Origin of the sequence: Pseudoalteromonas citrea, assembly GCF_000238375.3 — a bacterium.
GTDB classification, from domain to species: Bacteria; Pseudomonadota; Gammaproteobacteria; order Enterobacterales; family Alteromonadaceae; genus Pseudoalteromonas; species Pseudoalteromonas citrea.
In genome coordinates, this window is the sequence record NZ_AHBZ03000021.1 from 230,686 (window position 1) to 288,356 (window position 57,671).

A 57,671-nucleotide genomic window follows, 5' to 3' on the forward strand; every position below is an offset into this window, starting at 1 on the left:
TTATTTATAGATAAAGCGCAAGACATAACGTGGCACATAAATGATGAGACTGTTTCTCGCGGCTTAACCGCGGCAATCGCATGGGACAACGACGGTGCAATTAGTTTAAGCGAAGTCGATATTGGTGGCGAGCACAATACGGTGCTTGAGATCAGCACGAGCAATATGGGCAATATGGCAATCAGCGCCACAGACAAAGAGGCATTTGCCTTGTTTGGTATGGGTAGCTCTGCTGAGCCTTGGAAATTGCATGCCGGCGAGCTGAAATTTGATTTGTTCATCAATAGTGCAAATACCACTGCCGACAGTAATATCCTTATCAAAATGGACAGTGGTTGGCCTGCACTAGGAGAAAAAGTGATCCCTGTTAATACACTGAAAATGGATCAGTGGAACAGAGTCTCAGTGCCTATCAATGAGTTATTAGCAACGCCCGGTCAACAGCCCCTAGATATGAACGCTGTAGTTAATTTATTTGTTATGGAATTCAGTGGTGCCGCGCATGTGCAGCTAGATAACATCGCACTAGTGTGTGGCCACAAAGACAGCGGCGGGTGCGGCATCAATCCACCCAAAGTTGAGATTGAAGGAGAACAAATCACGGTATTCGATGATGCGGTTAACGCCGATATTTGGACAAATGGGATTGGTGCATGGGACACCATTACTGGCGCAGATTACTTTGATGGTCAAAGCAATAACCATGTAACTTGGTCCACCGTTGACAGTGATGATGCTGATCGCGGCAAAGTACTCGAAATTGGGTTTTCTGGTAACGGTGCCGATGGCCTACTGTATTTTCAATCTGCACAGCCCATTGATGTGAGTGACTACCAAAACGGGGCATTAATTTTTGATATTAAGGTGCTTGATTATGCACAAACAACCAGTGGCATAAGCTACAAAATAGACTGTATATTTCCATGTACAACAGGTGATCAAGTCCTCGGTGTTATAGCCGATAACCAGTGGCAAACCATCACTGTGCCAGTCACTGATTTAGTTAATTTTGGTTTAAACCCTAAATCGGTTAATACGGGGCTGGTGATTTATCCTACTTGGGGTGATCAGCAAGGTGTGACATTACAAATTGACAACGTTCGCTGGGAAAAATCAACTTCAACAGACACGCCCCCCCCCTCCTCAAGTAATGGCTTGATGATCTACGATGGTACGATTGCACCAACCTGGGAGTTATGGGATTGTTGTAGCGGTGCCACTGTAGAGCAAGTTCAGTCTGACGATAGCAATTACGCAACCGTTGCCCAATATACTTTCAACAGTACGCCCACTGTGGCAGGTATTATGAGTAGTGCTAGTTACGACGCAAGTACACTGAGCAATGGCACCCTTGAATTTGACCTAAAAGTGTTATCACAGCCAACCGACAATAGCGGAGATTGGCTCATAAAAGTGGAAGGCATTACTGCTCAGGTGTTTGCCGAGCTAAAACTGTCACAAAGCCAAGAAGGGATCGCGCCGCAACAGGACCAATGGCAACATTACACGTTCGCATTATCTGAGTTAGAAGCTGCGGGACTGAATCTTTCAGCCGTGAAGATCATCATGATATTCCCAACATGGGGCACGGGTGATGGGGCGGTTTATCAATTAGACAACGTGCAATTTTCGACCCCGTAACCAAAAGGTGTGGCGTATACCCTATGCGCCACTCTCTTACACTTCTTCAAACAAGATATAAAACAAATCAATAAAATCAGTTAATTAGCTATAAACTCACTTCACAAACGCTTTTATAGCTCACTTTTCTTATTTCATATCGGTATATATTATAATCAAATACATATATAAACAAATGTATACATAATAATCATTGCCTTAGCAGGGTTTGATTGCATTTTAATGTTTATACTCCGCAGTTTCTCGTTTGACAGCAATTTAAATACCACCGATATTTAGATCGTTCCAAAATCATTAATGATTTATGCGCTTTAATGTTTCATAGGCTGTTCTTGTGAGCAGTTATATATAAAAACTCAAAAATGGAACGATACAACAAAAGGTAAAAATGATGAATAACCGCAATAAATATTTAAACAAGCAGTCTCTACTACTCGCGATGTTTGCCAGTGTCAGCTCCCATGCGTTTGCAACCACGGCAATAAGTGACGATGTGACACAACCGAACTCGGCAGCGATCACAGCCTCAGCTGAAAATGGTAGTCACGAGTCAGCCTATCACGCATTCGATAACGAGCAGTACACCAAATGGTTGACGTTTGAGTCAACAGGTTGGCTGAATTACCAATTCTCAAATACTATGATTATACAAGGTTACAGTATAACGTCTGCCAATGACGCTCCAAGCAGGGACCCAAAAAGTTGGGAGTTACAAGGCTCAAATGATGGAGTTAACTGGACAACACTAAACATACAAAATAATCAGATCTTTGCCAGTCGTCATCTAACTAAATACTATGACTTCAGTAACACTCGTGCATTTAACCAAGTACGCCTAAGCGTTCAAAATAATAACGGCGCGGCAATTTTACAATTGGCTGAAATACAGTTATTTGGCCACGCCGGCAGTGACAATGGCACACCTACTCTACCCGTCAACGAAAGTTATGCTCTCGCAGCCGGTCAATGGCAGCATTTTGGCCCTTATAACGTGGGCAACGAAGTCATTGCAACAACCTCAGGCACTGGCGATGCTGACTTATATTTGAACGCGGGATCTGTAGCAACAACAAATCAGCATATTTGCCAAAGCACTTCCCCTACAGCAAATGAGCAATGCAGCGCCATCAGCAACGATTTATATGTTTCAGTTTATGGGTATTCTAATACGCAATTTAATATAAACATCACAGAGAATACTCCAACGGACCCAGGCAATGGGCAGTGGAAAAAGCCGGTGGTCGATTTTGTTGACCTAAACCCAGAAACACAAGGTTCGCAGCTACTTAGGCGTATTATTCAAGACCCAGCCGCACATATGGCGCAGCGCTGTATCGACGTTGCACAAGTTTTGTATAAAGACCCTATAGAATCTAACCGTTTTAAAAAGTTGCGCTTTGAGTTACGCGCCAAAGATCACTGGGGTAAAGAGTTTGTGGCGTACAAAATGGGGGAAGACGGTTCAGGTGAAATGACCATTGTAGTGAGTACCACCCATCTAGAAAAACTCTATCGAGAAGGCGGCAATTCAGATGCGGCTATCGCAGATGAAATTGATGGCATTTTATTCCATGAGGTAACCCATGGTTATAATAACTCGCCTCTAACGCATGACTCCTATGGTGATGGTCAAGCCTATTGGGCATTCACTGAAGGCTTAGCGGATGGTGTGCGTATTGGCGCGGGCTTTCACAAAACCCGTCAGCCTAATGTTAATGACCCTAAAAAGTGGCTAGGTGGTTATACAACAACCGGGTTCTTTTTCCATTATGTACAACGCCGAATTGATAACCAATTTATCTATAAATTCAACAAAGCAGCCAAAGACATGGGCAATTATACATGGTCATTCGATTCTGCATTTAGACAAACAATCGGCCGAGGCGTTGAAGATGTGTGGAACGAATACGCCGCCTTTATCAATAATGGCGGCCAATTAGAGTATTAACTTGTTAATTAACCCTAGCGAGAGTGCCCACTCTCGCGCACTTATTCTTTGATCAGCATGGCGTGAATGCAAATCCGAAATACACCACTCGCTAAATTAGGCTCTTTTGTAACCGTCACTTGTTTTTAACGCGAATAGAAACACCAAGCCACGTTGCCCCGTCGCGTTTATTGTCACTCTTGTCCCAAGTTTCAATAGGGTCCCATAACTGGACCCGCTCTTTTAAATGAGGGTCAAACCATTCACCCTGTTCATTATTTAAAATGTAGTGCAACGCACCATTCACAGATATGACAGAAACAAGCATGCTCTGTGCTCGTTTCAGATTCTCGTCATTTAAATAAGAAATATCAACGCTTTGCTCTTTTATCAAAGAGAACTCTTGTTCAAACACTGATGACAAATAAGTGTGTGTTTGTTTGTCACGAATTACAACCTCACACTTCAAACCTAACTTAGTTAGTACATAAAGCATTGCTGCCAAAGAGTTATAACCTGTACTTTCTATGTATTTTGGATTTTCACCTGGCGTTATAATCCCTGTTATTGTGTAGATATTTCTAGCAAGCGTTATAAGATCATGCTGCCCATGGATCACAAGCGGCTCGCCATTAAATGTCTGTGTTTTCAAATTATATGCATTCAAACTCACTGCGGGCTCTACAGGCAAGAGTTCAAATACGTCTAAACATGCAATAATACAATAAGGCCCGCAATATAGGCTCCCTGTAGGTTGTGTCATACTTGGAAATTTTCTCATACATTCCTTATAAAATACTTAACTGAGCCCTATTTCTCTATTCCCATTATTAACTCAAGGAGCATGAATCATAGTAATAAAATCACAACCATAAAAAATACGTATGCTACAACAGTGTAAAATAGCGACTTCATCCTATAAATTTTGCGTTTTTCCATTTGCATGTAAAAATAGGGCTCTATGATATACATATGGATGGTGACGTGAATAAATTGATAAAGAATCGCTTTAGTGGATTTATTAAAAAAAATAAATTAAAACGTGTTAAGCGTAAAGCATTATTGTTAATACTGATTTCTGTGATCGTGTTTTTAGTGGTCAAAGCATTGATTGTGACATTTTATGCAGCACTTATTTTAGCTGTACTTATTGCTACCTTTATTTTATATAGAAAAATCAAAAAAAACTAAAGCGTTACTTAATTGCTCCATCAATTGAACGCATCTCAATCATAGTTTTACTTTATCGCAATATAAATCAAAGGGGCTGAACGCCCCTATATTTTTATAACACAGATAGTTCTACAGCAATATTGCCTCGTGTTGCATTCGAATAGGGGCATACCTGATGCGCTTTTGCTACTAATACTTCCGCTTCTGCCTTGTCCATATCTGGAATAGAAACAGCCAATTTAGCCGCGATACCAAACCCCCCTTCAATTGGGCCAATGCTAACTTGCGCATCAATACTCGTGGTGGCAGGTAAACTTATTTTACTCTGCCCCGCTACGAACTTAAGTGCGCCAATAAAACACGCCGCATAACCTGCCGCAAATAACTGCTCGGGGTTAGTACCTGCACCATCATCGCCACCAAGTCCCTTGGGGGTAGACAACTTAACATCTAAACGACCATCATCAGACTGTGCGCTGCCTTCGCGCCCACCTGTCGCCGTTGCATTTGCTGTATAAGCAACCGTTTGTAATGTATTCATATTCACTCTCCAATATTTTAGCGATGGTTTTCATAAAACAATTTAGTTTGCATGCAAACTAATATACTCAAAAAATTCTTAATTGCAAATACTTTGTGTGCAAAGTAAAATATTGACTAAGGAGAACACCATGAGCTATGAACAATTAAAGTTAAAAAACCAGCTATGCCACCGGCTTTATATGGCATCGAATGGCATTACGAGACGCTACCGCCCTCACTTAGAAGCGTTAGATCTCACCTATCCACAATATGTCGTAATGATGGCATTGTGGGAGCAAGACAATATTACCATTGCCCAGCTGATTGAGTTAACCGCCATTGATGGGGGCGCAATGACCTTAATTTTAAAAAAAATGGCGATAAAATCGCTCGTTCAGATTGTCAGTGACGAAAACGATAAGCGAAAAAAGTGTATTAGGCTGTTACCACAGGGTGTCGCACTTGAGGAGCAAGCCCAGCATATCCCTAACCTCATTAAATGTGGTTTTTCAGACGTAGATGAAAAAGAAATATCGCAACTGATCTGCCTACTGGACAATGTATTGATGAAACTGGAAAAATAAAATCATCACTGCAAAAGTTAATCAGCAAAAGTAAAAATCACAATAATAACATAATGGAACTCTTTAATGCCTTGTAAAAAACTGCTCTTGGTTTTACCTCTGGGGTTGCTAATCTACCTTTATTTTACCTTCACGACCGCAGATGCAGAGAATACCAGATCAAATAGTGCGCTGCTCACTGAAAACCCAGTGATGACAACTTCTCTACTGCCTTCAAAAGATCAAGTGCTTATAGAGCCTCTTTTAGCGAAAAAACTACATTGCCCGCAACTTGATAAAGCGCATGAAGTATATTTGTATAACAAAGCGGAATTTATAAGTGCAAAGGCGGTGCAATGGTACTTTGATGGCTATGACCGATATGTAATTGCTGAAACGTTAGCTGCCATGTTTGGTTACTCTGCGGCAATGAAATGGATCATAACTATAAATCAATTTTCTCTCTATCATGAGCAACATGATGCCCTTACTCAAAATATTGACTCTTTAAGTTATAATTCAGACTTTTCAAAACCTTCACACTATTTAACGGGCCTATCCCGTTATCAATATACACATGGAGATCACGCGCAACCCTTAGGTCAGCCGCTTAATCAATTGCCAGATATAGCGATGTATCATTGGAGTGAAGCGTTAAATAATGCTTTACAAGCTAAAGATATGGATGGCGCAATCAACGCCATATACAAACTAAAGGCTTTGATCACTAACCCTACTTTTTTCCCACATCCCATCAAAAACTCGATGCTTTACCCTAGCCTCTCATTTTTATCTCAGCCACAAGTAACACAAATAGTTACAGCGCTGCTTGAGTTATCACCCATCTATGTTGACAGCAAAGATCACCATGAAAAACCCTATGGGGCAATGTTAGCAAACTTGGGGCTAGAAAAGACCTTATGGAGGTTTACAAAAATAAATTCGAATGACTTTAAGATTGATCCCGTAATAACAGCATTGATAGAGCAATTGAGTACAGCGTACCCATCACTTAATAGACCGCCAATTGCTAAAAATATATGCAAAAATCAAATTATCAATAATGACACAGCACTAAATGTAGCGCCGCTAACTGTTAAAAACTCAACCCAGCCCCTCACTCCTAGCTGGCAAGGCGCTCATTCATTATTTTGCCCTAAACAAACGTTTATGAGTAAGTTCGTGTCTGCAAACAATCATCTCAAGCGCATTAATCTGTCATTGGACGATTTTAATACTTATCAAGCTCTACTAAAAAATAGCAGAGAGTTAAAAGGCGTATTAGACCAATTAGATGAATCCCAAAGAACCTCACTATTAGAATTAATATATTTAAATAAACAATTGTCACCTTCAGAAATTGATGTTTTATTCAACAAAAACATCACCCCAACAGACAGTAACTTTTACCTGCTGGTCCGAAGGCTACCAATAGATCATCAAAAAGCCATATTATTAAAATATCAACATAGATTAGACAATTTCGACTACCGCCAAATTTCACTCATTACAAACGTCATTTCGTATAATAACAATGACAGTGATGAACTTGTTTCTTTTCTTATTTCACACGACTTTGCGTTAAAACCTAATACATCAGCCCCTGATCCACTATGGCTTCAGCTCCACTTATTACAAATTGAAAAAACACGCCAAGCACTGCCAAAAAAAGCGCTTCTAAGCTTAATTGAACATACCCAACTAGACGAAATTCATGTCAATATTATGTATAAGATCAAGCAAAGTAATATCGAATTATATAATACTTTGGTTAACGAATTTCCTAAGTTGCTTTTGAATGAACCAAAATTTCTCATGAACATACAATGTGAAGGTTTATAGTGACGGACATTATTGTTAAAGCTCTAGTTACATCACATTGTACGTAACCACTAGTAAGTAAAAGCAACTAGGTTCAGTTACTCATATTATAAGGTGTCAAAGCCATTCGGGCTGTTGAAAGTTAATACAATTGCTCTGGAAAAAGTGATTGTATTAACTTAAATAGTGTCACATATTGTTTTCTACTTTAAGCCTTTATAACGCTAATCACCTCATTACCAAGCCCGAATTCAACATCGAAGTACGGCACACCTTTTAATATCTAACCCAGAGTGAGACTCCGTATTCACATTTTGACTTTGTTATTTCTATACCAAGCCGTCGCCATCAATAACATGAACACTAAGCTAAGCACGTTAATTGATAGGGTGATGTCATCTAAATTAAATGCCACCGCAATCATCACCCCAAAGTTCACCCCCATATTGAAATCGCCATATTCAACATGGATTGTCTGCAAGGCAAAATATAAAACTGCTAAGGCGATCATTTTACTATCGCCCACTTTGATATATTTCACGAGTAAAAAGCCAATCGCCCCACCGACCAAACTTTCTATCAACTCGAAAATGTCGAACTCAAACAGCACAGGGGATAAAAGTGCAAAAGCGACAATTAGCCATGCATATACCGACACATATTTTGACGCCGCCGTATTAAAGCGAGTGGGATGAGTAATTGTCATGAAAAGCCTCGTTAGTCTTTAATCAAAGTAATTCATTATCTTACAATTACCATTTCTATTGCAACGAAATTAGGAACATCTTGCCTTGCGCCAGCACGTGCCAAGACGCAACAAGGTGGGATATGCTGTTTTTATGGCGCTTTTTAAAATTCTCTTGTGATTTTGGTGTTTTATATGAAGCTTTACTCGACAGTCTACCACTGTAGTCTGTATAATTCGCGACCTCATTTAGACCAACCCTTGATGCTTGTTAAAAACAACATAATCCTTGTTTTTTATCGGCTCACCTTGCTTAGGAATTCATCTTGATATCTACCGCGAATATCACCATGCAGTTTGGTGCAGAACCCTTGTTCGAAAATATTTCTGCTAAATTTGGTAATGGCAATCGTTATGGCTTAATTGGCGCAAATGGCTGCGGTAAATCGACATTTATGAAAATCTTAAGTGGCGCGCTCGCACCGACTTCAGGTAATGTTTCAATTACTCCAGGCTTAAAAGTCGGTAATTTAAGTCAAGACCAATTTGCATTTGAAGCTTATTCTGTTGTTGATGCCGTGATCATGGGTGACACAGAACTTTGGAAAGTAAAACAAGAACGCGATCGTATTTACTCTTTACCTGAAATGAGTGAAGAAGATGGTATGAAAGTCGCCGAACTTGAGAGCTTATTTGCAGAAATGGATGGTTACAGCGCAGAAAGCCGCGCAGGTGACATTCTACTTAAGGCAGGGATCGAGGAAGAATTTCATTTTGGGTTGATGTCTCAAGTTGCACCGGGCTGGAAACTGCGCGTGTTACTGGCACAAGCATTATTTGCTAACCCTGATATTTTATTGCTGGATGAACCAACCAACAACCTCGATATTCATACTATCGGTTGGTTAGAAAATGAATTAAACCAGCGTAAATGTACCATGATCATTATTTCGCACGATAGACACTTCTTAAATGCCGTCTGTACACACATGGCCGACATTGATTACGGTGAATTACGTATTTACCCAGGTAATTATGAAAAGTTCGTGGAAGCATCGTCTTTGATCCGCGAGCAATTATTAGCGGGTAACGCTAAGAAGCAGTCAGAGATTGACGAATTACAAGACTTTGTAAACCGCTTTGGCGCCAATGCATCAAAAGCAAAACAAGCAAGTTCACGCGCTAAAAAAATGGACAAAATCAGCTTAGACGAAGTTAAAAATTCTAGCCGTATCGCGCCGAGTTTACGATTCGATGAAGGCAAGAAAATGCACCGCCAAGCATTAATACTTGAAGACTTTGGTCATGGGTTTGACGGCGAAGTGCTTTTTGAAAAAGGTGAGCTTATTCTTGAATCAAATGCCAAGCTTGCCATTATTGGTGAAAATGGTGTGGGTAAAACTACCTTTATACGTTGCCTAGTTAACGAACTTCAAGCGAATGAAGGTGTTGTAAAGTGGTCAGAAAACGCATCAATAGGTTACTGCCCTCAAGACAGCTCTAAAGATTTTGACAATGACTTATCGTTATTTGACTGGATGTCACAGTGGCGTACCGCTAAGCACAATGATTTAATGGTACGTGGCATGTTAGGTCGCTTATTGTTTACTGCCGATGATTCCAATAAAAAAGCCAAAAACTGCTCAGGTGGTGAGAAAAACCGTTTGTTATTTGGTAAATTAATGATGCAAGACGTAAACGTGTTAATTATGGATGAACCTACTAACCACATGGATATGGAAGCCATCGAAGCCTTAAATAACGCGTTAAAAGAATACGAAGGGACACTTATTTTTGTCAGCCATGACCGTCAATTTGTGTCATCTTTAGCTACGCGCATCATCGATATTAAAGACAAGAAAGTCGAAAACTTTCACGGTACATTCGATGAATACCTCGCGAGCCAAGCCGAACAAGAAGCTTTACTCGGTGTAAGGTAACCCCACATTTAAAGCGTTTATCATTCAATGTACATGATAAACGCTTTGCTATTGCTGCCACCCTTCATTCAAAGCACCATTATCAACTAATCTCTGTTGCGCTATTCCTCGAGTATTATTACATGAGGCGTAATAACACATTCAAATATCCAGATAACCATGCGCTAAAAAGCCAGCTTATTAACTGATATAAACGCTTTTAAAGCAATACCCACCTATTTAAAAATATTGGTATATCAAAAACTGTGGATAAATAACCTTAAAATTTATAAAGTCATACCAACTCAATTTACATGCCATTGAGCGCAAAAATATATACACCTATCCTGTTAAGTGCAATATTTCTAATGAAACAATGCACACCTAGTGCTTAATCCACATATTAAAAAGTAAAATCAAGGATAGAATAATTGATGAATAAAATATTGAGTGTCATTACAATTATTATTATGCTTTTTTCTGGCAGTATAACAGCAAAGAATATACCTGCTAGTGCACAGTACTTAGGTAATGAAGGAGTATTAATAGTAAATAACAATAAAAAAGTACTATTTGATCCTATTTTCAAGCAAAACTATAATCGTTTTACATTAGTGCCCAAGGAGATCAAAGAAAAGCTCATTAATAGTGCAGCGCCATTTAACACTATAAATGCCATCTTTATTACCCATGATCACGCGGACCATTTTCATGCTGCCGAAGTATCAGAGTACTTAAAAGAGCATAAAGAAGTTCAGTTAATTGCCCCCACGCAAGTAATTAAAAAACTCGCATTACAGCCAAATTACCAGCAGTTCAAGCCGCAATTACATGAAGTATCACTTAACATTGGCGATAAGCCAACTAGGTTAAACATTAACAATATTCATGCTGAAGCCGTTCGTATTCCGCACATCGGTTGGCCAAAGAGAACCGAAATTGAAAATATAGTCTATCGTGTAACCATTGATGGCGTCACAGTACTGCATTTAGGAGATGCTGATATCAATCCACAGCATTACATACCATACGCAAAGTTCTGGGCCGATAAAATAACGCACCATGCGTTTATACCTGGAGTGTTTGCTGTCGATGAACGCTCAACAACGTCGGCTAAAGTGCAGCTCAATGCTCGTAATATCACGTATGTTCATATCCCAATGCAAGTTCCTGATAAAATAAAAGCGTTGGCTGTAGATTATTTCGCAAAACCAGGTGAAAAAAGAGCTATTAAAGTAACAACTAACAATGCTAAATAGTGCGTCATACTATCAGCGGTAAGAGACGAGTTTGCCGAGTAACTTGCTCTTATCGCATCTAACTCTATATACGCATCTGAATACAATCGCTTAATCTGGGTACGTTTCCATGATGTGTATAACTTTATCTATATTGTCTATAAACAAGTCGACTAATTTAGGGTCAAAGTGCTCCCCTCTTTCCTCTTTCAATAATGCCAATACTTCCTCTAAAGGCCACGCTTCTTTATAACACCGTGAATGCGACAAGGCATCAAATACATCGACTAATGCGACTATACGGCCAAATATATGAATATCGTCGCCAGAGAGGCCATTAGGGTAGCCCTTGCCATTAAACTTTTCATGGTGCTGACCTGCTACAATCGCTGCGGCTTTGAGCACTGGTCGCTTCGATCTAGCAAAAATATCATACCCAATTGATACATGATTTTTCATCACCTCCCATTCTTCATCATTGAGCTTCCCAGGTTTTAACAACACAGAGTCAGGGATCGCTACTTTGCCCACATCATGCATAGGTGAAGCCATAAAAAGCTGATTCGCAGTATCATCATCGAGTCCAGCCCATTCTCCCAATGCTTTTGATAAATGCGATACGCGTTTCACATGATTTGCAGCTTCTTTGGAGCGACTTTCAACAACTTCTCCCAGTGTGTCAATAATTTCTGACTGCGTATCAAATATTTCCTTATCCAGTGCTAAGTTTTCAAATGCAACCGATATATTATGAGAAAACAATTCGAGCAATTGCCTATCCAAAGGGTCGATATCACCTACATTTTCTAAATAAATGAGGTTTGTTCCTGTATTAGTTGTTGGGAAATAGCCAATAAACGCCCCGCTTTCTAATAAGCTTCGCTGCTCAGCACATGCTCGCTCAAACAACACTTTAATAGCCTCAGGTAAAGCAGGTGATCCGTTGCCATTTGGCTGTAACAGCCCCGTCGCGGCAATAATTTCAAAGTGGTTGTCCACTTTTTTTACGGCGCAGTGGCTTGCTTGGGCGGTTAACGCTGCTTTATCAATATGTAGTAATGAAGCTAGCTGCACGAGCAGCCCGTTAGCAAACTTACTGATGGAACGGATCCTGAAAAGGCTTGCCGTAGAATCAATGACTTTTTCCAGGCCTATTCGGTGGTTTTCTAACATAGCTCTGGATTTTTCTATGGCGAGTATATCGCGATATCCCCTTAAACCCGTGTATACGACGGTAAATAATTTATCGCTGCTTAAATTGGTTTTTTCTTTGTAATCATTAATATCATAATTAACAATTATATCTCTTTCGGGTGCTTGTCCGGGTTGACCTGTTCTCAATATAATACGTACAAACGCATTTTTGAGCTCTTCTCTAATGTATTGTGCAACCAATAAACCCGCATCATCTGACTCCATCACAACATCTAAAAAAACCAATGCGATATCTGAATGCTCTGCTAATAACTGCTTCGCTTCTTCACCACTAAATGCACTAATAAATTCAAGGCTTTTGTTATCAAACTCAAACCGACTCAGTGTGATTTTTGTGACTGTATGAATATCGGGTTCATCATCTACTATTAAGATCTTCCATGTTTCTTTAGGCTTACCCTCTGATTTAGATTTCTTTTTAAACATAAAACTGCCTATTATACATTGGCTAACTTAATAGGTGCAGTAATGTAAAAACTGCTGCCTTGTCCCACTTCACTTTCAACCGTGATCGTACCGCTTAATTTTTGAGTCACTATATTATAGATGATATTCATGCCAAGCCCTGAACCGCCATTTGCGCGGTTGGTGGTAAAGAACGGATCGAATATCTTTTCTATCGTTTGCGTACTCATCCCTTTGCCATCATCTTTAAACTCCAGTACTAACGAATCTGCCCTTTTTGAAAATGTCAGAGTTACTTGACCGGTCTGGCCTTTGTTATACGCATGGATCAGTGTGTTTTGAATTAAATTAGTAAATATCTGTGCCCATGATCCAGGATAACTTGTCATCATCAATATTTGTTCGTTACAGACAACGTCAAAGTTAACGTCACTCTGTTTAAGCTGGCTATTCATACTGGTCATGGTTTCTTCTAAGTATTCTAAAATATCAAACTCACGTATTTCTTCTGACGATTGGTCAACAGCAACTTGTTTAAAGCTTTTTACTAAGTTTGCTGCTCGGGCCAAGCTCACATGAATTGTTTTGGCTAATTCTTTAGAGTCTTTGGTGAACCTTGAAAAGTCATCTTCTTCTAGCTCCCCCGCTTGAAATAACTTATCTATGTCTTCAACCATATGCTCAAAGTGGGATATTCCCGTTAGGCTCAATCCCACAGGGGTATTTATCTCATGCGCAACTCCTGCAACAAGTCCACCTAATGACGCAAGTTTTTCTGACTCAATTAACTGCCCTTGTGCACGTTTTAAGTCCTCTAAAGATTGCTCCAATGCAGCTTCACTTTGCTGTCGGGTGGCTACCTCCTCTTTGAGGGTTGCTCTTTCAATGTCGAGTTGGTTAACTGTGCGGTTTAACTTTTCAGTGCGTTCAACCACCCTTTTCTCTAACTCTCGATTGACGGTGTCTAGTTTTTTAATAGTATCGGCTGTCTTTTCCATCATGCCGTTTAACGCATTTTGCACAAGGCCCAATTCATCATCGGTATTTTTAGCGATATCAATGCGATTAAACACTGCATTATCTGGATCTATTGAATCAGCATGCCTTGCCAATAAACCAAGAGGAAGCGTTAATAACTTTCGAAATATGATAGTCACCAACACCACCAATGCCAGTGTCTTAATTACCGCATTAATGGCTAAGGTATAAACCCCTGACTTGATACTATTTATAATGACACTTCTGTCAGAGTAAAGCCGAACGACCCCTAAATCTGTGTTCTCTTCATTCATGGTTTTCACTAAGGTGAACTGATGCCAAAACAGCCCATCTTGCTGAATCGTTTTGTCGAGCGTTTTCCCACTGGAAAACAGCACATTACCATCAGCTCCTTTCACTTCAATGCCTGTAATATCGGGTAATCTTTTAATACTTTCTGCGGTAATATTGAGCTGGTCTAAATCATAGTTCCAGAGATCTGTCGCTAATATGTCGTGAAAGGTTTGCTCTGACGCCTCCAGAACACTTTGTACTTCGTTTTTAGCATCTTGATATTCAACAGCAATATGCACCCCTGTCACGATTAAAGTTAATAAAAAATAGATCGATAGCACAGAGCTGAGCAACTTCATTGAGATAGAGTTTTTGATTGATTGTGTATCCAGTGCAATTAATGCTGTCATTAATACGTAGCCTTTGCATCACATACGTAAAACGTAGACGTAATTTTGCTAAGTTGGTAGGCCAAGGCGTATTTTTGCGACGTGCTTTTCGCTATCAACTTGCCTTACATAAGTGTAATCCTATACTTGAAAGACACATTTTAATTCAATTGGCTAGCCGACAATGCACCCCATATTAATTCTGCTTTGCGTATTCTTATTCTCCATAACGACATTCTCGAGTGCTCAGACTATCAAAGTGCGAGGCCCCCAGTCTGAATTTGATAGTACGCATGACTACTATGTTGGGCTGTTAGAACTTGCTTATAAAAAAATTAATAAACCACTCACGATAAAGCTATCGCCCTACATGGTGCAACAACGTGCACTAAATGAACTAAAAGCTGGCCGTCTTATTGATATTTATTGGGCGGGTACTGACTCTGAACGCGAAAGCTCGCTGGGTTTTGTACCCATTCCACTGGTAAAAGGATTACTTGGCTATAGAGTATTCACCGCACATCAAAGTGCGGCAGCTTCGCTTGCTCAAATATCAACCTTAGATCAACTTAAAACACATCGTCTTTGCCAAGGTGCTCATTGGCCCGACACCGATATTATGATTGCAGCAGGATTAAACGTTATGCCCAATGCAATCTACGAAAACATGTTTAAGCAAGCTTACTCTGGTCGCTGCTTTGCCTTCCCTAGGGGAATTAATGAAGCGCATAGCGAAGTATTATCTCGAAAAAAGTCAATGCCGGAGTTAATCGTATACGACAAAGTAATTTTACATTACCCCTTCCCTATGTATTTCTTTATAAAAAAAAGTAATGAAACACTTATCACCGATGTGACTAATGGTTTAAATAAAGCAATTGAAGATGGTAGTTTTGATGAATATATGAAAAGCCATGAATCCACTAAACATTTATTTCCTTTAAGCAAATGGAAGTTAAGCACCGTGATCAGTATTGACAACCCTTTTTTAGACCCCAAAAGAGATATAAAAAATCCAAAATATTGGGTTGATTTAAGTCATTAATTTATATATAAAACCAAATTTCATAAAAACAACTTTATAAATCATAAAAACAAACAGCCGAATTAAAATAAAATCAATGTATAATAAAAACAGCCTTATTTATTATTTTTAAATAGTAAATAAAGGCTATTTACTATGAATTTAATGGTCAAATTTAATGAGGTATCATGAAAAAAATTAAGAGGAAGGACTCCTTTTCTAAATTAGTAGTTACAACATGTATGAGTTTAATACTCACAGCATGTGGGAATAATAACGACAATGTACAAGATACAACACCCGATCCAGTCACAACGATAAAAAGTGCGATAGTTGTTGGCGCTGGGTTATCAGGCCTTACCGCTGCCTATGAACTAGAGCAAATAGGCTATCAAGTCACCTTAATTGAAGCAAAAGACCATATTGGTGGCCGTGTTGGAACGCTTAATATAGGCGACCAACATGGGGAAGTTGGGGGGGAATTCATTGATGGTGAGACTGTGCATACTCATATACATCAATACGCTAACCAATTTGGCGTAGAGCTTGCTGAAACAGGATACTCTGGTGATACCGAGTCTGGCGCATATTATGTCAAGGGGAAGTTGGTAAGCTATACCGAATTTGACGATAACTTTGATCCTGATGTTGTTAACGACTATTACCGTTTTTACGATGAGCTTGATTTGTTAACTGCAGCGATACCTGACCCAGATAAACCTGCAGAATTAGAGCAAGCAATCGAATATGACTTAATGACGACCCAAACTTGGATTGATCAGTTACATCTCAACCCAAGTGCAAAATTATTAGCAGAACAATGGGTACGCGGTGAATTTGATGAGCCAAGTGATCTCTCATTGCTGCACGTTGTACAATACGCCAAAGTCTATGAATCAGTTAACGAAGATGACGTGGAAGCATTTCGCTTTTTAAAGGGCGGTAAAGCCATGGTCGATGCCTTCGCTGACAATATTACTGGCACAATTATTCTAGGGCAACCAGTAACACGTATTGCTCAAGTTGATAATGTTATCTCGGTAACTACAGCAAATGGCGACGTACATACGTCAGATGTCATTGTTGTGACTGTACCTTTACGTGTACTGGATAAAATTGCATTTTCGCCGGAATTACCAGAAAAGTTAAATGAAGCAGCTCAAGCACTTAATTATGGGTCACATTCTAAGGTATTACTCAAATACGACACCCGATTTTGGTTAAATCAAGGGCTTGGAGGAGACACCATAGTTACAGGGTTGCCCACTGGCTGGACTTGGGAAACAACCGAGCGCCAAGGCGGCGAAGGCGGGATTTTAATTACATATACGTCGGGTGACTATAGTCAAATCCAAAAACACTGGAGTGATGAAGACATTATAGATGCAAGATTAGAAGAAATTGAATTAATGTACCCCAACTCGTCGAAATACTTTGTGGAAGCAAGTGTCCATAGCTGGATAAATGATGAGTGGACACAAGGTGGGTTTCTAGCCTACGGACCCGGACAAATTACCCAGTACTGGGGCGCATTTCAAGAACCCGTTGGGCGCATCTATTTTGCAGGTGAACACACCGATACGCGTTATTTAGGTTTTATGGAAGGGGCAGTAAGAAGTGGCGTTCGCGTCTCTGAACAAATTGACGAGTTAAATCTATAAAACTCGCCATAAGGCTGCGGCATATTGACAATTAAATAAGCCGCATCCTTTCATATTCTTCTACGCTTTACGTAAAATGACATAGACGTAGTCATCTACTGATTGCCCACCAATCGATGTATTTTTAGTCAGCATCGATTCTCTGTGAAAGCCTGTTTTCTCAAGTAATTTCCACGAGGCGATATTGGACGTCGCGCATGTTGCGATAATTTTATTTAGATTTAAAGTTTCAAAACCATAGTCAACAATTAAGCGCAATGCCTCAGAAGCATAACCCTTTCCATGTGCTGACGCTTTTAGCATACAACCAGCCTCAGCTGAATCGTTGCAGCTACCTTTAAGAGCAATACCAATATTACCCACCTTATCGCCAGTGCTCTTTTCCGTAATACTAAAATCCCAACTTTTTTTCCCTTTACCTTCAGCACAGACCCTACGTTCAAAAATCGTTTTAAGTAAACTATCCGAACGAGGATCATCTACATACTTCATCAGTGTAGGGCATTGATTTAGTTCCTTAAAAAGTGTCCAATCTGACTGCTCAAGTGGTTTTAGTTGTAACCGTTCACTATTCATCTTTTTCCTTATCATCACCTTTAAAAACGTTACGAATATTAGCCCCGTAGCTCTGCTTGACACCGTTAAATGTATCGCACCACCCTCTTGTACCTTTATGATAGTACTTAATTTTCCTTTTCTTCGTAAAGTACATTGTAAAAAATATGTAGGAAAATGACTTAGATTTTGCTGAAGTTGATAATGGCTACATACGATTATTACTCCGTAATTGAGCAATATTGATACTTCCATCAGTCATAGTGATAGTCAGCTCTGTTAGAGTAACTCGATTCAACACTAAACCACACTCTAACCCAAACACAAAAAAGCCGCAGTTACGCGGCTTAAAGTTATTCTACTTACCCATACTAAGATAGGTCATGCGAATATTATTTTGATGATGTGGCGGTCACATTCAACGTCACACCTACAGCGGCACTATAACCGTATACGTCAACGTACCAAGTACCAGCTTGTGGATTCTGAAATCCACAGTTTTCAACATTACCACCAGCATATGGGCGACAATCCCACTGTGAACGTGTAGACGCTTTACCGTATGTTACATATAAGTCAGCATCACCTGTACCACCAGACATAGCGACATTAAAATCAGAGTAACCGTCAGCTAAGTCAAATGTGTAACGTACCCAGCTACGGCGCGACACATTAATATTATTTACTGTTTCATCAATGGCCGGTAATGAACCACCCGGTGTACCTGAACAACCATTGGTGTTCAAGTAATCTACCGCTGCTTTTGCTTGTACTAAACCGTGGCCAAACTGAACATCACGACCCGGAGCACCTAAGTCCTCCGCTGTTGCAGTCAATACCGTACGAATTTGCTCTGCCGTACAACTCGGATGATGGCTCCATACTAATGCTGCAACACCCGCAACATGAGGAGATGCCATTGACGTACCCGTCATTTTACCATAATTACCAGGGCTAATATTAACCGCCGCAGACGTACCTACATCAGCTAACATTGCTGCACCAGCAACATCAGTAACAGTTAAACCTGGGATAGTTGTTAGATTCGTGTCACCCAAAGTACCACTAAAGCTACCCGCTGCATTATTGTAAATAATCGCACCTAAACCACCGCTATCTTCACAGTTTTTCACTTTGTCATGGAACGAAATTGCACCACGTTGGATTAAACAAACCTTACCGCTGGCACCGCTATCTTGCACTTCGCCTGTAGCAAAGTCATACAATGGTGCGGTAACAACACCTTGGTTTTCCATAGCATTTGTTTCATAAGGTACGCTATTCACAGTTAAAGTAACAAATGAACCATCTCCTTCAGGATAAGCCGATTGCACATCAACACCTGGGGCTGCAATTTCTACTTGGTCATTTTTTTGTGAACTTGTGTATAAATCTTTATTTTTATCGACGCCACCGACAGACATAACTGAATCGTATGATGCAGGGAAACTTTCTAAGTCAGTTGGGTTTGATAATACGCCATCATTACCAGCAGCTGCTATTAGTAACATGCCGGCATCAGCAGCAGCTTGCATGCCATTGCGTTCAGTTGTACTTGAGCCCGCGCCACCTAAACTCATATTTACAACATCAGCACCGGCTGCCTGACATTTATTTACCGCATCCACCAACTCTGATGAGTAACCCCAGCCGCTTGCATTAAATACTTTAATAATATGCATTGAAGGATCGGTACCGATAACACCTCTAACCCCGATACCATTATTCAAGGCCGCAATAGTGCCCGCAACGTGAGTACCATGAGGGCCTCCATGCTCAAACCAGTTACCTGTACCTCGGTCATTTGTGCCTGTTACAGTCCCACCATTGCTACCCATATCTTCATGCGGTAAGTCGAGGCCTGAGTCAATTACACAGATTTTTTTACCGCCACTGGCTGCTGAAGCCACCATGTCATCAACAAGGTCTGCTTGTACTAAGCTGATCCCATAGGGTGTTTCTTGTGACATTAAACGACGTGGTAAGTCTTCTTCTACGTATTCAACATTAGTGTCTTCTTGCAAAGTTTGTAATTGAGTACTTGTTAATGGTGTAACAATGGCATTTAAACTTGGTTTAAACTGAGCATTGTTAATACCAAGAGTAACCATTCTAGATTGAGCCAAATGTGACATTTCTGAGCTCTGGCTCATTAATGTTGAAGCTACACCTGCTTTATACTTCACAATGTAACGCTTTGGTAGTGGCGATTTACTTGACTCTTCAAGTAGTGGAGCTGCATGAAGTGATGCTGATACAGCTAGTGAAAGTAACGTTGTACTAAAAATCATCTTGTTGTTTTTTTGTAGCTTAGACATATAAAAACCTGTTGTTTGTTATTATTTTCGCTAAAAAATGTATCAGAAAACAAAAAAATTAACATGCAAAGTTGTCATTTCATGTAAAGAATTGTTAATGAAAACAGCATAAAAACACAATAAACATTTAAAAACAAAAGCTTACATCATTATAATTCATTATTTTGGCACAGTAAGTATTATTGCTTAATTCATATCTTGGAATATGAAATTCGTTTTCAATAACCAAATTAGGTTATACGCATGCCCATATGTGTATTAATGGTTCTATAAAATGCAGCCACACCGTACTACGCAAGCTATTTTAAAGTGCTTCGAAGTTATGCATTGCAAAATAGTTAAAAAAACAAATTCGTTACTTTAAATTAATTCACTTTACATATAACCATCGAAATCGTTACATCAAACCGATATTTAAAAAAACAACATGTAATGATAAGGAATATACAATGCAAAAAAGAAGATTACTGACAAGCCTAACCGCAGCTTGTTTACTCCCATTTTCAGCTATCGCTATCGCAGAGCAATCTTGCCCAAGAGTTGAAGGGTTTTATGCGACATGGGATTATCCAGCTGGCGGGGATTTAGACATTAAAGATCTAGCCACAGATAAGTTAACACATATTATTGTCGCCTTCGCTTACCCTCAACCAGATGGCAGCCTAGATACCCTTGAAGCAGACAAGTATATTGATGACATAGTTAAGCATGCTCATGCAAACAACACCGGCGTGATGATCTCCGTTGGCGGTGCTGGGGTAGACTTTTTATCGATGGATGAAGCCGCACGGAGTCAATTAGTAATAAATCTAGTTGAATATGCCAAGCTCCATAACCTTGATGGTATCGATGTCGACTGGGAAGACTGGAGTACTTATAACCAGCCAAACCCTGTTGAAAGCACGATGCTTTTAACGTTAGTAAAAGATTTACGTGCTGCTTTACCAAAGAATATTGAAGTAACTGTCGATGTTCAAGCTGGCGGCTGGTCAGGTATTAATTTTCACCCCGACTTGGATAAGTATGCCGACGTTATTCGTTTTATGGCCTATGACTACACCGGTGGCTGGGGTGGCTCACCAATTAAGCATCATGCAGCATGGGACGATATTCATGCCGGACTTGTTAACCCACACCCCGCCAGTCAAAGTATGATCAGCAAATATGATGTTGCTAAAACGAGTCTAGGCCTCCCCTTTTATAATAAAACTTTTGTAGATAGTAAAAATGGTCCCGTGTCTGGCCACACTGCCCGCGACATTGTAGAGAACTTAGTCAAAGGCATGGGCGTGGATTACAACATTGGTCAATATACTCTAGATAATGATGCCTATTTTTGGGAAACACCAGAGTTGATAAAAACCAAATCAAAGTTTGTCGCAGACAATGGTTACCCGGGAGTATTTATTTGGGAACTACATCAAGATGCCAGAGATGAACAATATAAACTGCTTAATGTAATCGCAAAAGAGTTACCTAAATGTCAGCCTTGTGAAGATACTTGGCAACCTTATCCTGCAATTTATAGCAGTGGTGACGTGGTGAGCTATCAAGGTCATAACTGGAAAATCAATGGCGGTCCTCTTCACGGCGTAGCCCCAAAGACGCTAGGCCATGAGCATAGATATACAAATTTAGGCGCTTGTAAAAACTATGTAGTTGCTCAATAAGGTAAATACCTCTCAAATTAGAGCCTATGACGGGCACTCTGTCAGTAAATAATAGGCTCTTTGTCAATTAGTTCATTACAACACTTCAATATGGGGAAAATGCATGTTCTGTATACATTTTCCTGCGTTATTCGCTATTTAAAACAAACAGGTACAACTTAAAGTCCACAACAATAGAGCCCTAGTTACTTATTACAAAAAGGAGTTTTTTACTTATGAATAAAAACAGAAGACAGTTTATTAAACAAGTCAGTACAGCAACGCTCGCAAGTGCTTTTTCAGGCCAAGTACTCGCAGATGACACACTAGACCCTTTTAACTTACAAGAATGGCGAGATAATCAAATAAATCGCCCTGAAAAGCACCATGATATATTGATCCTTGGCGCTGGAGTCTCAGGGCTGTGCGTAGCGTACGAATTAACTAAGTTAGGTGTTAATTTCCAAATGCTTGAAGCACGGTCTAAGCCAGGAGGTAGAAACGAAACACTGCGCCATGGTAGTGAAATAGAAGAGTTTGATAGAACATCATACTGCGAATTTGAGACAGATAAGCACTTATATTTTAATGTTGGGCCAGCTAGAATATCGCACCACCATGAACGTGTATTACGTTACTGTAAAGAGTTGTCAATCCCTTTAGAGCCGCTCATTAATGACAACCGTAATACATATTTCTCTATCGATGGCGCATTCAATAATACCCCAATAAAATCGAAAGAACTTTACACCAGTCAACGCGGACTGATTGCATCAACACTAGCCCAAGCAATTGAGCAAAACTTAGTATCACACCTATTACCAGCACAACATAACGACCATATGCTTAAAATGCTAACAAGCTTTGGAGACTTGGATAGTAATTATCAATTTTCAGGCTCAATACGAGCAGGAGCAGAGGCTAATTCTGGAGTATTTACCCCACCTCAAGCACAGCCAAGTAAAGACTTCACGCAAGTTTTACCCCATCTGGACAAATGGGCAAGGCGAATACATTTTGAGCAATCTAAAGATCAGCAGTCGGCCATGTTGCAACCTGTAGGTGGGATGGACCGTATCGTAAAAGGATTTGCCCGTAATATCCCCAAAAAAATACGCTACAACAGTGAAGTTCTCTCCATGAAAAGAGTCAAATCTGGGTCTGAAGTGACTTTTCGTAACAAACATGGAGTGATTAAAAAAATGACAGCAGTCCAAGTCATTGTTACTCTTCCACTCACTGTACTCCAAGACATAAACCATGACTTTTCTGCACCTATTGCACAAGAAGTACAAAACGCAAATTATGCTTCAGCAGGAAAAACTGCTTTTCAATCCGAGCGATTTTGGGAAACCCATGAACATATTTTTGGGGGGATTTCATGGTTAGGATCTGATAATACCCAGTTATGGTACCCCTCCTCAGGCTTTGGTAGAGAGTCAGGAGTGCTGGTTGGTGGCTATATTTTTGATGGGTCTGCAGGCGAGCGATTTGCCAACCTGTCAAACCAAGAACGTGTCGATAGCGCACTAATCCAAATGCAGCATGTTCATCCTGAAGCAACAAAGTACGCGCATAGTGCCTGCTCTCGCTCTTGGAAGAATACACCCTTCTCAAAAGGAGGTTGGTCTTCTAACCCACCCATCGTCGAGTTTTCTCATCAAGATGGGCCCTATATTTTTGCTGGAGATCACACAACCTACCTAAGTGGATGGCAAGAGGGGGCGATTGCTTCTGCACATCGCGCACTAGAGTTATTGAACCTTGATTAAAAGCTCAAAAACACATCAGACAATTGATCTTTATAACTAAATTCGTACCTAAATAGCATTCTATTATGGATAATAAGCTATGTAATTTGTACCCGCACAGCTAATATATTCGTTATTCAGGTATTTAAATCACCCAATGTACACATTCATTCGTGTATTCACCATCCAGTACTATACTTGTTTAATTAACAACAGCGAGGCTTCACAATGAACTTAAAAGAGCTCAGAAACGGTGAATGGATTGAATATAACAACCATCCAGTAGAAGTAATTGGTATTGATGAAATACTGAAAGTTGCAACAGTGTATGACCATCAAAATCAGAAGCAGATCACCTTAACCGCAAATGATCTCATTGCAGATCCGCAATGTCACTGTGATTCATATCAGTACTATTGACTTGTAAGCCCGTGCACAAATGATAGTTTGTGCACATTACCAGTTACATGACTACACGAAACTAAATCTATCTAATAGATGCACAGCATCAGCACGTTGCCTTGATCCTGTTAATGATAGCTTTGATTCTAAACTGATCCGAGTACTATCAGTGTCATTTGTTCGGCTTCCATGTTTTAAAATCCCTCCATCAAATAGCAGGACTTGTCCGTATTTAACATCTATTGGTTGTGCTTTCCCAGTACCGTAACCTGACTCTAACCATAGCGTTGACGTTCCTTGAGTATCAGCCAAGGGCAACCACATATTAATTTCTTCGAAATTATGCGTCATTGAGTAATCATCATGAAACTCACTGACTGGTCGAGTGGTTGGTAAATGAACCCGTATATCTGGACGCGTATCGAAATTGAGCGAATGTGCGACTTTATGTGCTAAATACTCATTCACAAAGCGCTGATATAACGTAACTAAACCGGCACTCTCAGCTTGATTTTGGATCATATCTTTAAAGAACAAATTATCTTGTGCAAATAACTGCTCTGGCATCCCAAATTGGGCTCTTTGTTCAATAATAGCTTCATGGTATTTGTCGATATCATCGCATTTTAAAATACGTTGTGTCATAAGATCTGCAAAGGGATACTGCTGAACATCAAAATCAAGTAATAGCCAGTTTTTAAGGGGAGCATGTGAGCACATGCAAGCACGGATCAAACTTTCATCCATAAAAACTTTATTCAGTTCTAAGGTACTTGGCGTAACACTTATCATGAGTTCACCTCCTGACACGTCAAGCCCTGTACAGTGTGTTCAAAGAGCTTAAGAGAGCCCAAACGCGTTATATCATCTACTGTCTCTGAAGAGTCAGCATGTTTCTCGCTAATAAAATAGGAAAGGGGCTGGAAATAACCTGCTGTTTCATCACTATCAACATATCCTTTGTGAATATTCATTCTCACCACCTAACATAATTAACGATTTGTCTCTCAATGCAAATAGGTTAGAGACATTATGCGTTATCGGCAATTACAGAGCATTACAGCGAGAAAGGTTTTTCGATAACTCCAAGGAGATTGTTTAGTTTTTAACAGCAAAAGTTACATGCTAGTCACGTATATAATAGCGTGGTGTGTAGTGTGTAAAAGACTTAAATTCCCTCGTCATATGCGCTTGATCTGAATAGCCAAATTCGTAAGCAACCGCGGTTAGACTGACCAAGGGATTACATTTTAAGTATTGTACCGCTTTATTTACCCGTACTATACGCTGATATTGTTTAGCGGTGATCCCCATTGCTTGCTTAAAAACCCTTTCAAGTTGACGTTGCCCAACAGGTAACCCAGCTGCAATACTCTGTAATGACTTAGGCTCACTAAAATAGGGCAACACACGTAACAAAGTAGGATTAAAGTCAGCCGTCTGTGCAAAAATAGACATGAAATGCCTATATAGACACGTTAATAACGCGTAAGGAGTATGCGCAGTTTGTAACATCTCAAAGCAAGCACTCAAACTGGGGGTTTTACCTGCGCAAGTTACTTCGTTAGGTAACGTTGAAAAAAGTGACATAGCACCGGGCTGTAAACAAACCCCTACCGCAAGCGTGTTCGAAGAAAAAGTCATTCCTTTTGCCTGAAGAGTTGCAGGCTGTAAATAAACACCCTGTGTATATTTTACTGAATCAAATGCGATATGGCCTTTTAAACAAAACGTAATAGCGTTGCATCCATTTGCTTTTAAATACCGTGTGACATTGTTGATATCAACACCTTGATGTGCAGCAATCCAAATACCTTGCACATACTTTGCTAATATTCCTTGTGGAAAGTAGACTTGTAAATCTAAGCCATCATTATGCTGCACCAACATTTTCATTGTATGTTTACCGTCCTAATCTAGGGTTTGAAGGCCCTTGCAATTCTATTCCAACTATTAATCGCATTAATAGCAAAGGTTAAATCACATATTGAACGCTCGTCAAGGTGCTCTCGTAATTCTGATAACTCGTCACTACCTACTTCTGCATTATTTGTTATGCGTTCAGCCCAACCAAGTATCGCCTGCTCACTTTCAGTAAATAATGAAGAAGTTTGCCAGACACTCAAAGCAAGTAAGCGTTCTACAGACTCCCCCTGTGCTAATGCACTTTGACTATGCATCTCAATACAATATGCACAGCGATTCATTTGTGACACTCTCAATTTGACCAAATCCCATAATGTCAGGCTAAGCCATTGTGAATCATTGAATGCATTTTTTAAATACGCCTCTTGCTGCAAAAGAATATCTAACGCGTCTGGGGCCAATTGATGGAAATTTATCGAGTTCATTTTATCGTCCTTATGGTTAAAACCATAAAGTAACCCAGACGCTATCTAAATTTATTGAATAAAATCGACATCGATCATATCGATAAGACTTAGATGAATTACAAAGATAATTAGGAACAAGAAATGAAAATTTACACCGGATGTTCATTCAGCCCCAAGAATTACGCACTCAAAGGGCTGGCATCATGGTCCAGTACATTACTTAGAAAGTTACTCTGAGCCTAAGGAAGCCAATACACCTTGGTAAAAGTGTCACTCAGCTAAGCACTGCATCACTTGGTCGTTTACTGTCTCTATTGCTGGCGGCTTCTTTAACGCATCGTACTGTGCCATGAGCCAACTATCGAACAAAGAAAATGACTCATACTCATACAATGCCTGTATTGCGCTATGCACAGAAAGCCCCATTAGCTCAAACAACTTCATCTGTGCTTGCCACTCGTTTTCAGGGACAGCATATTTTAAGCCATGTTTATTAATCTGTGCACGTTCATACGTACGCTTTATAAATATCAAACCATTGCTCGTGACTGCATCGTAATTAGATAACTCTACTTCGGTCTGTGGTTTATCATCTTTTGGAAACTTAAATATAAAGTCAGCACTTTGCGGATTGACGTACTCAAAGCTCACTTTCTCTCCACCCTTTAATACTGCTTTATGTGGTAAAAAGGTCAGAGGAATATTTAAGCTACACTCACTCTCAGTAAGGTAAACTGAATCATAAACTTTAATGTCTGTGGTGAGTTTCAAGCGGTAGCCCGTTTCGAACCCCTCAGGTATAAGCTGCGCTCCTGAAAATGCGCTGGTGTCACCCTCATACAATGCACGCGATTGGTTTATATCCAATTTAAAAAACTCACCCAATAAATGATCAGGTTCAACTTCGTTAACTAGCCAAGACTTTAAAGACACCTCTTCAGGGATCAGAACACCTGAAGGTTTTAAATATTGAGATAAATGTGCAAAAATAAAGACTTGAGGCTCTCGTTTCAGTAATGCGGTCATCGTTTCAGATATAATAATATCAAATAATTGCGGCTCTGTAGCTTGCCATTCAGTCGCATCTGCACACACAACGTCTATAATATTACTCGCCACATCAAAGTGATTAATTAGCGCTTGTACCGCAGCAACATTTTCAGAATGAATATCAATAAGCGTTGCTTTGACCCTATCTAACTTTAGTACGCAAAGTAGTGGGAGCAGCAAAGTAGCATATGGACCAGTGCCAGCGTAAAGCACATGGATGTCATCATCACTGGCATTTAGCCTATCCTCAATCGCTCGCTTCACCCCTTGCATAAACTTTTGACTACGTAGCGTTTCTTGTAAACACTTCGCTGCTTGTACAGGTGAAATCGCTACCCCCTTTGCCGTTTTCGCATCGTCCCAATCATTCATATCATAATCAGCATAAACCCCGGTTTTATCCGATAAGTAATTCAATAGGTCGTTAATATAAGGGGTCATTGTGCCCGCACAGGGCGCTTCATACAGTAACTGAGTTACTGCCATTTTATATTTGTCAAGACTAACGTTTTCCATACTCACCCTTTCCAATATACGCAATTATTATATAAATATTTAATCTATCAAAATATGCAACAATAGCTATTACAGCCGCTTACACTGAACTGGGTAGTATAGTAAGCATACTACCTATTTAAAAGCTCACTCAAATTAGTCAAACGCCCTGCAATTACATGAATAACTTCGCCTTCTTTTTCAACTATTCCCTGTACCTCTAATAACTTAGCACTCAAGTAAGCCTGTTTTTGTGCTCTGGCAGTGCCTGCCCATATCACCACATTAATATTTCCACTATCATCTTCTAAGGTAAAAAAAGTCACCCCTTTGGCGGTACCTGGTGACTGCTTCCCTGTTACCAGGCCAATCACTTTTACCCACGATTTATGCTGTAAATTAATCAAATCGCGCGCTCGGGTAAAACGTGTTAACTGCCCTGACTCTTCCAATAATGTGATAGGGTGCTTATTTAAAGTTAAGCCAACAGCTTGGTAATCTTCTAATAAATTATCAGCTTCAGTTGCCTCACCTACCGGTGCCCTTAACGTTTTACCTTGTGTTTCATCTAGTGCTCGATGGTTATCTATGCCCTTAAATAAAGGCAGCTCCGTTTCTTTATTCATAATTTCCCAGCGCGCACTATAACGACCATCAGTAAATGCATGTAGCGCATTTGCTGATGCCAAAACAGACATTGTCCCTTGTCCATACCCCATATTTTGTAACTGTGCACAACTGATGTAGCCTTTTTCTGGTCTTTGCGCTACAAGCGCTTTGCCAATAATACTTCTAAGCCCTTTTATTAACCTTAGCCCTAACCGAATCACAAGCTGTCCCTCACTTTCACAAACACTGTGATCGTAATTTGAGTGATTAATACAGATTGGTAATATCATGACATGATGACGCTTAGCATCTTGGCATAGCTGTGACGCACTATAAAACCCCATGGGCAAGCTATTTAATAATGAACAGTAAAAAAAAGCGGGGTAATAATACTTTAACCAAGCAGAAACATACGCCAATACAGCAAATGACGCAGAATGACTTTCAGGAAAACCATATTCACCAAAGCCACATATTTGTGCAAAAATTTGTTCTGCATATGCCGTGCTATAACCTTTTTTCTGCATCCCTGTGATCAATTTATTTTTAAATCGCATCAATTCACCAGATTTTTTCCATGCGGCCATAGCACGGCGTAATTGATCCGCCTCTCCTCCGCTAAAACCCGCAGCAACCATAGCTAATTTAATCACTTGTTCTTGAAATATGGGTACACCCATCGTCCGAGACAGTACTTCTTCTACCTCTTTTGAAGGGTAAGTGACTGGCTCTTGACCATTACGGCGTTTTAAAAAAGGATGTACCATGTCACCCTGAATAGGTCCAGGTCGAACGATCGCAATTTGGATCACCAGATCATAATAACAAGCAGGCTTCAAACGCGGTAACATGCTCATTTGTGCACGTGATTCTATTTGAAAAACACCAACAGTATCTGCACTTTGTAACATACCATACACCTGAGCATCATCTTGCAACCGTGTTATATCTGCGATTTCCCAGCGGTGCCCTAAGTGCAACTCTATTTGCTGAAACGCTTTGCGGATCGCACTCAGCATCCCCAGTGCTAATACATCCACTTTTAATAATGACAAGCTTTCTAGATCATCTTTATCCCATTGGATCACACTACGCTCAGCCATACTGGCATTCTCTACAGGCACAAGTTCATATAAAGGCCCTGCCGAGATCACAAAACCACCCACATGCTGTGATAGATGCCTAGGAAAGCCAATAATTTCATCCACCAATTCAATAAACTGTTGACCTTGAACACTGTTTGGATCTAAACCTAAAGTCACAATTTGCGTTTGCCAATGTAGGCTCTTATCACGGCGATTAATATTTTTAATAAAATATTCTAACTGAGTGGTATCTATACCCAATGCCTTACCCACATCGCGTATCGCACTTTTAAAGCGGTAACTCACCACCGTTGCAGCTAATGCAGCGCGCTCTCGACCATACTTTTTATAAATATATTGAATAACCTCTTCTCTGCGTTCATGTTCAAAATCAACATCTATATCTGGCGGCTCATTTCTCTCTTTACTAATAAAGCGCTCAAAGAGTACAGAGATCTGCCGAGGGTCTACGGAAGTAATTTCTAAGCAATAACATACAACAGAATTAGCTGCCGACCCCCGTCCTTGATATAAAATACCTTGTTGTTTAGCAAACATAACAACATCATGAATGGTAAGAAAAAAATGCGCATAGTTGAGTTCATCAATTAAGTGCAACTCTTTCATTATTATCTTTTCAATATTATCAGGAACACCGCCAGGAAAACGACACTGTTTACCCTGTTCCACTAAAGTGCGTAAATACTCTATTGCAGTCTTAGACTTTGGCACTAATTCACTGGGATACTCATAACACAATGTTTCGAGAGAAAATGTACACTGCTGTGCTATAACATGAGTGTTTTCTATCCACTGCGCTTTAAAAAGCTTTATAAGCTTTGATTTACTTCTTAATGAGCGTTCCATATTACACAGTAATTCTACGCCGATTTTTTCAACGCAAACCCCTCTTTTTATCGCACTGAGTACATGTTGCAGCCGCTGCCTTGTCGCGCTATGCATTAGTACGCCACCACATGCGCTAATTGGTAATGAATAGCGCTCACTTAATATTTCACAATGTGCTAAATACACCTCGTCATTATGTAATAAGTGCCTCTGTGCACCAATCCATAAACGTACACCATGATGTTTTTTCAACCATTCAGCCCAATGGTGGTCACGCTCAGTGAAACTAGGTAGCCATATTACAATGCCATGTTTTATCGACATTAAATCCCATAAAGCTAATTCATATTGGCCTTTTTCGCTGCGTTTACGGGCATTACTTATCACTCGACATAGTTCGGCATAGGCTATGCGGTCTGGACATATCACAACAATTTTTAAATCTTCAAAACACAATACGCTACCAATGATCAACTTTACACCAAGCTGATACTTTTTTATGGCAGTATGCGCTCGAACCACCCCAGCCACTGAACATTCATCACAAATAGCAATCGCCTCATAGCCTAAAAAATCAGCCTGTTTAACCAGCTCTTCAGGATGTGAAGCACCTTGTAAAAATGAAAAATTACTTTGGCAAAATAACTCGGCGTAACGCATCAGTGAAACACACCGTGTATATACCAGTGCTGGGTAGGATCTCTAAATACCCATAACCAACGACCTGCCTGGTCTTTTGCTACAAAGTAGTCTCTAATCATAGGATCTGCGTCCCACCAACCCGTGGCAATACGCTCAGGACCTTGTTGAACTTGTATTTCTTCGAGTAAAGGTTGAGGGTGTGCAAGCAACATTGTTGGCCTAACTAACCCAGGTTCTCGTATCAAGCTGCTACAAGGGTGTAATGGTGCAATAAAGCCACTGGCCTTTTCTGGTCGATGATCAGCATAAACTTGTATTCCCTGTATCGCTTCCTCTCCTAACTTAGCTTGTAAAGTCGATATAAGAGATGCTGCACAGCTGGCTTCTTGTTGCTGTGAAAATAAATCTCCACACACTTTTTGGCGTTCCGTAATACGTTGCGCATTTAAGGTGATCCCTTGTACTGGCGATGCTATCTGGCTATTTAACAACACGAATTCACTCAGCGTGAGCCACTTTACAGCCCGATACTCACCAGCTTTGGCATGTACATTTAACACAAGCGGTACATGATCCCTTTGCTGCAACTCAATCTCCAACTCGTAAGCCACTTTGTCACGACTTAACAAAAAATCTTCTAGTTGCAGTAATAATTTATGTAAGGGTTTACTGAGCCAAGCAATATTATCAAGCTCAAAAAGCAGCTCTAAGTAGCGTGAAAAACACTCTGGAGGCTGATAAAAATTAACCGGCTCTTTAAATTGCCCCAACAAACGACCGACATAGTGAACTAACTGCGCATCAAAGCGCTTTGCTAATTGCGCCATCGAAATAGTGAGTAATGCTTCAAACGTGTGTACACCTACCCTAGTTAGTTGTTCACTTATCGTATGAGGTAAATCACTCTCATACAAAGCGCGTGATTTCACTTTATGTAATAGCATATGACGGTCTTCGGATATCACATTCGCAGCATTTTTTGCCAATAATTGAGCCGCCAATGGTGAATAACCACTTGCATAGTTGTAATGTACATCTAAACGCTTTAACACCACTTGAATACATTGCCAATATGCCTCCAAGCTCTGATATAAATTCAGCATATTACTGACTCGCAATAATATGCTGTTATGCGATACAAAGCTTATATCTGACGTTACTTGATATAAACTATGTGCAATTTCTTTTAATTTATTTTTTTCAAACAGTTGATCATAAGGCTGAACATGTAAATGCCGACATAATGCAGCTGCTGCACCTAAACCCAAGCCAACACTTATCCCCTGAGCACGTGCTTTACCACACGCTTGCACAATGCGGTTATCATTGGCATCAACAATGATCACAGGTTGCTCACTGCTTGCACAAAACGTGCTATCTAATTGCAACTGGGTAAAATGTAAGTGTATACACAGCGTCATATTGAGACCTGTTGCCGGTGCTCTAGTAACGAGATCACTTTGTCTTCTTTGGCAGGTTGATATAATTCAGGCCAGTAGCTTTTGAGCGTCACAACAAAACGGGCCTTTGACCAACTCCCTTTTTGTTTATTAATAACGACCTCAAGTCCCTCTCTATGAGCTGCTAACTGTAAACATAAAGAAACGGGTAATGACAAATGCGAACTGGCTTCACTACGCATCACAAACTGTAAAGCGCCTCCTTGCTCAGCAGCAAGCTGTAATCGTTTAATTTGATGTATTGCAAACCTATCCTGCCAAAGTAACACACTGCTACAGGCACCACTTTTTAAACATTGCTCTGCACTCCATAAAGCATCAAGTTCATTCTTAGGGTTAATTACCAGTATTAAGGCTGTATCAAACCCTAAATGAAATAACCCATGCCCACTCACACAGCCCGGTGGATTGATGAATACGGTTAGCCCTGTTTGCTGTTTTAAATAAGGCAGTAAGACCCTGACTTCTCCGATACCTTGTGACGCCTGTATATCAATCACGCCATGCTTTGGTAACCCGCCATTCAAATACTCATCAAACTGCTCAATACCCGTACTCACACGTTCAACATCACTCACCTGCTCGTTGCCATGCCATATCAACTGCTGGCGTTGTAATAGGTCAATTAAATCGTTCATAGCCAACCTCAAAAAAAACACTGTACATAAATACAGTATAAATAATCACAGCAGATCCGCAAGATCTGCTGTGATCAAAAGTACGCCATCATTTAAAAAGAAAGGTGAATAGAATGCAGTGGTCCCTTTGCAGATGGGAACTAACCTCATGAATAATTCCCATACTCGACGAGTTTAAGAGTTACGAATGCACATCGCATTGTCCCTCGGCGTTCGTTCCGCAGTACGATAAATCATCAAGGTTGCTATACTGATAAATGTTGTAGCCATAAACAAGATAGGTCCACTGGCAACATCGAGTACCACACCACCAAGTAAAGGAGCTAGAGCAAACCCTAGAGAACATAACCCTGCAGCGCCAAAGTAGCTGGCTTTCAAATGTGCTGGCGCGAGTCGGTCAATATGTACATTAATATTGGAAAACAGAATCGCTTCACTCACGCTCAGTACCAGTACACATGCCACCCAACCATAAAAATGATCAACAGGGTTAAAGACCATCATAAGTTGCGATAAAGCTAAAATAACACCACCACAATATAAACGTGCTTGAATAGACCAATGGCGCATAAGATGAAGTAAAGGAAACTGAAAGACCACTATAACTGCCGAATTAACCACAATCAGCATAGATACAAGTGTCGCAAGTTCGGGCACTTCTGCGCGTGCTAAATACTGAATTAAACTTGAGTCACCTTGCGCAAATACAAAATAAATCAGTAAATTTGCTGCCAGTACTAACAAAAATACCGTATCTCTTTTTAATATACCTAACCAACTCGTAAAGTTTGGCAAAGTTGTAGTACGGACTGTTTTAACATTATTCACTACCTTGCTGCGATGCATGATAAATAAAGCGATACATAAGCCCATGTAAGAGATAGCAGTATAAATAAAGCTAAATTGCTCTCCGTTTAACCCTGCCCATAAGCCATATAGAGGTCCTAGCGCGGCTCCCACATTGACTAAAAAATACAACATATGTAACGCCAACTCTCGATCTTTATCATCTTTGAGTTCATCACTTAATAGCGCTTTACTCGGCGCGTCCCATAATGAGCGGGGCATCGTGGCACAAAATACCGCTAAGCAAAAGGTCCATAACGAGTCTGCAAATGCCAGCGCAGTGAATGCAAATATACCAACGAATATAGCAACATACAGTAATTTGAAACGGCCATAACGGTCTGCCAAGTTACCTGTATAAAAACCTAATAAAACAGATACAACCGCTGATGTGGTCAGTAGCAAGCCAATTTCAGTGGCACTTAAATGATACTTTTGGTACAGAAGAACAGATAAGAAAGGCCACACCATATAATAGGTCGCCCGTACAAAAAAATTGCCTAATAACATCACCCAGACTAACGGTGTAAAATTGCTCAATTGTGCAATCACATTTCCTCTATCCATGATATATCCTCTATTGTTCTAATTATTTAGAAAACAGCTTAAAACCTAAAGCTAAGTTGAGGTAAAGAAAAACATCATATATATTTGATAACCCATCACATAATTATCAGCACGACTTCAGAATATTCATTCTCTCTTTCCATCTTGTAAAAAATCGCACTCCGACAATTTTTTACCCTGCTGCGCTTTAGCCTACTATATTCCTCGAAGCTCAGTACCTCTCAATTAAAATTTAGATGAAAAATATTTTCATGACGTTAGTGAAAATCACAGGCACAAAAAAAGGCAGCCCATTACATAGCTGCCTTTTCAAGAAATACGACTCTGTATTACACAGTAGTCTATTCTGGCTTTATCTGGCTTATTATGACCATTTTTTCACTTTTTTAAGTGCCATTTTTTGTTTTAGTGGCGATAAGTAATCAATAAACAATTTGCCTTTCAAATGGTCTATTTCGTGCTGTAAGACAATTGCTAAAAACTCATCATTTTCAATCGTTACAGCATTGCCCTCTCTGTCTAGCCCTGTCACTGTTACTTTAGTAAAACGCTCTACATCAGCATAATAGCCCGGGACCGATAAACACCCCTCTTGGCCTTTTTCAATATTTTCACCTGCAACCACTTCTGGGTTTATCAAAATCAGTGGCGTATCTCTTTCCTCTGAGATATCAATAATGATGATGGCTTCTTTACGGCCGACTTGTGTAGACGCAAGCCCAATACCATCATCGGTTGCATACATCGTCTCTAACATATCATCAATGAGCTGCTGTACAGAGCGCACATCAGTGACAGGGATTGCGGGGATTTTTAACTTCTCATTCGGAGCTTTAAGGATCTCTAAAACGGCCATTTTACCTCAGTATTTTTACTTGCACATACACAGTTCAAGGTAACGAACCTATCACAAAATCAACCGTGTATTTTTAACGATTTACAATAAGCACATTCTATCGTATTTAAAATAAAAAGATAAGCTTACACCAAAACCGAGGGGAGCAACTTAATAAGTCATTGAAGTTAAAGTTTTTAAATAAAATAATTAAATGCCTTACCCATGTTTTGAGATAAAGAAGAAAATGAGGAGTTGGCCACAGTACAATCGTGTTTTTATTGTGCGACAGCGCAGTTTAAAACGGCCTTGCATAGTGACAAGATTAATAGTCACTTTTTAAAACGTAGATCTTTTTGCTAGAACATTAGATTGAAATCTAATGATGTTAAGAATTATCACCTCAATAGTCCTCATACTAAGATGATAAAAACTAAACATGCTAAACCCAAGTAAAAATGCTTCGATAGAATACTAATTAACTAACTTTTTAATTCAGTAAGCAGATCATGAATTTCAGCTTTCAATTGCTTATCAATAATTTTATTGCAGGCTATCTTCGCTGCCTCTAATGCCAAAATAGCCCCTTCCTTATCACCTAGCTCCACCTTTAATGCACCAATGGAATAGCCAATTGATGAACAAAAATCTTTTGAGTTTATCGCTTGTGCTTTGATAAGGGCATGTTCATACAGGGTTACGGCAAGCGCTAAGTCATCGGTAAAATCAGCCAATGTTTCCCATTGCACAGGATGGTCTTTATCTGAGCCTTCGTTGCTCTCACACAAGAGTTTTAATTGCGCATAGTGTTCGTCAAACCTTTGCTGGTTTTGAGCTTGTGCTGCTGTCATCAAATCATCTGTAAGTGCCAATACTGATTTATATAGCTTGGTATTCATATTCTTACCCTTGTGTTTATGTGCGCTTTAACAAATAGGCTGTGATTATAGGGCTTTTTACAACAAAACAGAAACTTATAAAATAACGACTTATGGTTCACAATCCACATGCACTACCAGTGCAGTTCACACCCGTATCGTATAAAAGAGTTGTCAGCGACGTATTTTGCGTCACATCTAACTCACTTAAGTTGTTTCTCAGTACATTTAAGCTTGTTAGCTGCCCGTTGCCCCGTACATTAATCGTTGATAGTGTATTTCTTTCAACTTCTAATGTACTTAATTGAGGGTTATTACTCACATCGAGTGACGTTAAGTCATTAAAGTTGAGGTTAAGATCCACAAGTGACGTGTTATTACGCACATCAACTTGCGACAAGTCATTGCTATAAAGCCGTAATGAAGTGAGTAAGGCATTATTCGATACATCAAGATTAGACAACTTATTACTCCCCAAACTCAACTCCTGCAAATGAACATTGTTTGACAAGTCAATACTCGTAATGTCGTTTTCATAGGCTTTGAGGCTTAACAGCTTATCATTGGCAGACATATCCACCGCCGTAATGGCGTTGCGGTATAAATCTAAACTTTCCAGCATCACATTCTGACTCGTATCTAAGCTGGTTAAACTATTATCATTCACTTCTAATATTTTTAGTTGTGTGTTATTTAAAACATCTAGTGAAGACAACAGATTAGTGCCCACATCAAGGGTAGTAAGCTCAGGGTTGCTTGTTACGTTAATAGAGGTGAGTTGATTGTTGTAAACACTTAGCTCATTCAACACCGAGTGTGATGACACATCAAGTGCAGACAATTGGTTATTGTATAACTGCAAACGCTCTAACGCAGTGTTACTTTCTAGTTCAATAGAGATAAGTTGATTGCTATAGGCAATAAGCTCTTTTAATTGCACATTCTGAGAGACATCGAGCTCTGTAAGTTGATTATCTCTTACACTTAATGTCACTAACGCAGTATTTTTTGTCACATCAATGCGTTCAAGTGCATTGCCATAAACCTTAAAGTCCACTAATCCAGCATTATTAGTCATATCCAGCTCTTTGAGCTGATTATTGCCAACACTGAATTCACGTAGTAAAAGATTGCTTGACACGTCCACCTGTGTAAGTTGGTTATCATATAGGCTCAAAGATTCAAGTTTAAGGTTGTTACTGATATCAATTGCTTCAATGAGATTCTCATAGGCACGCAACTCTTTCAATTCACTCTGGAAACTGACATCAATACTGGATATGCTATTTTTACCAAAGCTCAATAACTCAAGCAACGTATTATTAGTCAGATCCAGCGTAACAAGCTGATTATTAAAGGCACTCAGTGCTTTCAAGCCTATATTCTCCGACACATCTAACGTGCTTAATTGATTATTTGCCACATATAACTCCGTTAGCAGCGTATTCTTTACTGTATCTAGCGATGTTAAAACATTATTGTTTACACTTAGGTTTGTTAAAAGCGTATTTAAAGTAATATCCAAGGTGGGTAAACGATTATTGTCTAAACTCAGTGTGACTAACTCGGCGTGTGTTGTGACATCCACCCCTGTTAATAAGTTGCTATCTAAATTGAGTGTGCGCATCAACACGTTTGCTTTCAGATCAATATCAACAATCATATTATTGCTTAAGTCTAGCTGGGCTAATTCCAGGTTTTTTGATACATCCAACTCTGTTAACTTATTGCCGCTTAGTAATAATGAAGCAAGTTGCGGATTAAGGCTTAGATCAATACGTACTAATTGGCCATTACTTACTTCTAACGATGTTAATTCGGGGTTGTTACTTAATATAATCTCACTAAATGTATTATCGTTTAAACTTACCTGAGACAACCTCGTATTATTACTTAAATCAATACTGCTTATTTGATTATTATCTGTATCTAATCTAATCAGCTGTAAATTTGCAGACACATCAATACCTACGAGTTGATTGTTGTCTAAATCCAACGTCGTTAGCAAAGGGTTGCCCGATACGTCAATATTCGTCAGTAGGTTACTATCTAGCCCTAATGACAACAGCTGTGCATTTTTGCGCACATCTATGTCAGGTAACAAATTATTATCCAAATCTAGCTGTGCGAGTTGAAGGTTGCTCGTAACATCAATACTTACGAGTTGATTGTTGTCTAAATCTAACGTCGTTAGCAAAGGATTGCCCGAAACGTCGATATTTGTCAGTAGGTTACTATCTAGCCCTAATGACAACAGCTGTGCATTGTTGCGCACATCTATGTCAGGCAACAAATTATTATCCAAATCTAGCTGTGCGAGTTGACGATTGCTCGTAACATCAATATTACTAAGTTGATTGTTGTCTAAATCCAACGTCGTTAGCAACGGGTTATTTGATACGTTAATAGTCGTAAGTAGATTGCTATCTAGCCCTAATGACAGCAGTTGCGTACTGCTGCTAACATCAACTTCCATTAGCAAATTTTTATCCAATTCTAGCTGTGCGAGTTGACGATTGCTCGTAACATCAATATTGGTAAGTTGATTATTATCTAACCTTAACGTGCTCAAAGCTTGATTTTTTGACACATCAATCGCCGCCAACTGGTTGTTGTTTATATCAATCAACGTCAACCCCAGAGCTTGACTTAACTCAATCGTCGTTAGCTGATTGTCGTAAAGCCGAAGTTCAACTAATCGCACATTATTAGAAAGATCTAATGCTAATAATTGATTGGCACCTAAGCTCAACTCTTTTAATAAATTGTTATTCGATATATCTATGGCTGTTAGCGCGTTGTCATAAACGCTAAGCACACTCAACGACTTATTATTACTCACGTTCAAATTCTTCAACTGATTAGAGTAAAGGCGTAGTTCGATTAATCTTGAATTAGCCGATACATCTACTTGCGCTAATTTATTGTTTCCCAAACTTAAATCAGTTAACTGTGTATTTGCAGTGACATCAATATTCGTTAGCTGATTATTAAATACCTTTAAGTCTGTTAACTTAGTATTTTGACTAATATCCAAACTTGATAGCTGATTATTCCCTAAATTTAGCACTCTTAGTTCAGGTAAATTAGAGAGGTCAATTGTCGAAAGTTGGTTGCCACTGAGGTTTAAAAATCTCAGTGCTGTATTATTGGAAAGGTCAATTTGAGGTAACTGAGCATTACTTAATGTGAGACGAGATAGTTGCGTTAAGTGCCTTATGCCAGTCATGGAACGTACTAGGTATTCATCACATGAAAGTGCTGTCACTTCATGGGCAAACAAGCCACCACTTTCAGTTATGCACCTTAAAAGTTGAGGATCAGTAACAATGTCTGATAGACGAACATTTTCCTTAAACTGAACAGTAATCGTGCAGGCTGATTGAATATTGCCTGTTGTGAAAGTATTACCCGATATACTTCCACCACACCCATTGACTGTATCAATATAATAACCATCACTGGGCGTCAAGGTGATACTTGTCTTCTGCCCAGCCGATACCGTTATATTCGATGCGCTAACAGTACCTAAACCTGTAGCACTCACTGTCACTTGATAAGTCTGTGCTATAGATAAGCTGGCATTGTCACTCGCACCTCCGCCACAACCATATAAAAATATGCTAAAGCACAGTAGGAACAATGTGGTCTGAGTAACTTTCATCTGCAACACTTCTTATTTTTGCGTATGCAACTCATCACATTTATGTGTCTAACGCTTCAACAGGCCCAGGAGATAAAGGCGTATTTACTTGCATCAACGCCAAACAGTAAAAGCAATGAATTAGTATTGGTTTCTAACAATATTAGCCATAAGCCAAGCGAATAGATAGCAAATTTTTATTCCAGTGCTTCGAGCTCCCATTATCTAATCCGCTACCAAGACCCCTTACATACTCATTTTCAAACGCGTATTAGCGGCAGCTTTCGCCATTTCTTCAATATACTTAATGGCAATCCAAGGATCTGTTTCATCGAATAGATGCGACGCATATGCCATTTTCACCGATTTAGAATTCGTACTAATTTTATTGAGTTCAGTTTGAGAGCGATCCCATGATTGCGTATAAGCGTCTACATCAGAGTAGCGCATTTTTGTCTGACGGATTGAAACATGGGGTAAACCACGCGACAACACAGTAATTGGTAGCCCTTGAGGAATTGTATAAATACTAGAGTGGCTTGATGCTTCAGCAAAGTCTTCAAAAGAATGTGTATTTCTTTCCCACTGCATGATCCATTCCATCGTTTTCCAACCATCAGCACTCATAGAGTGCTTCATATCGTTAAACCAAGATTCGTGCGCAGAATCTATAAACACAATCCCTTTCACAACATTGGGGTTTTTATGCGTGAATGCTCGGGCAACAAAGCCACCAAATGAATGTGGTACCAATACTAAATTTTTCCAATTCAGTGTCTTAGTCAACAAGGTTAACTCATCTGCCAATTCCGAGATCCCCCTTACTTTTGGCTTTGTATACCCGCTTTGGCCGGTTCCTGCTCTGTCATAAAAGCAAAGTTGGTAACCATTCGGCTTTAAATTATGGAAGGTATTTTTAAATGATGCATGGGCGTCTAAACCCATTCCAGCCATAAGTAATACAGTCAACTCCCCAGAGCCTTTACAGACATATGCTAGTTTATTGCCATTGATGTCGACAAACTGAGTATCATGTTCATCCGCCCATAGGGGGTCAGAAAAGATAATGAGTAAAAAAACCATTAAATATGGCATGTCGCGCAGTCCTTTTTCACGTTAATAAACATTAATATACATCCAGAGAAAATAATAACAACAACAAATTTATAGAACTGCTTAACCTAAAAATACTAATTTTAATCAATATATTAAACTTTTATTTGCAACGTAACTTAACCCGCTATACTTCTCCATTGAAACCTATATGTGTAACGCAACTCTCGGAGTGAATATGCTAAATACACTGATCGCCATCGCATTGCCAATTGCACTTATTTTTATCATGGTTGGCGTGGGTTTAAGTTTAACAATTGATGACTTCAAACGCGTTTTTAAGCAACCTAAGAGCTTTATAATTGGCGCTTTGTGCCAGTTATTCATCCTTCCTTGTAGCGCGATTATCATCATATCTATAACGGGCTTGCAAGGAGAGCTGGCCGCAGGCTTATTTATCCTGTCGCTCTGCCCTGGTGGCACAACCTCAAATTTATATAGCTACTTAGCAAAAGCTGACGTCGGCTTATCTGTCTCTCTTAGGCCTTGTTGATCAAATAGCTAACTACCAATCAATTTCTCAGTTTTAACTTTGTTGCTGATATTTGGGCATACCTAGCCCATTCATTTTATTTATTGCCTTCACTTTAATCATCGTTTCAGTATGCTGACTATTGAATTGACGACTTTTCAGCTTATCACCCATTAATTGTTTAAAACAATACATCGCCGTCTCGGCAAGTGAACGAAGATGGTACCCTGAATTCATTTTCCACTGCGTTAACCCTATTTGGTGCATCATAAATATGGCATTGTTTCTGGGGTGTCCTTCTTCCCAGTATTGGGCATTCTCTCTTGGCGGTACCCGCATAATCGCACCTTTTGCTGCGACCTCCTCATAGCAACTGCGTGTGTCATATGCTCCATCACCTGTGACTCTGTCTATATTCCTACGCAGTGGCCTGATTAAATCGGCAAGGGCTTCACCATCTGACACATTTACCATCGACAGCTCAGCACCCACAATATCGTGACTTGTCGCATCAACGGCCAAGTGCAATTTTCGCCAAGTTCGGCGCTTAGTCGCACGATGTTTTCTTGTATGCCATTCACCATTTCCATACACTTTAAGGCCCGTGCTATCGACCACAATATCTATAAAGCCTTTGCCTGCGCTTTTTCTATATTGCACATCAAGTGTTTTACTGCGTTTGCATAAACAGCTATAACCCGGTGATTGCAGCGAGGTATCCATCGTAGTAAGTAAGGAATTTACAAACCCTTCTAAGGCCCTGAGTGGCAAATGGAATACGGCCCTTAAGGTTAAACACGTTTCAATTGCTAAATCAGAATAGTAATTTGAACGACCACGGCCACCGTGCTTTTCAGTATTCTGCCACTTTGAGATGGCACTATCACTTAGCCAAATGTTGATGTTACCGCGTTGAACTAAAGCACGATTGTACTGTGACCAATTCCTAATTTTCTTCTTCATTTCAAGGCATGGGTTAAGGCATTTTATGATCTGATCACACCAAACCAAAGAAGTTCAATTATTTAGGAAACAAGGCCTCTCTCTTACTGCCATTATTGGCTTTATTACCCCTTTTACACTGCCATTTTTAAGTATTTGGGCAATCAACACATATGTAGGTACACACTCAACAATCACACTTCCTCTCATTGAAACTTGGTTAAAACTCATGGTGATCACCGTATTTCCTGTGATAATTGGTATGGTGATACGTAATAAATCACCTTCTTTGGCTACACGCGCTCAGCCATATGTTAGCGGGTTCTCCATTATTATTTTGGCACTTGTCATTATCAGTATTTGTAGCAAGCTGGGCTACCAAATTTTCGAATACATTGTGCTCGCAGGGCCTGCGGCATTAATGCTCAATACAAGTACTATGTTATTAGGCTTTACTGCAGGCCACTATCTTCTCAAGAACACCGCACAGTCACGTACAATCACTCTAGAAGTCGGGCTTCAAAATGGTACGTTAGCACTTTTAATCACCACCGGCATGCTCAATAACACTGTTATGTCGATTGCGCCGAGTATTTATAGTTTGCTTATGTTTTTTACAGCCAGCTTATACACATCTTTGGTATTAAAAAATGATTTGAAAAGCCCATACATTAATAACAACAGGGCGTAATTGACTATAAATACCTTATAAATAGCGAGCATATTAAGGCTCGCTTAGCCTCTAAAAACTTACAATACCAAGTCTACGTGTTATTTTTCATAAGAACCGCTTATTCTATTGAACGGCAAACTAAGCTAAGTCCCCTCATAATAACAAGCTTCTCATTAACATAATTTTCTCAACTTAGTACTGCCTTTACCCCTACTCTATCGATAAGGTAAGTCGTCGTAACTATCTTAGCTACGGGACTCCCTACGACCAATAAAAAATGTAATACACATTAAAGTCTTAACTTAAGCTCATTCATTAAAAATAAAATTATGAATTATGTTATTTAATTAAAAATATTCTGTTTTAACTATCAACACAAAATACGTAAACAGGAAATTACGATGAGAAAAAAAACAACACTTAACTTAATCGCAGCTAGTTTACTAGTGGCTCTAAATCAAGCAAGTGCACAGAGCTTTGATAATAACGCTGATGGCTATGATCCTACTAAGCATGTCTGGGAATATACCTACCAACTAGCTGGCGGCGATCCACTCGTTTTTCAACAGTGGCACTTACAAAATACAGGGCAAACAGCTGGTGCAGCTAACCCAGGAAAAGAAGGGATTGATCTAAACCTCGATTTTACACACCGACGCGGTATTTTTGGTCAAGGTATCAATATAGCAATCATTGATGACGGCCTTGCCACATATCACCCTGACTTAACATCGAATGTAACCCAAGGCACAACACCAAATCCAGATCCGTATATTTACGAGTACTTTTCTAACGGTCGTAATAGAATTGATAATCATGGCACTATGGTAGCAGGCATTGCAGCAGCCTCAGCTTTTAACAATCATGGTGGTCGCGGTGTTGCCCCTAGCGCAACACTGACGGGTGCAAATTTAATTGGTAACCAATCTAATGTACCTGGTTTAGCACTTGCTATCCGCTCAGTCATGGATATGGATGGCGCAGTTCAACCTATGAATAAGTTTACTGATGCCCGAGTAATTAACCAAAGTATTGGCTACACATTTAGCGACCCAACTATTTATAATACGTACCTTGGCTTCTTCGAAAACATTGCAGATGTGCAGCAAATTGCTGCAACACAAAGCCATGGCGGGAGAGGTTCAGCATCAATAAAGTCTGCGGGTAATGACCACTTTATTGGCGGGCGCTGGAGTGACCGTGAAAAAGGTGAATTAACGCTCGTTTACCCAAATGCTTACGCATTACCAGCCTATAACACATCGGTTGCAGATCCATCTAACGCCAACTTCTGGAATATTACGGTATCTGCTCTAAATGCAAATGGCACACTCGCCAATTACTCATCAGCGGGTTCTGCGGTATTACTTGGCGCACCTGCCGGAGAATACGGTGTTCACAGCCCTGCGATCGTTACAACCGACCTACCAAAATGGTGTAAAGACCAAGCCCAGAATCAATGCGAATACCCTGTTTATACCAATGGTATGAATGGTACGTCTGCAGCGGCTCCAGCACTATCTGGTGCGACAGCTTTGATCATGTCAGCAAATCATCAGCTATCTTGGCGTGATGTAAAGCACCTTATGATCACAACAGCGACCAAGGTCCATGCAAACAGTGCAGCGCGTAATATTGGTGACTTTGAAGCTATTCCAGGCTGGCAGGTAAATGCAGCAGGTCTTGCTTTTCACAATGATTACGGCTTTGGTTTAGTAAACGTTGATGCAGCAGTCGAAAAAGCACTACAAACTGGTACTATTTTACCTGAATTAAAGGTGCGTAACTACGACGTTGCTGTATCAGGTGACACCGCAATATATGATGACTTTGTTGCTACAGAATCTGTACACCAACAAACTGAAAACCTTACTGTTGAAGGCGTACAAGTGCGATTGAGCTTAGACCATGAGCGTCTCGGTGATTTATCTGTTGAACTCATTTCTCCAAGTAACACACGCAGTGTATTACTTCATGCAGGAACGGATCTTGAAGGCACTAAGTTTGACAATACCCTAATGCTATCAAACCACTTCTATGGTGAAACAGCCAAGGGTGACTGGAAACTTCGTATTGTAGACACGAACGCCAAAGATGGTTGGAGTGAGAGAACATACGATGTTGCAAGTGGTGAGTTCATTGAGGGCTCAGTAGTAAACTTGCCGCAACGCGCTGATAAATATCAGCCTAACAATAGCCAACCAGGTAACCTTATCGGTTGGAATATTCGCTTCTACGGCCATTAATACATAATAATATGCCAGTCATTGAAAGCCATGGCTGGCATATCTTATCGCCGTTAATTAAAGTCAGAGTCATTATATCGGTCTGATTGATACTAATAATACGATTATGCTCTTCAATTAGTTACCCCCTCCTCTCTCTAAAACATCCAGAGCCTCCTTTACACAAAGTGATGTTTATAAATTAACGTTATTGACTAAAATTTACATTAGTTCGATCTACTAAGAAAATGGCAATGTAAATGAAAGGTTACACGCAATAGATTGTAATTTAACTTAACATCGTTTTATATCCTTCCAAAAAAACAGGTCATACCACGTATAAAATACCCACAAGGCATTGCAATCCAAGTGTATCTCAGATTACTTCTAGATTACTCAATAACGAGAAATTAAGGATATAACATGAAAATAACACTTTCTGCTTTGGCAATCTTCGGCGCTTTAACAAGCACGTACACCTCGGCATCTGAGATAGATATGACGCCAAACATTGTTGGTGGTAGTGAAACCCCGGCATACTCAAGACCTTATCAAGTTGCCTTACTCATGAATGGTCGACAAGGTTGTGGTGGTACATTGCTCAGTCGAGATTGGGTGCTCACCGCTGCGCACTGTTTAGATAGCGCCTCAACCAGTAGCCTCACGGTAAAAATAGGGGCTCACTCGCTATCTCAAAATGATGGCCAAGTATTGCGCGTCTCTCAAATCATTAATCATGAACAATGGCGCGGTGCCAACGGTATTCGCTCAGGGTACGACATTGCGGTATTGAGGTTGGCCTCTCCTGCCGACGCAAAATATACCCCCGCTAAGCTGCCAACCACAGAAATTGAACGTCAGTATGCCAATATCGGTAACGCAGTCACGGTCTCTGGCTGGGGGTTAACCTCAAACAGAGGTCGTCCGAGCGACCGCTTATTAGAAGTCGCACTACCCGTGATAAGCAATGCCAGTTGCTCTAGCCAGTTAAATTATAATATACCTAGTTCCGTCATTTGTGGCGGTGGTCAAGGGGGTAAGTCAGCCTGTAATGGTGACAGTGGTGGCCCATATGCTGTGCGAGTTGGTAACGATTTTTACAGCATAGGGACAGTCAGTTGGGGAATTGGCTGTAGTGGTGCAACCGCATTTACCCGTACAACTAGCTACTTAAACTGGATCAAAGATAAAACAGGTCTGAACGACCCGATTGATGCACCGCCAGTGGCTGATTTTGATGTACAAGTGAATCAATTCAACGCGCAATTTACTGACCGCTCAAGTGATGATAAAGCCATTGCATCACACTATTGGCAGTTTGGTGATAGCCAAGGCGGCACATCAAGTGATGTAAACCCGAGTTATCAATTTTCGCAAGCGGGTACCTATACCGTGAGTTTAACGGTTACGGATTCAGCACAACAAACCCATACAACGACTAAGTCAGTACAAATTGGCTCAACGATGCCGTGTAATGGGGTAACGCCGTGGAGTGCCACAACGGCCTATGCCTTAGGTGATAAAGTCAGCTACCAAGGCTTTGAATATGAGGCAACTTGGTGGTCACAAGGGGCAGCCCCAGATAAATATAGCCAAGTTTGGAAAAAAGGCAGTGCCTGCTCAGACACCACAGATCCGGCTCCAACTGTCGAGTTTTCAGTGACGACCTCAGGATTAGTTGCCACATTCTCCAACTTAAGTCGCGACAATGGTCAAATCACACAAACAAATTGGTTATTTGGTGACGGCAATAGCAGCACTGAATTTTCACCTACACATAGTTACCGAGCTGCTGGTGATTATCAAGTGAGTTTAAGTGTGACAGATGATCAGGGGCAAGTGAGCCAAGTGACCAAAACAGTGTCCGTGTCTAATGGCGATAATACAGGATGTAATGGCATTCAGCCTTGGTCTGCAGAGCAAGTTTACCTTGCGGGTGATCAAGCCACAGTAGGAAATATCATTTATCGCGCGAATTGGTGGGTGCAAGGAGAAAACCCAACATCTTCTGGCCCATGGGGTGCGTGGCAAGAAAATGGCAAATGCCAATAAAAATTAAGGTAATTGTTTTATTAGTCTTTCAACCTGACTTTTAAAAAACCTAAGTCCCATGTAATCTGAGCGGTATGAACAACATACTTGTCTAACTTCATGGGACTTAATCAACAAACTTCATCTGAATTAATGCGTCTTGGCGAACGTATAAAAAGCGTGCTTAAACTCGCCCTTTCGGACCTTACACCGCATGTTCACAGTATCAACTCTCTGACTACGTTTTTAAATTATCATCGCTCCAATAGTCAGCGGGTATTTACAGCGCAAAAGTCAGCCGACGGCCATCAAGTCCTGTGTGCACTGCCCGGCGTCAAAGCATTACAAGAGTTTATCGAAAAAGCGTCACCGTATATTTCGATCTCAACCCATGAAAAGTTAAGTAAAGCTCATCAACTCTATGCTAATGCCATCGCACAAAATGCGTCAAGCCATGCCGATTTAAAGCGTCAGTTAAACGCATTACATGATAAAAAAGGCCCATCTAAAAGCGATAATCGAGCACAGTTATATTACGCAGCTAAATCACTATTGGGTTTCAGCGTTGAGCATGTGTGCTGTAGCTATGTATTGACGGTCAACCCAAGCAATAATCACTTTTTGCAAGAAGTCGCGATGGTTAGTAAGCTAGGTATACAACGCTCACCAGATGCAGCCCCCTTTGTGCAATTTTATTCTCACCCACACCCAAGTGATTTTGATAAACCCGCTCGCTTAACCCAAACATCAAAAATAGAACAAAATAAGTTCAGTATTGGCATTGTCGAACCACTTTCTTCTGCCGGGTTTTATAATGCCTATACCAGCTACTCAGTCAGTAATTCAGGAATGGTTTTTGATGATATTCCAAACGTAAACACATTAGATGCCACATTTATATTCAATAACCCAGATGAACTTGTCAATCCACTTACCCACAGTAGCCAATGTACATCAACCAGTATCTCAATTAAAAACCCCGCAAAAAAGCTCACTCTACTGGTTTTTGTTGATAAAAAGATTAATGCCACCAGCAACGTGAAAGTTGGCTGTTACCATGGCAATCAGAAAGTCGAAGAAGGAAAGCTCAATGCCGCAGACATGTGGACAGAGCGGCTACCTGATTTCCCGCAATTACAGGTTGTTTCATTAGAGTCGCCACAAAACTATATTACTGAACATCCTGAGCTGGCTGAAAAGATCGCATTTTTACTCAATTACAGTGAACTCGAAGATACCCAATTTGCTTGCTATGTGATGGAAGTAGATTTTCCGATTTGGTCTTCTACTTATCGTATTTATTTTGAGCACAGTGAATAAATAAACGTATTGCGTTACAAAACCTGATTACCTTCCGTAGGCAGCATAGTTAATATGTTGCCTACGGCCGCTTCATTCATACATCATTTAATCACTGCGGTGTTCAAAACTAAACGCTTGCTCTTTAATAAGCTCACCAGAGCCTGAACTCGGCGTACTATAAAACTGCACTTGCAATTTATCGTCTTGATTATTTAACGTGATATGCGCGAAGCCCCATGTAAAACTCTTTGACCAAACTAAATCATACTCTGGATAACGCTTTTCTTGCTGCTGTGCAAATGGCGTGTGCTTCCCCCGCATTTTTGATGCCGCCCCACTAATTATAAGTGGTAATTTGGCTTTTTTATTGCCAGGCAATACACGTGAGCAATCATCTGTTAATAGCTCTAAATCGTGTTCATGCCCTGCAATATAAGCATCGGCATATTCACAAAGCTCAGGCAAAATCAAACGCCGCAAAACATGACCTTCGTCGTACTTACTGCCGCCAATAGACCAGAGAATATGATGTCCATATACAATTTTCCATTTTGCTGTCGAGCTTTTCAAACCATTAGCTAACCAAGCCAGTTGCTTATGATCTTCCCCATTAATCGGCACTTCATGACGCTCTATGTCTTCAATTTCAGCTTCACCACTTGCCAATGCTGTTGCAAGCCCTTGCTCCGAGCCATCACTACGCAGAGGGATTTCATAATAATGCTGACCTGATAAAAGCATGTTCGTATCGAGTACAAAAAACTCCACATCATTTCCCGCATTACCTTGTTTAAAGCTGTAGTAACCGCGCTCATCCATATGAAAGTTAGGCTGAGAGGCCATCCATTTTGTTTGTAACGCAACGCCCTTTCTAGAGGTTTTCCAATCGTGATTACCCAATGCCGAATACACAACGAGATCAGGTTGCTGTGTAAATAGCGGTTGCAACGGCTTTAAAATCAAATCATCCATACGCTTTTGGTCATCTTTACCATCGTTCGCATCAGCACCATCAGGGTATATGTTGTCACCCAATTGAATCGCAAATTGACATAACTCAGAGGAACATAGCTGCGCCATCGCTTTACCAACCGCTATCGCCCCCCCTTGCTCCGTGGCAATGTTCGTTTCTGGATAGACATAAATAGGTGCATGATTGAACTCTTCTAACGGGCGATGTTCTGCTATCCAGTCTTTTTTCTCTGCTGCAATAAATTGCGTTTTGGTTTTGGGATTAACAATATGTTTAGTCTTTGGGTAATCGGTATGATAGCCCCCGTCACCCAAGGCCAAAAAAGCGATACGATTGGTGCTACTCGGTTGTTGTGCATTATTACTGAAAGCCGTACTGGCGCACCCAGCTAAAATAGTCGACGTCGCTACCATGCTATAAAATAAAAAGTTGTTCATGTTCATTGCCGCCAGCTCTCACTAACGGCCCTCTTCAATTTTCAAAAAACTATAGTGATGTCAATGTAAAGCCCAGTTCAAAAGAGCGACCATAGCTTTCATATTGGTAGTTATAATCTGACGTGCCGTGATATGCATAGTAAGGTTCATCCGTTAAATTAACGGCATTGAAATACAGTTGTGCTTGCTCAGTTACATAATACTTTGCACTAAAATCGAGTTGCATATGCGCGTCTTGGTAGACACGAGCCCCATTTTCTTCAAACATAAAGCTCTTGCTTTTATAGCTAGTACTGAGTCGTGCGCTGATGCTGCGGCTCTCATAGCCCAACATGATATTGGCAACAACATCTGATTGGTTTGGTAATTTATCATCAGCATCAATGAAGGTACCATTGGCAGAAAACATCAAGCCATTATTAAAGTTTTTTGTATACGCAAGTTCAAGCCCAGTTAAGCTGGCTGCTCCTCCATTCACTGCTTGAACAACTTCTTTGTACCCCTCCCAGAGTCCGTTATCCTGCACTTGTTCAATACTGATAAAGTTATCTATGTCTTTATAAAATATCCCAGCGGATATCACACCAATATTACCTGGGTAATACTCTATCGACATATCCAAATTATTAGATTCATAGGGGTCAAGCGCAGGGTTACCCACTTCTGCTTTGCGCTCCACTTCGATGTTGCCATCCTCTAGAGTTGTTTCAGTTTCGACTATTTGAAATGCCGCAGCATCCGAAAATCCAGGGCGCGCAATGGTGTTAGTATACGCAAAACGCGTAACAAGCTGTTCTGTAAAGTCGTAACGGACCGTTAAATTGGGCATAATATGGTCGTAGTCTTTATCAGCACTAAATCTGCTTATATTAACTCGTTCAGTATCGGTGATCTCATCTTTAATTAACTCAACCTTGTTACCTAATGTGCTAAAGTCAGTGCCTTCATAACGTACACCACCAATCACTTGCCATTGACCCATATCAACCGTCAGCATCGCATAGGCACTTAGCACTTCCTCGGAAATATGGTAACTGCGGCCTTTACTGTCAATATCTGTATCTAACTGATTAATATCAAACTGCGCTCGGTTTGTTTTCACAAATTGGGCAATACCAGCGCGAGATAAACCTGGCCCGAAATCACCGATACTATATGAAGGTGATGCACTACCAAATTGACTGGCTAATGCATCATCAAAGCCACCATCAAAAACGGTCGCATGGGTATCATTAACTTTTTCCCGCTCTGAGTATTTGACACCGAATTTGAGTTCACTATTAAAACCAGAAACAACAAAATCTTTTGATAAATCAATTTTTAAACTTGTTGCGTCATCTTCGGTACTATTGTTTTCCCACACAACTTCATCCAGTTCAAAACGGTGTAAATCGTGTGCAGCATCATTACGGCTTAAGGTAGGTGTTTCACCTAAGCTACCATATCCTATCATGAGGCTTTCAGCTGAAAAATCAGCATCAATACGGTTAGGTTCTTTTTCGCTAGATTTTGAGTAACCCACACTATATTCAACAAACCACTCTCTCAGTTGATGTTGACCCCCTAGCACCAGCGACATAATTTTTTGAGACTCATAGCGGTCTTTTGTATCTCTATCCATTTCAGCATTGCTGAATACCGCAGAGGTAGTCGTATGAGCCCCTGCGACCAATGTCCCTTTCTCAAATTTGTATTCATTGCGCTGACGAAACTCATCATCTGAGAACTCACTAAACAGTGTGCGTAAGTAATATTTACTCAATTGGCTTGATTGTAAATCTAAATTCAGTGCCGCCCCTACTCGTTCGCGCTTGATCACATAATGGCGTTGCTCTATTTCTTGTGCACCAAATAGGCTCACATCTGCGCCTGTAGTGTCTTCAACATCAAACAATTGCCAGCCACCGTCAGTTTCCATATTGTGTGAACCGAACTGGCGCTGTGACCAAGAAACGGCCGCGGCAACACCTAAATCATACTGTTTCGACAAAGCGACTATATCGGTGAAACTCCCTGATAACTTTGGACTCGTTTTATCAACTTGCGTATTATTCGTTGCCTGTGCAGTAACACTATAACTGCGGCCTTCTCTATCAAAAGCACTTAAACTTTTAACTTCAATGCTCCCGCCAATTGCACTGGCATCCATATCAGGGGTGACTGTTTTGCTCACCTCTAAGCTTTGCACTAATTCACTGGGGATCACATCCATAGCGACACTGCGCACCCCCGATTCAGGTGACGGTACATTCGCTCCGTTTATCGTGACGTTATTTAAACTCGGGTCAATCCCCCGGATCCCAACAAAACGACCCTCCCCCTGATCTCGCTGAATAAACATGCCTGGCAGTCGCTGTAACGCCTCTGCTGCATTTTGGTCTGGTAGTTGGCCGATTGAGTCACTACTTACAATTGATTTAATGCCCACCGCATTCTTTTGCCGGTTCAAAGCACCAGCTTGTCCTGCACGCTGGCCAACCGCAATCACATTCTCTAGTAAAGCCTCACCTGTTCCTAATTGGATATGTTCCGTGACAGCTTTGCCTGCAATAATACGGATCTCTCGCTCAACAGAAGGCGCGCCCAGGTAATCAACCACTAATGTGTATTGACCTTCAGGTAAATTACGTAACTTAAATGAACCATCTCGCGCAGAATTTACACTGCGTCCGAGTTCTTTAATCGTCACTTTCGCCCCTTCAAAATAAATTGAATGAGCTTGATCACTGATCCGCCCTTGGAGCGTATTAGCGTAGCTACTTGTAGCCAGTAAGGCACAGGTCGTTGCCAAAGCCAATTTTGAGCGGATGAATTTTGACGGGGTTGATACTTTCATTTTAATTCTCTTTTTGCACAGGATCATTAGTTCCGCTTTAAGCGGCAGTGCGGCAAAGGTAAGTAAAAGCTATGAAAGAAATATGTCACTACAAACGTGATACATTGAAAAGGTGCACTTAATAAGGTCATTTTTGACCTTTACAGTGACTTATGAGCTTATTTGACCTCCCATACTCCGTATTTTGCTGGCTTAATTGCAATAAATAGTCGAAAAACCGCGGTTTTTGTCATAATTACGTACACTTTAATGAGCTAAAGTGACCCTATTAGCATAAAGCAGATCCTTATAAAGTAATTTAGAACGCCGTAAACAACTCCCATAAAGACAGCGACACCTATGCCTCATTCTTTTATTAAACTCCATACAACATTATTAACTACATTGCTTTTGATGCTTTGCTTCACGCTATTCATAGTCTATCAACTCGGTACCTTAAAACCTTTACAAGAAATCGATTGGATTGACTGTATTGGCGAAGGGGGGATCACGGTAATGACCCTAATTTGGCTGCTTGCCACCCTCGTAATGCGGCCCAAGGGTTTAGTCACAAATTTACTATTTTTTGGTCTCAGCGCACTACACATTTCTTTATTATTAGACTTTTTAGATGAGTTTTTCATCTTCTCGCACCATTACAGCTGGCTAAGTAGCCTAGAGGCTTTTCCGGCCGTTATTGGCATGGGTATTATGAGCGTTGCGATGTATTATTGGAGCCATGAGCAACACGTCCTCAATCACCTACTTACCAAAAAAGAACGCTTTTATCGCACTCATGGTTTACATGACTTTATTACCGGCTTATATCGTGCTGATTACATGAAACGGCAGATTGAACAAGAACTCTGTGGGCTGTCTCAATCATCGCAGTGCTTCTGTGTTGCTTTATTTGATATCAAGGGCTTTGCACATTTTAATCTTCAGCATGGTTCCCTACGTGCCAATAACTTACTGTTTGATATTGGTCAAATAATCACTTTAAACCTGCGCAATACCGACTTAGCGTGTCGTTTTGCCTCAGACCGATTTATCGTGCTATTACCTAAAACCAATCACTTAGAAGCCACCTACATTACCGAGCAAGTAGCCAAAATGGTGGCACAACATACCCCCTATGACCTAAATCAAACCATAACAGGCTTTAGTCAACTGCATTGTCATTGTGTTGAGGCCACGAATACAGACACGCTCACAACTTTACTTTTTCAACTAAACGAAGGATTAGCGCAACAAAAAAGAGCATTAGTGGCATGAAGCAATATTTTGATGCAAAGGCAGCTAGTTTAAACAGCCATGATGTGCTGTTACCCCTTGTTGAAATGGCCATGCAGCGGGGCATTAACAACAATAAGCTACTTAAGGGAAGCAAGCTTTTTTACACCGACTTACAGAGCCCCCATAAAAAAGTCAGTTTTGAACAACTCAATACCGTCATAAATAACGCCATTCTGTTACTTCCTAGCGATGGCTTAAGCTTTTTATTAGGACAACACTGGTTGTTCAATCAGGTGAGTTATAGCGGCCAAGCCCTGCTCAATAGTAAACACTTAATGCAAATGAGCCGGGTGATACAAGTCAAACAATTTGCTTTATGTCCTTTTGTGTTTTTTACGCCTTATCGCAGCCACAGCCATACTCATTATGTTGTTAACTTTGCGATTGCGTTACCTCAACCTAAAGTGACTCAATTTTACTTTGAAATGATCGCGGCCAAAATAAATGCGTTATGTAAATGGCGCTTCAATTTCACACAGAAAATATGCATTAAATTCCCGTTTAGCCCCCCTCAGCACCTCGAACAATATTATGCCCATCTAGGCGTGCAATATCAGTTTGATCACCCTTGCTTTTGTATTTCTATACCCAATGAAACATTAACCGTACCTCAAGCAACAACAACCCCCGTCATGCAGCAATACTATCTACAACAAGCTCGCACAGCACCAAACACTATCGGCTTTATTCAATACCTTTGTGAGCTGCTTATCAAAGACCCTAAAATTGGCTGCGAGGAGGTTGCACAACACTTGAGGGTAAGCCCTGCAACCTTAAAGCGTAAATTAAAACAACATAATACTACGTTACAGACCCTCAAAGATGCCTTACAAAAGCAGCATGCTGTAATTAATATCGGTGAGCGTGGTTATTCCAATGAACAAACGGCTGATCATTTACAGTTTTCTGATGTAACCAACTTTCGACGCACGTTTAAACGCTGGACAGGTATGACTCCCACCCAATTACGCAACATCATGACATAGACTAACTCATTAGGGTTTCAGCCCATAACATGAAGCCCGCTTAAAATAGCCCATTAGTGACTTAACTCAAAGCCGCTAGCTGCGTAACCAGTGCAATTACCCATTCGCTGGAATGATCTCCCAATCAGTACATTGTAAATGGTCACTGGTCGCGTGGCATAATGCAGACCAAATAGTGACAAAATGCGCTTTTTGAATATCACTTCCGCTGTGCATTATGCTATTTGAGATGGCTTTTATCGCCGGCGGAGCAAAAATATAAGGGTGAGCATTTTTATACTTCTTATATATCCAACTATCTTGACCAAACTTATCTTTCAATTGTTGTTTACGCAGTGAGTGTTGATCATTTTTCTCTTTGACCTTTTGCCCACTATGGATCAGCTCCGGTTTTTTCGTCGCTATTTTCGTCGATATTAGATTTGGCAATGGCACATTGGCTTGCGTTGTCATTTGCGTATAACCGTCTTGCATTAATCGCAATCGGTTATTTCCCGTCGATACTATTGTTGATGCAAGCGTGGCAGGCCAGACTCTATCGAGTTGAATTTTTGACAAGGTTGACGCACTGTGAATTCCCATATATTCATCTGGTAACCCCAACATATGGCCAAACTCATGCGTCATCACTACATATTTATGCGGTACTGTACGCTCAATATTAGCAGGTGTTCGGATCACAATAAGTGCCCCACCATCTTGCCCTGAAACCGTGTGGTTGCGCGCGCGACTTTTTAAAAAATTAACCGCATCTTTTGCCCATTGAGCTGATGTATCAGACACAATGGCAAAATTATCACCCACGATGCGCTGATTAATATAATTCGCAATTGCCGTCGCACGCTTAGATTCTAAATTATTGGTAAACATACTGTCATTTTTACCCTTAAGGCCAATGACATATGCTTTAATACCCTGAACATCAGGTGTTCGCCTTAACCTAGCAATACTAAGAAAACGATCCAAATACGTCTTCATACTCGGCGCAACCACATGTTGATTCGATGAAAATGTTAAGTAGTCACCATCGCCAGCAGGTAGTAAACCTCTTAACCCAGAGCGGATCAACCCTTCTTTGTAGTTAAAAATCTGTTCTTGATTTTTAGTAATATCAACGTCATTTGCAAAGTTATTAACCCCACATACATGCGGCACAACACCATGGTTTATTCCGCCGCTAGACTTATAACGCGCAAGCTTACCTACTTCTATCACATACCGACAATAGGCTGGGTTGCTGACTTCTGCTATAACGAAGTCAATGTCCATCACGAACTCTTCCCAGTTTTGTTTGGTGCAACGAATTTTATACATGTTTGACCATTTCTCTAAAATGACACGACGTGCATTGCGCTTAAATTCATTTTTTTGTGTCATCGTCCATGAAAGTTGATCTTGTGTGTTATCAATAAAGCGATAAAACACTTTGATAATAACCGTGATCTTCTTATTATGGGGCGATACTTTTAAATCAAACTTGCCAATATTCGTCGCAGGTACAAAGTCCTTAACCGTTAATCGCCCTCGTATACCATCCCTAATAAAATCGTCTTTCATCCTAGACCTTTTTCATTACCAAAATAATTATTGCGCACTATAGCCCAACGTTAACAACGGATCAAAGTCACATGCTTAAACTAACTATCTGTTTTATGTACTGTTTAAAAAAGAAGCATAGAATAAAAATGGCAATAGATCAGATCGAACGTGCTATAGGTTTTGCTTTTCCTACGCTAGGAACCATAACCAATGTGCATACAGGTGATATGAACGTCGTGAAGATGTATTAAAAAGTAGTGTAACTTTCCGTCTATTTAGTAAAGAGTCAAACTAGCAGTCGCGATTACTGAATACAAAAGTTTAGCTTATGCAACAGCGAGACTAAGCAGTTCATATCAAATATCAGCAACATTCCAATGCTCAGCACTGAGCTTGCGTCTGAAGAGTTCGCTATGATTGAATCTGTGCGACTCCTTCCAAACGCAGTTAACAAAGTAGATACTGCTGAAAATCCTAAAAAATGGCGACGGTCCATACACACATCCTTGAATTATTAGTCAGATAGCATGAAAAAAACACCTAATAAAGAAGGTGATAAATAGACTAACTGCAAATAAATTAGAATATTTCATGTATGAAGAAAGGCTCTAATTGCTGTGAAAAAACGAACATAAACGATGACTTATCACGCTCAATCTCCTACATTGAGTTGAGCGTGATATTGTGACGTATAGTAAAAGAGCTTGGCATGAGTGAGAAAATCACTAGTTTGCGAGCAGAAAAAAGCCTAATATTGATCTAAACTAGTGAACCTGCTTTCTATAGTATCTTAAGTTATTCACCCTA

Annotated in this window: 42 protein-coding genes and 1 pseudogene (2 of these 43 only partly in view); 19 read left to right on the forward strand and 24 right to left on the reverse strand. The window is 40.3% G+C overall.

The features are described 5' to 3' along the window. Positions 1-1,641, forward strand: the 3' portion of a protein-coding gene (locus tag PCIT_RS12900) for a family 16 glycosylhydrolase (RefSeq protein ID WP_010366671.1). Its footprint begins 1,248 nt before the window's first position; only the last 1,641 of its 2,889 coding nucleotides appear in the window; the start codon falls outside the window, past its left edge; it ends in the stop codon at positions 1,639-1,641. Between the two features lie 388 nt (positions 1,642-2,029). Next, positions 2,030-3,589 (forward strand): basic secretory protein-like protein, encoded by a 1,560-nt coding sequence (locus tag PCIT_RS12905; protein ID WP_238348024.1) that lies wholly within the window; start codon positions 2,030-2,032, stop codon positions 3,587-3,589. A gap of 115 nt (positions 3,590-3,704) precedes the next feature. Here PCIT_RS12905 and PCIT_RS12910 read toward each other — a convergent pair whose 3' ends face one another. Further along, positions 3,705-4,349, reverse strand: coding sequence for a T3SS effector IpaJ family cysteine protease (locus PCIT_RS12910; protein ID WP_040698257.1), 645 nt, complete (start codon positions 4,347-4,349; stop codon positions 3,705-3,707). 203 nt (positions 4,350-4,552) lie between these two features. Here PCIT_RS12910 and PCIT_RS12915 point away from each other — a divergent pair, with 203 nt between their 5' ends. After that, complete coding sequence (locus PCIT_RS12915) at positions 4,553-4,759, forward strand: hypothetical protein (RefSeq protein WP_157592902.1); 207 nt, start codon at positions 4,553-4,555, stop codon at positions 4,757-4,759. Between the two features lie 94 nt (positions 4,760-4,853). Here PCIT_RS12915 and PCIT_RS12920 read toward each other — a convergent pair whose 3' ends face one another. Next, positions 4,854-5,282: an organic hydroperoxide resistance protein gene (locus PCIT_RS12920; protein WP_010366679.1), complete on the reverse strand. Its 429-nt coding sequence runs from the start codon at positions 5,280-5,282 to the stop codon at positions 4,854-4,856. 130 nt (positions 5,283-5,412) lie between these two features. Here PCIT_RS12920 and PCIT_RS12925 point away from each other — a divergent pair, with 130 nt between their 5' ends. Further along, on the forward strand, positions 5,413-5,847 hold the full coding sequence (locus tag PCIT_RS12925; protein ID WP_010366681.1) for a MarR family winged helix-turn-helix transcriptional regulator: 435 nt from the start codon (positions 5,413-5,415) through the stop codon (positions 5,845-5,847). 66 nt (positions 5,848-5,913) lie between these two features. Further along, entirely contained in the window at positions 5,914-7,668 is a 1,755-nt protein-coding gene (locus PCIT_RS12930; protein ID WP_010366683.1) for a hypothetical protein, read from the forward strand. Positions 7,669-7,954: 286 nt separating this feature from the next. Here PCIT_RS12930 and PCIT_RS12935 read toward each other — a convergent pair whose 3' ends face one another. Then, positions 7,955-8,353 (reverse strand): hypothetical protein, encoded by a 399-nt coding sequence (locus tag PCIT_RS12935; protein ID WP_010366684.1) that lies wholly within the window; start codon positions 8,351-8,353, stop codon positions 7,955-7,957. Positions 8,354-8,658: 305 nt separating this feature from the next. On the opposite strand from PCIT_RS12935, the gene PCIT_RS12940 reads away from it, so the two are divergent. Further along, positions 8,659-10,272 (forward strand): ABC-F family ATPase, encoded by a 1,614-nt coding sequence (locus PCIT_RS12940; protein ID WP_010366686.1) that lies wholly within the window; start codon positions 8,659-8,661, stop codon positions 10,270-10,272. A gap of 413 nt (positions 10,273-10,685) precedes the next feature. Further along, complete coding sequence (locus PCIT_RS12945) at positions 10,686-11,510, forward strand: MBL fold metallo-hydrolase (RefSeq protein ID WP_010366688.1); 825 nt, start codon at positions 10,686-10,688, stop codon at positions 11,508-11,510. A gap of 90 nt (positions 11,511-11,600) precedes the next feature. Here the strand turns inward: PCIT_RS12945 and PCIT_RS12950 are convergent, their stop codons facing one another. Continuing rightward, positions 11,601-13,130: a DUF3369 domain-containing protein gene (locus PCIT_RS12950; RefSeq protein ID WP_010366689.1), complete on the reverse strand. Its 1,530-nt coding sequence runs from the start codon at positions 13,128-13,130 to the stop codon at positions 11,601-11,603. A gap of 11 nt (positions 13,131-13,141) precedes the next feature. After that, positions 13,142-14,791, reverse strand: a complete 1,650-nt coding sequence (locus PCIT_RS12955; protein ID WP_010366691.1) for a sensor histidine kinase — start codon at positions 14,789-14,791, stop codon at positions 13,142-13,144. Between the two features lie 163 nt (positions 14,792-14,954). Here PCIT_RS12955 and PCIT_RS12960 point away from each other — a divergent pair, with 163 nt between their 5' ends. Beyond that, a complete protein-coding gene (locus PCIT_RS12960; RefSeq protein ID WP_040698259.1) occupies positions 14,955-15,815 on the forward strand; it encodes a type 2 periplasmic-binding domain-containing protein in 861 nt (286 codons plus the stop codon). Between the two features lie 167 nt (positions 15,816-15,982). Then, a complete protein-coding gene (locus tag PCIT_RS12965; RefSeq protein ID WP_084622701.1) occupies positions 15,983-17,455 on the forward strand; it encodes a flavin monoamine oxidase family protein in 1,473 nt (490 codons plus the stop codon). 60 nt (positions 17,456-17,515) lie between these two features. Here the strand turns inward: PCIT_RS12965 and PCIT_RS12970 are convergent, their stop codons facing one another. Continuing rightward, a complete protein-coding gene (locus PCIT_RS12970; protein ID WP_010366697.1) occupies positions 17,516-18,031 on the reverse strand; it encodes a GNAT family N-acetyltransferase in 516 nt (171 codons plus the stop codon). A gap of 371 nt (positions 18,032-18,402) precedes the next feature. Continuing rightward, positions 18,403-20,328, reverse strand: a complete 1,926-nt coding sequence (locus tag PCIT_RS12975) for a S8 family serine peptidase (RefSeq protein WP_010366700.1) — start codon at positions 20,326-20,328, stop codon at positions 18,403-18,405. Positions 20,329-20,777: 449 nt separating this feature from the next. Here PCIT_RS12975 and PCIT_RS12980 point away from each other — a divergent pair, with 449 nt between their 5' ends. The 3 genes from PCIT_RS12980 to PCIT_RS12990 all read left to right on the forward strand — a co-directional run bounded on the left by PCIT_RS12980 (position 20,778) and on the right by PCIT_RS12990 (position 24,148). Next, a complete protein-coding gene (locus PCIT_RS12980) occupies positions 20,778-21,998 on the forward strand; it encodes a glycoside hydrolase family 18 protein (protein WP_010366702.1) in 1,221 nt (406 codons plus the stop codon). A 215-nt stretch (positions 21,999-22,213) separates the two neighbouring features. Next, positions 22,214-23,749 carry a flavin monoamine oxidase family protein gene (locus tag PCIT_RS12985; protein ID WP_010366704.1) on the forward strand — a complete coding sequence of 512 codons (1,536 nt, stop codon included), beginning with the start codon at positions 22,214-22,216 and terminating at the stop codon, positions 23,747-23,749. Positions 23,750-23,956: 207 nt separating this feature from the next. Further along, positions 23,957-24,148 carry a hypothetical protein gene (locus PCIT_RS12990; protein ID WP_010366706.1) on the forward strand — a complete coding sequence of 64 codons (192 nt, stop codon included), beginning with the start codon at positions 23,957-23,959 and terminating at the stop codon, positions 24,146-24,148. A gap of 51 nt (positions 24,149-24,199) precedes the next feature. Here PCIT_RS12990 and PCIT_RS12995 read toward each other — a convergent pair whose 3' ends face one another. The 12 genes from PCIT_RS12995 to PCIT_RS13050 form a co-directional block, all read right to left on the reverse strand. After that, positions 24,200-24,922 carry a Putative streptomycin biosynthesis enzyme StrG gene (locus tag PCIT_RS12995; protein WP_010366708.1) on the reverse strand — a complete coding sequence of 241 codons (723 nt, stop codon included), beginning with the start codon at positions 24,920-24,922 and terminating at the stop codon, positions 24,200-24,202. A gap of 333 nt (positions 24,923-25,255) precedes the next feature. Further along, positions 25,256-26,026, reverse strand: coding sequence for a helix-turn-helix domain-containing protein (locus tag PCIT_RS13000; RefSeq protein WP_010366712.1), 771 nt, complete (start codon positions 26,024-26,026; stop codon positions 25,256-25,258). 20 nt (positions 26,027-26,046) lie between these two features. After that, positions 26,047-26,481 (reverse strand): carboxymuconolactone decarboxylase family protein, encoded by a 435-nt coding sequence (locus tag PCIT_RS13005; protein WP_010366713.1) that lies wholly within the window; start codon positions 26,479-26,481, stop codon positions 26,047-26,049. 252 nt (positions 26,482-26,733) lie between these two features. Next, positions 26,734-28,029, reverse strand: coding sequence for an SAM-dependent methyltransferase (locus PCIT_RS13010; protein ID WP_010366715.1), 1,296 nt, complete (start codon positions 28,027-28,029; stop codon positions 26,734-26,736). Between the two features lie 110 nt (positions 28,030-28,139). Beyond that, positions 28,140-31,211 carry an error-prone DNA polymerase gene (locus PCIT_RS13015; protein ID WP_010366716.1) on the reverse strand — a complete coding sequence of 1,024 codons (3,072 nt, stop codon included), beginning with the start codon at positions 31,209-31,211 and terminating at the stop codon, positions 28,140-28,142. Beyond that, a complete protein-coding gene (locus PCIT_RS13020; protein WP_010366718.1) occupies positions 31,211-32,614 on the reverse strand; it encodes a Y-family DNA polymerase in 1,404 nt (467 codons plus the stop codon). Before PCIT_RS13020 ends, PCIT_RS13015 begins: the two co-directional genes overlap by 1 nt. Then, positions 32,611-33,291: a translesion DNA synthesis-associated protein ImuA gene (gene imuA / locus PCIT_RS13025; RefSeq protein WP_010366719.1), complete on the reverse strand. Its 681-nt coding sequence runs from the start codon at positions 33,289-33,291 to the stop codon at positions 32,611-32,613. The genes PCIT_RS13020 and imuA overlap by 4 nt, the downstream gene beginning before the upstream one ends. Positions 33,292-33,465: 174 nt before the next feature. Further along, the gene (locus tag PCIT_RS13030) at positions 33,466-34,704 is read right to left on the reverse strand and encodes an MDR family MFS transporter (RefSeq protein ID WP_010366720.1); all 1,239 of its coding nucleotides are present in this window, start codon (positions 34,702-34,704) and stop codon (positions 33,466-33,468) included. 364 nt (positions 34,705-35,068) lie between these two features. Next, complete coding sequence (gene def, locus PCIT_RS13035) at positions 35,069-35,560, reverse strand: peptide deformylase (protein ID WP_010366721.1); 492 nt, start codon at positions 35,558-35,560, stop codon at positions 35,069-35,071. 461 nt (positions 35,561-36,021) lie between these two features. Beyond that, positions 36,022-36,438 (reverse strand): hypothetical protein, encoded by a 417-nt coding sequence (locus PCIT_RS13040; RefSeq protein WP_010366722.1) that lies wholly within the window; start codon positions 36,436-36,438, stop codon positions 36,022-36,024. A gap of 97 nt (positions 36,439-36,535) precedes the next feature. Then, positions 36,536-40,081, reverse strand: a complete 3,546-nt coding sequence (locus PCIT_RS13045) for a leucine-rich repeat domain-containing protein (RefSeq protein WP_010366723.1) — start codon at positions 40,079-40,081, stop codon at positions 36,536-36,538. 225 nt (positions 40,082-40,306) lie between these two features. Beyond that, on the reverse strand, positions 40,307-41,155 hold the full coding sequence (locus PCIT_RS13050) for an alpha/beta fold hydrolase (protein WP_010366724.1): 849 nt from the start codon (positions 41,153-41,155) through the stop codon (positions 40,307-40,309). A 196-nt stretch (positions 41,156-41,351) separates the two neighbouring features. On the opposite strand from PCIT_RS13050, the gene PCIT_RS13055 reads away from it, so the two are divergent. Next, positions 41,352-41,666 carry a bile acid:sodium symporter family protein gene (locus PCIT_RS13055; RefSeq protein ID WP_010366725.1) on the forward strand — a complete coding sequence of 105 codons (315 nt, stop codon included), beginning with the start codon at positions 41,352-41,354 and terminating at the stop codon, positions 41,664-41,666. Between the two features lie 33 nt (positions 41,667-41,699). Here the strand turns inward: PCIT_RS13055 and PCIT_RS13060 are convergent, their stop codons facing one another. Then, positions 41,700-42,608 (reverse strand): IS5 family transposase, encoded by a 909-nt coding sequence (locus PCIT_RS13060; RefSeq protein ID WP_192992806.1) that lies wholly within the window; start codon positions 42,606-42,608, stop codon positions 41,700-41,702. 88 nt (positions 42,609-42,696) lie between these two features. Here PCIT_RS13060 and PCIT_RS13065 point away from each other — a divergent pair. The 4 genes and pseudogenes from PCIT_RS13065 to PCIT_RS13080 form a co-directional block, all read left to right on the forward strand. After that, a pseudogene (locus PCIT_RS13065) lies at positions 42,697-43,278 on the forward strand (bile acid:sodium symporter family protein); the annotation flags it as partial. A 383-nt stretch (positions 43,279-43,661) separates the two neighbouring features. Further along, complete coding sequence (locus PCIT_RS13070) at positions 43,662-45,506, forward strand: S8 family peptidase (protein WP_010364619.1); 1,845 nt, start codon at positions 43,662-43,664, stop codon at positions 45,504-45,506. Positions 45,507-45,908: 402 nt separating this feature from the next. Continuing rightward, positions 45,909-47,537, forward strand: a complete 1,629-nt coding sequence (locus PCIT_RS23235; RefSeq protein ID WP_010364618.1) for a trypsin-like serine protease — start codon at positions 45,909-45,911, stop codon at positions 47,535-47,537. A gap of 87 nt (positions 47,538-47,624) precedes the next feature. Beyond that, complete coding sequence (locus tag PCIT_RS13080; protein ID WP_157592811.1) at positions 47,625-48,836, forward strand: hypothetical protein; 1,212 nt, start codon at positions 47,625-47,627, stop codon at positions 48,834-48,836. Between the two features lie 87 nt (positions 48,837-48,923). Here the strand turns inward: PCIT_RS13080 and PCIT_RS13085 are convergent, their stop codons facing one another. Beyond that, positions 48,924-50,228, reverse strand: coding sequence for a metallophosphoesterase (locus PCIT_RS13085; protein ID WP_010364615.1), 1,305 nt, complete (start codon positions 50,226-50,228; stop codon positions 48,924-48,926). Between the two features lie 49 nt (positions 50,229-50,277). Further along, positions 50,278-53,064 carry a TonB-dependent receptor gene (locus tag PCIT_RS13090; protein WP_010364614.1) on the reverse strand — a complete coding sequence of 929 codons (2,787 nt, stop codon included), beginning with the start codon at positions 53,062-53,064 and terminating at the stop codon, positions 50,278-50,280. A gap of 339 nt (positions 53,065-53,403) precedes the next feature. Here PCIT_RS13090 and PCIT_RS13095 point away from each other — a divergent pair, with 339 nt between their 5' ends. After that, positions 53,404-54,318: a GGDEF domain-containing protein gene (locus tag PCIT_RS13095; RefSeq protein WP_010364613.1), complete on the forward strand. Its 915-nt coding sequence runs from the start codon at positions 53,404-53,406 to the stop codon at positions 54,316-54,318. Then, positions 54,315-55,325, forward strand: coding sequence for a helix-turn-helix transcriptional regulator (locus PCIT_RS13100; protein ID WP_010364612.1), 1,011 nt, complete (start codon positions 54,315-54,317; stop codon positions 55,323-55,325). The genes PCIT_RS13095 and PCIT_RS13100 overlap by 4 nt, the downstream gene beginning before the upstream one ends. 96 nt (positions 55,326-55,421) lie before the next feature. Here PCIT_RS13100 and PCIT_RS13105 read toward each other — a convergent pair whose 3' ends face one another. Then, entirely contained in the window at positions 55,422-56,882 is a 1,461-nt protein-coding gene (locus tag PCIT_RS13105; RefSeq protein ID WP_010364611.1) for a hypothetical protein, read from the reverse strand. A gap of 781 nt (positions 56,883-57,663) precedes the next feature. Then, positions 57,664-57,671, reverse strand: partial view of a 7TM diverse intracellular signaling domain-containing protein gene (locus PCIT_RS13110; protein ID WP_010364607.1) — the end only. The gene runs 2,674 nt beyond the window's last position; 8 of the gene's 2,682 nt are visible here — the last part of the coding sequence; the start codon falls outside the window, past its right edge — the gene reads right to left on this strand; it ends in the stop codon at positions 57,664-57,666.

What these genes read in the sequence shown, in the direction of transcription:
- PCIT_RS12905 (WP_238348024.1), top strand. Translation starts at nt 2,030, where the DNA reads ATGATGAATAACCGCAATAAATATTTAAACAAGCAGTCTCTACTACTC.
- PCIT_RS12910 (WP_040698257.1), bottom strand. Translation starts at nt 4,349, where the DNA reads ATGAGAAAATTTCCAAGTATGACACAACCTACAGGGAGCCTATATTGC.
- PCIT_RS12920 (WP_010366679.1), bottom strand. Translation starts at nt 5,282, where the DNA reads ATGAATACATTACAAACGGTTGCTTATACAGCAAATGCAACGGCGACA.
- PCIT_RS12925 (WP_010366681.1), top strand. Translation starts at nt 5,413, where the DNA reads ATGAGCTATGAACAATTAAAGTTAAAAAACCAGCTATGCCACCGGCTT.
- PCIT_RS12930 (WP_010366683.1), top strand. Translation starts at nt 5,914, where the DNA reads ATGCCTTGTAAAAAACTGCTCTTGGTTTTACCTCTGGGGTTGCTAATC.
- PCIT_RS12935 (WP_010366684.1), bottom strand. Translation starts at nt 8,353, where the DNA reads ATGACAATTACTCATCCCACTCGCTTTAATACGGCGGCGTCAAAATAT.
- PCIT_RS12945 (WP_010366688.1), top strand. Translation starts at nt 10,686, where the DNA reads ATGAATAAAATATTGAGTGTCATTACAATTATTATTATGCTTTTTTCT.
- PCIT_RS12950 (WP_010366689.1), bottom strand. Translation starts at nt 13,130, where the DNA reads ATGTTTAAAAAGAAATCTAAATCAGAGGGTAAGCCTAAAGAAACATGG.
- PCIT_RS12955 (WP_010366691.1), bottom strand. Translation starts at nt 14,791, where the DNA reads ATGACAGCATTAATTGCACTGGATACACAATCAATCAAAAACTCTATC.
- PCIT_RS12960 (WP_040698259.1), top strand. Translation starts at nt 14,955, where the DNA reads ATGCACCCCATATTAATTCTGCTTTGCGTATTCTTATTCTCCATAACG.
- PCIT_RS12965 (WP_084622701.1), top strand. Translation starts at nt 15,983, where the DNA reads ATGAAAAAAATTAAGAGGAAGGACTCCTTTTCTAAATTAGTAGTTACA.
- PCIT_RS12970 (WP_010366697.1), bottom strand. Translation starts at nt 18,031, where the DNA reads ATGAATAGTGAACGGTTACAACTAAAACCACTTGAGCAGTCAGATTGG.
- PCIT_RS12975 (WP_010366700.1), bottom strand. Translation starts at nt 20,328, where the DNA reads ATGTCTAAGCTACAAAAAAACAACAAGATGATTTTTAGTACAACGTTA.
- PCIT_RS12980 (WP_010366702.1), top strand. Translation starts at nt 20,778, where the DNA reads ATGCAAAAAAGAAGATTACTGACAAGCCTAACCGCAGCTTGTTTACTC.
- PCIT_RS12985 (WP_010366704.1), top strand. Translation starts at nt 22,214, where the DNA reads ATGAATAAAAACAGAAGACAGTTTATTAAACAAGTCAGTACAGCAACG.
- PCIT_RS12990 (WP_010366706.1), top strand. Translation starts at nt 23,957, where the DNA reads ATGAACTTAAAAGAGCTCAGAAACGGTGAATGGATTGAATATAACAAC.
- PCIT_RS12995 (WP_010366708.1), bottom strand. Translation starts at nt 24,922, where the DNA reads ATGATAAGTGTTACGCCAAGTACCTTAGAACTGAATAAAGTTTTTATG.
- PCIT_RS13000 (WP_010366712.1), bottom strand. Translation starts at nt 26,026, where the DNA reads ATGAAAATGTTGGTGCAGCATAATGATGGCTTAGATTTACAAGTCTAC.
- PCIT_RS13005 (WP_010366713.1), bottom strand. Translation starts at nt 26,481, where the DNA reads ATGAACTCGATAAATTTCCATCAATTGGCCCCAGACGCGTTAGATATT.
- PCIT_RS13010 (WP_010366715.1), bottom strand. Translation starts at nt 28,029, where the DNA reads ATGGAAAACGTTAGTCTTGACAAATATAAAATGGCAGTAACTCAGTTA.
- PCIT_RS13015 (WP_010366716.1), bottom strand. Translation starts at nt 31,211, where the DNA reads ATGCGTTACGCCGAGTTATTTTGCCAAAGTAATTTTTCATTTTTACAA.
- PCIT_RS13020 (WP_010366718.1), bottom strand. Translation starts at nt 32,614, where the DNA reads ATGACGCTGTGTATACACTTACATTTTACCCAGTTGCAATTAGATAGC.
- imuA (WP_010366719.1), bottom strand. Translation starts at nt 33,291, where the DNA reads ATGAACGATTTAATTGACCTATTACAACGCCAGCAGTTGATATGGCAT.
- PCIT_RS13030 (WP_010366720.1), bottom strand. Translation starts at nt 34,704, where the DNA reads ATGGATAGAGGAAATGTGATTGCACAATTGAGCAATTTTACACCGTTA.
- def (WP_010366721.1), bottom strand. Translation starts at nt 35,560, where the DNA reads ATGGCCGTTTTAGAGATCCTTAAAGCTCCGAATGAGAAGTTAAAAATC.
- PCIT_RS13040 (WP_010366722.1), bottom strand. Translation starts at nt 36,438, where the DNA reads ATGAATACCAAGCTATATAAATCAGTATTGGCACTTACAGATGATTTG.
- PCIT_RS13045 (WP_010366723.1), bottom strand. Translation starts at nt 40,081, where the DNA reads ATGAAAGTTACTCAGACCACATTGTTCCTACTGTGCTTTAGCATATTT.
- PCIT_RS13050 (WP_010366724.1), bottom strand. Translation starts at nt 41,155, where the DNA reads ATGCCATATTTAATGGTTTTTTTACTCATTATCTTTTCTGACCCCCTA.
- PCIT_RS13055 (WP_010366725.1), top strand. Translation starts at nt 41,352, where the DNA reads ATGCTAAATACACTGATCGCCATCGCATTGCCAATTGCACTTATTTTT.
- PCIT_RS13060 (WP_192992806.1), bottom strand. Translation starts at nt 42,608, where the DNA reads ATGAAGAAGAAAATTAGGAATTGGTCACAGTACAATCGTGCTTTAGTT.
- PCIT_RS13070 (WP_010364619.1), top strand. Translation starts at nt 43,662, where the DNA reads ATGAGAAAAAAAACAACACTTAACTTAATCGCAGCTAGTTTACTAGTG.
- PCIT_RS23235 (WP_010364618.1), top strand. Translation starts at nt 45,909, where the DNA reads ATGAAAATAACACTTTCTGCTTTGGCAATCTTCGGCGCTTTAACAAGC.
- PCIT_RS13085 (WP_010364615.1), bottom strand. Translation starts at nt 50,228, where the DNA reads ATGAACAACTTTTTATTTTATAGCATGGTAGCGACGTCGACTATTTTA.
- PCIT_RS13090 (WP_010364614.1), bottom strand. Translation starts at nt 53,064, where the DNA reads ATGAAAGTATCAACCCCGTCAAAATTCATCCGCTCAAAATTGGCTTTG.
- PCIT_RS13095 (WP_010364613.1), top strand. Translation starts at nt 53,404, where the DNA reads ATGCCTCATTCTTTTATTAAACTCCATACAACATTATTAACTACATTG.
- PCIT_RS13100 (WP_010364612.1), top strand. Translation starts at nt 54,315, where the DNA reads ATGAAGCAATATTTTGATGCAAAGGCAGCTAGTTTAAACAGCCATGAT.
- PCIT_RS13105 (WP_010364611.1), bottom strand. Translation starts at nt 56,882, where the DNA reads ATGAAAGACGATTTTATTAGGGATGGTATACGAGGGCGATTAACGGTT.